We start from the raw sequence: 41,788 nt of genomic DNA, 5'->3' as shown, positions 1-41,788 counted from the left end.
CCGGGTCTGGTGCGGGGCAGTCGCAGGGTGGTGCGGGGATGCCGTACATGCCGGGTATGGGTGGCTTCGGTGGTGCGGGTGCGGGGCAGACCGCGGCGGTGGAGCCGCCGGACGCGTCGGGGCTGCTGGAGCCGTCGTCGGTGCCGTGGGGCGAGGGTGTGGGCGGTCCGGGGGATGTGTCGGACTTCGGTGGTGTGCCGGTGGAGCCGGGTGTGACGGGGGAGGTGTCGGGTCTGGATCTGCCGGAGACGACTCCGCAGGAGTTCCCGGGTGTGGGGGAGGCCGGGTCTGGTGCGGGGCAGTCGCAGGGTGGTGCGGGGATGCCGTACATGCCGGGTATGGGTGGCTTCGGTGGTGCGGGTGCGGGGCAGACCGCGGTGGCCGAACCGCCGGACGCGTCGGGGCTGCTGGAGCCGGACAGCCTGTTCTGGGACGACGAGGTTCCCGGCGAGGACCCCGGGGAACCGGTCGCGGGCGCCGCCCCGACGGCCGGAGCCGCCGGGGCGGCCCTGGATCTGCCCGCCGCGGGCGCTGCGACCGCACTGTGGGCCACGGCGCTCGGTGGCCGGCACGTCCCGGATGGTGAGCCCCGTGCCGTCGGAGCCGGACGGGAAGCCCAAAGGAGCGGGCAGGACGGCGAGCCGGTCCTGTCGGCGAACGTGTGGGGCGACGATCAGGGCGACGCGCCCGTCGAGTCGGCCCTCGACACCGAAGCGACAGGCGCCGTTCCGGCGGGGCCTGTCACCTCGGCCACCCTGCCCGCACCGGATGCCTTCGCGCCGACTGCGTCTGTCCCGCCCCCCTCGCCCGACGACAAGGCCGGTCTGGCCGCCGCGGCACTCGGGGGTGCCGCCCTCGGCGCCGCGGCCGCCCTGTCCCGGCACGCGGAGCACGGAGAGGACCGTGCCAGGGCAGCGGCGTCCGTACCGGAGAACCTCGAGGACCCCGAGGATCCGGAGGACACGGCCGCCTGGGACCGGACCGACACCACGCTGATGCCCTTCCTGATCTCGACGGCGAAGGGCCAGGAGCCGGCCCGGACGGGCGAGGGGTCTCGCTCCCGGTACTCCGGCGAAGTGCCCGAGACCTGGTCGGGCGTGGCCGTGGACGGCGCCGGCGCACCGGCCGGACCGGCTCGGGCGACATGGCGGCCCGGCCGTTCCGATGCCGCGGCGCCGTCGAACGGTGGGGTGCCGCTGGGGTCCGACCAGCCATTGTGCGGGGACTTCTCGGAAGAGGAACTCGAAGCGCTCGAAGCGGGTCAGACCGCCGAGGCCAAAGCGGAGGCTGACGAGGAGGAGAAGAAGGAACACACCGTCGCTGACCTCCTGGTCCAGCGCCGGGACGTGTGGGGAGATGCCGTCGGCGGCGACGACCTGGGCTGACGAAGACCCGGGCAGCAGGTACGGGAGGGCACGACAGCGGGGAAGGAAGGGACGTTGCGGCGCCAGGTCGTGGCACGGCCCCCCGGCCTTGTTGTTGTCTGCGGAGAAGCAGACCGCCGCTCCGTTGCCCTCCGTTGGCACCGTGACCGTCGCGGCGGCGAGTGACCGTGGAGTGACAGGTGTCGGGATACGAGCAGGAGATCGAGCGGCTTCTCGCCGAGTACAACAAGGAGAGGGAGGAAGCGGAGGAGAACCGTCGGCGTATCAACGCCCTCACTGCGACCGCAACGTCCCGGCGCCGCGAAGTGAAGGTCACCGTCTCCGCCAGAGGGGAGGTCACCGAGGTCGACTTCCCGACCGGTGCGTTTCGCCGCATGACTCCCAAGGAACTCGGCGAGCTCATCCGGTCCACGATCTCCGAGGCCCGCGCTCAGGCCCTTCAGCAGGTCGACGAACTGCCCATGGGGAAAATGCTGTTCGGTCTCAAGCCGTCCGAGCTGCTGACCGGCAACGTCGACATGAACAGCATCCTGCCCAGTGATCCACACACCAGTGACCTGGTGCGCGACTACCTGGAGCATGGGTTCGCCGGCTCGGACCGGCTGATGGAGGACTGACTCTGACCGGCTCGGACCGGTTCCCGCAGGACTGACACCGCGACTGCGGTTCCCATCCCGTACGTCGGCGCGGGGAACCGCAGTCGCGGCGCGTGCGCGACCGGTCAGTGCGCGGTGCCTGCCGCCCACACGGCGGTGCCGGACCGGGAGAGGATCACCACGTTCCCGTCGCTCTGGATGACGAGTTCCGCACCGGTGTTGCCCGCGGTGCCGGATGTCCACAGGCTGGTGTGGTTGGCGCTGTAGACGGCCAGGTTGCCATCGTCCTGGAAGACGGCGTAGTTGCCGCTGCCTTGCGTGTGGGATGACCAGCGGATCGTGCCGTGCTCGTCCGAGATGACCAGATCACCGTCGGCTCGCATGGTGATCCGCATCCGGTCGGAGGCGACGGACTCCCCGGAGTGCAGGACGTACGTGGCGTTGACGACCTTGGTCGACCAGTTCCGCTGTGTGCTGGCCGGCGCCAGGGCCGGAGTCGCCGCGGCCGCCGTCCGGGCCGTGGTCTGCGGCTGTGCCTGCGTTGTGGCCTGACGGGCGGTGGACGCCTGCGTGGAGGCGTGGGACGCGGTGGACGTCTGCGGGTGAGACGTCTGCGCGCTCGCGTGACTGGATGCGGTGGCGGTGGTGTGCGTGGACGCCTGCGGCTCCCGCGCCTTGTCCCCCTCGGCGGGAGCCGTGGCCGTGGATGTGGCGGCGTGGCGCGCAGCGGCCATCGTCGACGCATGCGCGGCGTGCCCGGCCCCCGAGGCGGACGCGGCGGGCGTCGACGCCAGGCCGGTGGCTCGCTTCTCCTGAGCCGGCCGGGGGACCGTGACGCCGTGCTGCGGTGCGGTGTGCGCGTCGTGCAGCGGGCTCGCGGACGTGGAGGGCCGCGCTGTGGGGTGCCCCGGCCCATGGGAGCCGGGGTGTCCAGCCGCCGTGTCCCCGTGACCGGTCGTCGTCCCGGAGGCTGAGCCGTGCCGGTCACCGCCCGGGAGCGTCGGCGACGTGCCGCCCCGCGCGGGAGCGGTGGGCGTCGTCGGTGCGGGGAAGGTGATGTCCGCGCCGGCGTTCCCGTCGGCCACCGGTGCCGATGTCGCGCCGCCCGAGCCGTGCCCGGCCCCTGCCACCGCCACCTTATCGAGCGCATCGGAGGCGTCCGTGGTCTTCTTCTCGCCACCGCTCAGCAGGGGCACGGAGACCAGGACCGCACCGGCGACAGCGGCGGCGGCCACCAGGGGCCAGTGCCCCGACTTCCCGGGCCGGGACGCGGAGGGTCCCGCCGCCTCCTCGCCGGCCGTGCTTGCCGGCTTCGTGGTCCGCCCGTCGTCCGGACGGAACGTGCGCGCGGCGACCTCGGCTTCCGCACGCACCGCGGCGTCCGGTATGGCCGTCACCAGGGGGCGTACGGTCTCCTCGCCCGGCGCGGCGACCGCCCCCGCGGCCGGGGCGCCGACACGTGTGAGCGCTTCGGACACGGCCGCTCCGTCGAGGTCGCCCTCGTGGAGGGGCAGTGCCACGGCTCGTCGGATGTGCGGCTGTCCGGAGGCGGCCGCTGCGGCCGGGGGGCCGCCGGGCTGGGGTGTGCGTACCATCGATGGTCCTTCTTCCATGCTCGGTTCTTCGGTTGCGCGTTGGTCTTCGGCCCGGGCCGACTGCCGGCACCGTCAGGACGCCGGTCCGGGGGCGGACGGCTCCGCGCCGGTGAGGGAGGCGACGGACGACCCGGGCGTCGTCACCGGGGGTGTGAAGGTGATCGCGACCGCTTCCGAGGCGCGGGCAGCGGTCGCCACGGGGCGTCGCGCCGCGGCGGACTCGTCCCGTGCCTGGTGGGGCGACGGCCCCGCGACGGCCTCCGGTCCGTTCTCCATGTGGCCGGATGAGGACTGCGCAGGCACCGCGCCGGCGGGCGCTTCGGCCGTGGGCCCGATGGCGGGTTCCGCCGCGGGTAGGACCGGTTCGACGGGGGACTCGCCAACGACGTCCGCATCGGGGGCAGTCTCCACGACCTGAGGAGCGGACGGGGCCGGAGCAGTCGCGTTGGGGCCGGACACGTCCGGAACCGGCGCCGCGGGCGCCGCCGTCGCCCGCTGGTCCTCCCCCGGCGGCACGGAGGCCGGTGACGAGGAGGCTACCGCCAGGGCAGCGGCCTGTGCGGACACCGTCTCCGCGAGGACGGAACTGGAAGACGGTCCCGTGTCCTGCCAGCCGCGGGGCGCCAGAGCGAGCCCGTGCCGCACCGCCAGCCGGCGCATGCCGTTCAAGACCTCGTCGCCGGCCTCCCCGTGCAGGCGGATCTGTGTACGGTCGCGCACATCATCCTGAAGGGCGGAGAAGAGCCGTTCCAGCGGTTCCCAGACCGTGTCGGGGAGCGCCTGGTCCGGCAGGCCGATCTCCACGGCCATCACATCCGGCATGATGGGTCGCGTCACCGTCTCCGCGGGCGGCGCGCTACCGTTCGGGCCGATCCACAGGCCGGACCGGGTGACCACGACTTGCCACCTGCGGTCCAGCAGCATGGCACCGGGTTCCAGCGCAGGCCGTAGCCCGCTGACCGGCGGCCGCCAGGTGCCCAGGCGCACGGCACCCCCCGTGGCCCCTTCCGGTTCGCAGACGACCTTTTCGATGTATGGACGCCAGGTGGGCTCACCGGCCCCGTCGATGAGCATGGTGCGCGGCGTGAGCGGCCCCGTCGGCGCGGGACGTGCCGGATCGCTCACCAGGAGGGGGAGTCCCGAGCCCACCTCCACCGGTACCCCGAGCAGGTACGCCACCTGCCGGCCCACGGGGAGCAGATCGCTGCCGTCCGCGGAGACCAGGAGCACCGATTCCCGTACGGTTGCGGGCAGAGCGGCCAGCACGTCAGCGACGGCCTGTGCGGGGACCGGGCGGGTGTGCGCCGCACCGACGAGCAGCAGCGGCTGCTCCGCCTGGGGCGGCACGGCGTACCGTAGCGCCTCGACCCCTTCCGGCGGAGTGCCCGCGGGCAGGATGAGCAGTCCGGCCGGTACCTGTTCCACGACGAAGCCGCCCGCGACGGACGGTACGACCCGCTCCACTGCCGGCTGCCACTGGGGCGCGGGGTGACGGGAACCGACGCTCACCGGTTCGCGGCCGGGCGAGAACCGCCGCCAGCCCCCGTGACGTCCTGGCAGGCTCGGCGCGAAGAGAGTCCCGCCCGGGGTGACCAGAGCGGCACCGAGCGGCGCCAGTACGTCTGTTCCCATGGCGTCGCTGAGCAGACGGGCGGCGGCCGGCCGGTCCGCCGACTCCGCAGCCCCGCCCGACATGACCAGGCGAATCAGCCGTCCCGTCGGCGGGGACGGCTTCGTCAGCACGGGCTGCAGCCGCGCGCACAGCGCCTCCGGATCGCCGAATCCGGCACTCACCAGGATGGTGATCTCGTCTTCGGTGGTGCGTAGCCGTGCGGCCGTCTCGGTCAGCGCCTCGTGCGGCCCGCCGGCGGTGTGGACGAGGTGCACGCCGTGCGCTTCGCTGATCGCAAGCTGTCCACGGGCGGAGGAACGCCGACCGAAGCGCCCGCTCACCGGCGCCCCTGCGGACGGCGGGCACGGGGGTGTTCCGGGGACACGCCGGGGCTCCCCAGGAACAGCGGTCTGTCGAAGGGTGCGGTGAGCGTCACCCGCCGGAACATAGCGCAGGGCCGACGCGCCGGACCGGCCTCGTGTCCCGCCCCGTACGCGGTTGTGAACGGGCCGCTCGGCGTGCTGTCGTCGTGTCTCATCTGGGATGTCGCCCGCGCATACCGGCCGCCGGACCGGCCGACCGGGGCGTGACCGTACCGCCGAGCCCGGGACGTAAGTGCACACCGGCGTGCACGAACGGGTTGTCACCGGCGCGGGGAAGCGGCCGAGGGGTTAGCGTGCGACCAAAAGTGAGCCGGCCGGTGACATCGCGTCATGGCCTTGTAAGCGCGCGTCGGTTCGGTTCGGCAAGCGGTGTCGTGGAGGTGTCAGGTGGCCAGGTCCGGAGCGGATCCCGAGAAGCTCGGACAGCACGCGGAGGCGTGGCACTCGACGGGCATCGACTTCCGTGACCTGCAGAACCGTTTCGGTACGTTCCTCGAGAATGTGGCGGCCACTGTCGACCGGTCGGACCCCGTTGCAGCGGCCTTCTGGGAGCGCTGGCACTCCGGGTTCCGGGGGCTGATGGGCGTACTCGAGAGCAGCAACAAGGTGCTCGACGGCACGGGGGCGGGACTTCGCCTGATGGACAAGGGATTCACGGGCATCCAGAACACCACCGAGGATGCTGCTCGTCGGCTGGCGGGTGGTATGGGTGATGGTCTGCCTGGTGGGCCGGCGCGACGCTCGTAGGGTGGTGGGGTGAGGGATGGGTGCTCTGGAGGGGAATCTTCCCCCGGGGGTCAAAAAGCTCCTGGTCGCTTTGACGGGGATTTATTACCCGAATATTCCGCATGAGAAGTGGTTCGAGATGTCGAACCAGTTGCGGGGTTTGGCGGATCATTACGCGGGTGTGTTGCGGGAGGTCAGTCCGTCGGCGGCGTTGGTGTCGGATGCGTTGGAGGGGCCGGCGGCTGAGGAGTTCTCGGCGCATGTGCGTCGGTTGAAGGCGGTGTTGCCGCAGGGGGTGAAGGCGGCGCGGGATCTGAGTGCGTCGTTGCGTGAGACGGCCGTGCAAGTGCAGTACGCGAAGTACATGATTTTGGTTCAGTTGATTTGGCTGGCTTACACGGTTGCGGAGTTGCTGGCGTTCGGGTTGCCGGAAATCGCGGTGGCGGTGTCGCGTGGTGTGGTGGCGGTGGTGCGGCAGATCGCGTGGCAGTTGTTGAAGGCGGTGACGACGGGTGCGGTGGTGGGTGGGCTGATGGAGCTGGGTGTTCAGCTGGTCCAGATGTGGCAGGGGTTCAGGGACCGGTTGAGCTGGAAGGATGTGGCGCTGCAGGCGGGGTGGGGTGGTCTGGGCGGGGCTTTGGGTGGGTTGTTCAGTGAGGTCGGCCGGATGTATGCGCCGAAGCTGGCGGGTGGTCTGCTGGGCACTGTGGCGCTGCAGGGTGCCGGGGCGGCGGCGCTGACGGGGCTGCAGGTCGCGCAGACCGGTGGGGACGACGAGACGGGGTGGTCGCTGCTGGCGGGGTTCGTGGGCAGTCTTCCCGGTGGTGGGCGGCATGGCCGGGGTACTGGGGTGCATGTGGAGGGGCTGGGCGGGCATCTGGGCTGGATGCTGGATCCGCATCTGGCGGGTTCGGGGGAGTGGGACGACTTCCATGGCGTGGAGCTGCCGGCGGAGCAGCGTGATGGTGCCGGGGTGCGGTCGGTGTGGGAGAACACCAGGGGCAGCAGCGGCAGCAGGGGTGGTGGGGATGGGGAGAGCGGTGGGGGTTGGCGTGGTGTGGCGGTGCGGGAGGGTGTGCCGGAGTCGTTGATCGCGGGGTTCGAGAGGTGGGTGGAGGGTCAGGGGGGTTTGCCGGGGCGCGTGGTGGACCGGCTGGCTGCTCGTGCTGTCGCGGCGTATGCGGGTGGTGGCGCGGAGGGTGACGGGGCGGGGCAGGTGCCGGGTGCGGGGCAGCTGCGGCAGTGGGCGGTGCAGGAGCTGGCGGTGCACCGGGCGCAGGAGCATCTGGATGAGGTGTTCGGGGGGTGGCGGGATTCGCCGGCGGCGGCCGGTCTGGATGATGCCGCTCTGGTGCGGGTGCACCGGTACGCGGACCGGTCGCTGCAGGAGCGGCTGCGGGAGGAGGGGTATGCGCGGGCGGTGGAGGGGGTACGGGGTGTGGGTGCGGCGGCGGGCCGGGTGCTGGAGGTGGCGGGACTCGGAGGGGATCGTGGGCAGGCTGGTTATGAGGCGGTGCTGAGCGCTGCGGCCGAGCGTGATACGCGGATCCAGCACGCGCTGGGTGAGTTCGACCGGGTGCTGCCCGCCCCGGTCCGCGCCGGTGACACCACCGCCGGTGACGCCACCGGCGGTGGTGCTTCGGCCGGTGGTGCTGCGCGGGGTGCGGGAGTGGGGGACGGGGGCGCGCAGTTGTCGCCGCTGGGTCATGCGGTGTTGCGGCGTGCTTTCGCCGAGCGGCTGACCGCCGGGCACGACGCGGTGTTCACGCAGCCCGGCCCGCTCGCCGGGCACCATGCCGAGGGAAGCCAGGTGGCCGGGGGTGGCCAGGATGCGGCGGTCGGTGGCGGTGCCGAGGCTGGGGATGCGGTGCGGGTGTGGGAGCGGGAGGTGCGCACGCAGCTGCGGCATCTTCCCGTGCATGCGGTGACGCAGGCGGCGAAGGAGCTGGCGGCCGAGCATGCCCTGCGTGTGGTGGGCGAGGCCGCTGCGGGCGGGGCGTGGGCGGACAGCACGCGGCACCTGGGGAAGGGCTTCGTGCGGGCTTTCGGCCTGGACGACGCGACCGCCTTCCGTGCGGGGGCGGCGGCGGGGCATGTGCAGCAGAGTGCGGCGCTGCACCTTACCCTGCAGGCCGGGCAGCGTCTGGACCACTGGACCGCGCAGGCCCTGCAGAGGTCCACCGCCACCACGGGCCAGGCCATGTTGCGGCACCTGGCGGGTATCGCCGGGATCGGCTCCGGGACGGGGCGGCTTTCCGCGGTGGACGTGGTGCGGCAGGCGGTGACCGAACAGGGCGCCGCACACCACCTCGCCCTGGCGGTGGCGCGTGAGCGTGCGGTCAGCGACGCGCAGAGCGATGCCGGGCGGCTGGCCCGTTCAGCGGGGCTGCCCACGCCTGCGGTCACCCGGGTCGTCGAGCATCACGCGGACACCATCGGCAAGCTGTTCGACGCCACGTTCGCCCCTGCGCACGACGACCTGGCGGGTCCGGGGCCGCTGGACGACCGGCTCGCCGTCTTCAACGAGCGCCGTACCGCCCTCACCCATGACCTGAACAAGGCCCTGACCACCAGCACCCCTGCCGCCGCCTCCGGGCACCCCGAGACCGTTTCCCGGGACACGACCGCCGCCACGAACTCCCTGCGTCCCGTCCGCGGTCTGCTCCCGGACACCCAACCCGTCAAGCCCCGGCCCGCCACCGAAACCAGCGCGGACACCACCCCCCATATCCCCCGCGCCGGCCGGGATGCCAACCCCGGCATCCACACCGAGACCGGCCCTGCCCCGCTGCCGGGCCTGGAGGGCAGCACACCCCGGGCACGAACGAACCGGCCGGTGCAGACGACCGCCGCCGCCGAGGCCGGAACTGCCCACCCGCCGTCCTCCGCGCCCGTGAGGGGCCTGCTGCCCGACACCTCGTCCGCCAAGCACCCCTATGGTCCCGCCCGGCTGGACGCCCTCCTGGAAGGCGAGGGACAACAGAACACTCCGTACTGGGTACTGCGGGCGGAGACAGCCACCGCTGACACCGACGCCCTGCAGCAGGAGGCGCTCCGCCGACGGCTGGCACGGCTGGAACCGGGCACCCCGGAGCACCAGCGCGTACAAGCGGTACTCGACACCTGGACGACACCCCAGCAGACGTCGGCCCCGCGCGCGAGCGAGGTACAGGCCGGCCGTCAACCGGCTGCCGGACCTGGCGAATTGCGCATGCCCGCCGCAGCGGAGCGCGATGCCGAGCACCTTCGACCGGATCCCCTGCCCGCTGTCCGCGACGTCGAGCGGAACGACCTTCCTTGGCGCCACGAGGCAGCCCCGCCCCGGCGACAGGGCGAAGCGGACGCAGGGACCGCGACAGCCCACGAGAGCGCGGAAAGCGCAATCCCCCTCGGATCCCAGGCGTCGGAGAGGGGGTCACGACACCGTGCCGCGGAGACAGCCAGGTACGTTGAGACCTGGCGAGTCCGGGAAACCGTCGCGTCCTCGGCCGAGCGCCTCGTGGCCAGAGCGGCGAGCGAATCCTGGCAGCAAGCTGTGGCGGAGTACGCACCGCGCTTCTCCGACGCCTTCGGGCTGACGGACCCGGACGGCAGGCCGTTGCTCCGCGCGGCGAGCCGTGCCGAGATCGACCGGGCAGCGGACACCCTCACCCGGCGGGCACACCAGGCCATCGACCATCGCATCGCCACCGGCCCCGCGATGGCCACCTGGCCGAGCGGCCAGGCACACCGTGTTGTCGGAGATCAGCTCACCGAGCGGACGGCGGCCCTGCACCTGGCGATGGCGCGCGCCCGTGCCCACGCCGCCGCCGACGCCCTACGGGAAACGAACGAGCTGCTGTCCGGTACACACGTGACCGAAGCGGAGATCCGGCAGCTCGCGGACGACCACGCCCGCCGGGTCACCGACCGCTTCGACACCCTCTTCCACGGCGACCTCGCGTGGGAGGCCCCGGACGAGCACATGCCCCGCTGGTCGGAAGCTCGCGGTGGACTGACCGGCGACCTGCGGGCCCGCGTCCGCGAGGACATCGTCACTCTTCTGCCTCCTGACGAGCCGTCCGCCCAGGGGAACAGCACCCTTGTGGCCGAGCCGGCTCCGCGTCGGCCTGAGGCCGCCGCACACCACACCACTCACGTCCTCGTCGCCCGGCTGTACGCGGCGTCCGTTCTCAGTGCCTCTTCCCTGCCCGAGGCCCGCCGTGACGAGTACCAGCAGCACCTGGACAGCGCGTTCGACACCGTCTACCAGCAGCTCTTCGAACCGGCGACGGCCGCGCCCCGCGAATCCCACGACACGTACGCGGAAGCGGAGTGGCAGCGGCGCAAGGAGGATCTGGTCGCCTGGCTGTCCGCCCGGGCCCGCGTCGAAACCGGTGAGGACAGCCGTGCGGACACCGCGACGTCCTCGGCCCCGTTGCGCGGCTTCGGAAAGAACCTGGCGGAGATCGTCAGCAAGACGGGCGCCCGGCTGCGCACGCTCGTCAACCCCCGGCACCGGCAACCGGCGGCAGAGCTGTGGCGGGCCCGTGCACGGGACAGCTGGAAGCCGGACCTGGGCGCCGACCACCCCACGAACCGGGCCCGAACTCCGCGGACCGACCCTCTGCTGCCCCGCCTGGACGCTCTGGCCGTCCGCTACCTGCGCATCGAGCCCGCCCTCGGCAGGCTCGGCCTGTCGACGGTCTACGGCGCGTCCTCCGAGCGGCCCGTTCCCGTGGAACTCACCGGAAACGACAGGCGACTGCTCCGGGAGCACACCGCTGCCCTGTTCTCCGGCCTGTACGACGAGGCGTTCCGCTCCCGGCGGGACGCCGGCGACCGCACCAGCGCACCCCTCACGGCACAGGAGCGCGAGCGTATCTGGGCCGAGAGTGAAGGGCACCTGTCGCACAGGACGCGTGCCCTCGCCGAGGAGATGGCCGGCCTGCGCGACGGCGCGGCGGGCGCGGTCACACACCTGACGGACCGTTATCGCGCCGCCCTGGCCGCCAGCGCCGTGCCGCGCGACGACGCCGTGGTCAGAGCCATCGACGAGGTACTGCCGGTAGTCGACCGTGACCTGAGAGCCGCCGTCACCGCCCACGTCGACGGCCTGCTGACGCCCGACGCGCTGGCCTCCTGGCGACCCGGCAGCCTCCACCCGGACGGGCACGCCCTCCACGAGCCGGCCTGGCGCCGTCTCCTCGACAGCGTCGGCTGGATGCTGCACATGCGGGCGGTGGAGGAGGCCCGCGGACTCGGCGACGGGACGCTGCCGCGGGAACACCTCGGCCCGGTTGTCCGGGAGCACGCCGAGCGGGTGGCCCGAAGCTGGGACGACTTCGTCCGGACCCCTGCTGTGGAGGCGGACTCCCACGACGGTCCTTCCCCGGCATCCGGTCCGGCCGCACTCCTGGACGCGCTCCCGGACTGGAACGAGGAGCGCGAACGGCTCACCGCACATCTGCACGCCGTGGTGGCCCGGTTCGCCGAGGTGCCGGAAGCGTCGCGTCGTGACCCGCAGGCCCCGGTCGCCACGGCCCCGCGCTTGCGGACAGAGCCCCCGGCGGACGGCGGCCGGAGGTTCTCGAACGAGGTGCTGCACAGGGCGGGGGCCATCCTCGCCATGCACGTCGGGTCCCGTCCGGTCATCGGCCGGGAGCCAGGCGACCGTCTGCACCGTGCCACCGAGCGGGCCAGACTCCTGCGTGTGGCCGCGGCCCTGGGTGAGGACGGGGGTGACATAGAGTCCGCGCACGCGGTCGCGCGGGAGGTGGCCGCGCAAGCGAACGGCGCGCGAGCCGAGGCGAGGGGCTTGCCGGGAGGAGCCAAGAAGAAGTCCGCTGCCAAGAAGGCCGCCGCGGCCGGCGAGCAGCTCCCCCAGACCCAGGTCGCCGGGCCCTCCGGCTCGCGACCGGAGGAGGCTTCCGCGGCGGGCGTCCCGTCGGCGGCCGTCCCCAGAGGGGCCGCGGACACCGCGCGCCCGGCGGGACCCGAGGACGAGGACTTGGCCGAGAGGCTGTTGCTGCACCCGCACGTCAAGGCAGTGGTGGACAGCCGGCCAGAACTGCTCAGACTGATCACGCTCTACCCGCCCCTGCTGGAGTCGCTCAGCGACGCGTCGGCCACGTTGGGCTTCCTCGCGACGGCCCCGGCCAACTGGTACACCAGCCAGGACCAGAAGACGGCCGCTCTGCTGGCTAGTCCCAGCACGCAGGAGATGTTCGCGGACAACTACCGGGCACAGGTGATGGTGCTCAGGCAACCCCGGCTGCTGAGCAACCTGGACGGGCGCCGGGACATCCTTGAGGCGCTGCAGCCAGAAATGGCTGTGCAAAGGTATCTCAACGACAGTCCCGTACTCGCGCGTGCCCTGACGGAGATGGATGACCCCGTCGCTGGTCTCTATTCGCTGAACAGCGACATAGCGGTGGTATCTGCGCTCTTTTCGTCTTGGTGGCTCACCAGTACTCTGACAACGGACATCGAGCACTACAGGAGTGTGCTCTCCGATCAGGTGCGTGCACGCCTCAGGCAGTATCCGGATCAACTCATCGTGGCACTGTCCGCGCCCGAGATCCTGGATGCGATGAAGCGGAACTGGCGCATTCTAGAGATTCTGAGCCGATCATCGGATCTCACGCATGTTCTGGAACGCAACGTAAGTGTCGCGCGCAGAATTCTGACGGATGAAAGTCGGGTTACCGCCGCGGTCGAAAATCCCGATGTCGCGTTCTTTCTCTCCATCGATCCGGCCTTCTACGACCGGTATCAGGACGAACAACTGGTCAGCGCCTTCCGGGCGACCAAACGCGGCCATGCGCCGGTGGACATGTCCGGCGTCCCCGAGCAGTTCCGGGCGAGTTTGGCTATTCGGGATCTGCTCACGTACACAAAGCACTCGTGGGCGACTGTGGCCGCTGTGCTGGCGGAGCGTCCGGCGCTTTCCGAGGCGATCAGCAAGTATCCGGAGGAATTCACCAGCGTAAACGAGCTGCGTGCGTACCTCCAGGACCGTTCCTCCTTCCACCCCCGTTTGAGCCAGCTCCGCGCCCGCGGTGTCATCTCGGCGGCGAGTGTGCCGCACATCCTTCGTGCGTCGATGCGGCACTATCCTGTCCATGCTTGGTTCGTCGACGGCTTTCCGGACGAGCATTACGCACGTCTGAGCGAGGCTGTCGACCGGTCGCTTGCGATGCCTGACACCCAGGTTCGCCTGCACGAGGTCATGGTCACGGATCCGGCCCTGGCCTTCAGCCTCGTCCGGGACCAGACGCAGCTGGAAGTGAGTGCCGCTGCGCTGACCAGCGTCCCGGTCGTCCCCGCCCTGCTGGCGAGTTCGCCGACTCACTACGCCTTCATAGCGGCTGAAGGCGCCCTGGAAGCCCTCGCCATAGGCAATGGATCTCTGGGCCGACTGCTCTACCGGCATCCTCAGATAGCCGAAAGGATCACCTCCGAGCAACGCCGTGCCATCATCGCCAACGTACGTGCCGAGGGTGATTTCCTGATTGGTCTGGAGCCTCTTTTCGGTGGCATGACTGCCGTCCATTGGACCGCCCTGCTCTCCGGTGAGCTATACCCCGTGCTGTCGCGGGTCTCGTCGGGCGGAGGCGTCCACGGCACCTTGGCCCGGGCTGTCATCGGACATCCGGCCCTGTTGCGGGAGGCGGTGTCCCGGCCGGACTTTAAGAACCTCCTGTCGGCCGGGGCGGACAGCGCACCGGACCGAGCGGTCAGTGATGTCCAGGTTCAGCGAGTGCTCACGGCGAAACAGAGATGGGAGGAGGGAACCGGCCCGAGAAGCGAGTACGAGAAGCAGGTGCGCCGGCTTCGTTCGGCGATCACACAGGCCGCGCCTCAACAAATCATCCTCGACGAGGGTCACGTCCTCGACGGCGACCGGATCGAAAGCGTCAGCCGCATCCTGACGTATCTTGAGCGGAACGCGCCCGTCGACGAGATGCGTGCCCTTTTCGAGGAGGACGGCCCTGCTCTCTCCGAAACCAGTCTGAACGCCTACCGAGCGCTTCTCGGCAACCCCGAGCTGCGCAGCGCAGCGCAGCGCAACCCCTACCTCGCCCAGGGGCTTCTGTTCCACGACGGGGTCCTCGAACTGTTTTTGATCCGCCCTTCCCTCGTGGCCACGGTCGAGAAGATCCCGGAAACACTCCGCTACATTGTGGAAGAGCCTGGCCTGCCGGGCATGCTCGCGACGCATGACCGCGCTTATGCCTTCTTCTCCAGCGACCCGGTGATGCGCAGACAGCTGGCGGACAAGACCACTGCCGACGCTGTCGCCGCCAACCCGAATTACCTGTCCATTCTTATACGCGCGGGCAAAATCAGGTATATGCCGCGCTTGAGAGAAGTGCACGAGCTCGCCGCGAAATCTCCGGCAGTGGCCCAGGCAATCGACCAGCGGATCGAGACGGTCGAGGAACTGGCGCGGGCGGGCCAGCTGACGCGGCTCCTGCTGGACATGGGAAACGAGGAGGTGACCGCGGCGGTCGTGGCCACGCAGGGGCGTCTACGGGCCACCGCGCACAATCCCCGGTTCGCCGAGGTGCTCTCCTCCGTACCGAATCTGGCTCAGTCGCTCGTCCACCGGAAGGACTTCGTCGCGGACGAGGAGTCGTGGAGTGCCCTCCTGGGCAACGAGAATCTGCTCCACATCCTGCGTAACGCCGACGACGCCGCCACCGCGCATGTCGTCCTCGGCGACCCCGCGGTGCTCCGTGCCGTCGGCAAGGCACCCGAGTTTGTGCACGCGCTCGCGGCCACCAAGTCGGATGACGCCCGCGCCAAGCTCACGCAGCCGTCGGTGCTCTCCCTCGTCGAGGAGCACGTCGAGATCGCCCCTTGGCTGGCTACCTCCGAGGAGGCCCGCCGCCTGGTGATCACCAGACGTCCGCAGGATGTGTCTGCACTTCTCGGCCGCGTGTCCGTGCGCACCGTGCTCCTGGCACACCCGGAGCTGGTGAAAGCCGTCAACGACCGGCCCCAGCTCGTCCGCGAGGCGCTCCTGGAGAGTCCTCTGTGGAAGGTGGCCGTACGCCACCCGAGTCTGGCCCTCCACCTGGACACACGCCTTCGTACTCAGGTCAACGCCACGGTGCGACTCGCCGAGCGGGTCGTCGCGTCCGCAGACCTGTCGGACGAGGAGGCGGGCCGGCTCGCCGCCGTGCTGCGCCGTCGTGGTGTCGCCGCCCTCCTGGACGGCGAGGAGCAGTCGTGGTCCGAGTTCGCCCGTGAGTTCCTGGGCCGTCCGTCCTGGCAGGAGTCGGCCCTGCGGGACGAGAACTTCGCGGACCACATCAGGCGCCTCGCGAGCAACGAGCGGCATTTCCGTGATCTGCTCGTCTCGCCGGACGCCGACGCCTTGCCGCAGGCCGTGGCGGCACTGGAGCACCGGACCGTCACGCCGGCGACCGAACCGGACCGGGCCGAGGGCACGGGCGACGGAGCACGGCCTGAGGCCGACACGGCGCCGGCACAGGTTCAGGGCGCTGCATCGGAGGCAGCGGACGTCAAGGGGAAGGCCGTCGAGCGCCCCGGCAGCCCGGTTCACACCGCCGATACGCAACCCGGCGCCGACGCGCCGCCCGTACACCCCGGCGAGGAAGGGGACGGGCCGCTCGAGGGCCTCGCCGCCGACCCCGCGCTGCGAGCGCTGCTGCCGGTCCGGCCGGACCTCGCGGAGTGGCTGGCCGACAATCCGGAGGAGGCCGAGCGGTACCGGTTCGGTCCCTTCCTCGCACAGCACCTGCCGACCGCCGAAGCCGTCGTCGAACGCGGCGACTTCCTGCCCCAGCGGGACTTCGATCGTCTCTTCGGCCAGTTCGCCGAGCTGGCGGGCCTGGAAAGCGACGTCTACACCGGCGTACGGTCCGCGGTGATCCCGACCTGGCACGCTGCGGTCGCCCGTCTGGCCCTCGAGGCCGCTGAACTGCTCGACCAGCGGGCCGCGCGTCTGGAGGAACTCAGGCCGAGCCAGAAGGGCACGTGGGAGTTCAGCGGTCGTGTCCGGTACCTGGGCGAGACGGGAACCGGCCTGACCGAGAGGAGCTTCACCCCCGCGCAGCAGGACGTCCTGCGTCGTGTGGCCACTGGCACGGCCGTGCAGGAGAGCGGCTTCTCCCTGAACCACCCGCTGCACGCGCACCTCAACCAGGGCAGCGGAGGCGTCGCCTTCTTCTACGCGCTGGCGGAGGACGGGCGCGTTGACACGGTCGTCTACGACATCAGCGACAACCGCCACGGCAACGACTACCAATGGCAGCAGTCGGGCACCAGGCGGTTTATCGCGGGGCCGCCCTCTTTGGAGTTCCACGCGAACGCCGGGCCGCTGGTCGCCTCCCGTGAGCGGGTGGGGCGACTCGGCGCCGCGGCGCACTCGGCCAGGGAGGCCGCCGGCCGACTCCGTGCCAGGGCCGCCGAGGCGGCCCAGCAACAGCGGGCCGGCGCGGCGCTGCTCGGCGGCGGACGGGCGCCTGAGCGTCACGGAGCCGGTGAGGACGACCGTCTGCCCGGCACCGCCCGGGCCGCGGCGGACGGCCCGTCCGCGCGGAGCCTCGCGGAACCGCCCTCCGGTGCTGCGCGGACGGCGACTGACGCCGACGGCGGCACGGGCGAGGCCGTACCGCCGTCCCGCAGGGACGACGGTGCCGGCCAAGTGATCCTCGGCGATGCGGAATGGTCCCAACGGCTGGACCGGGCGCGCCGGCTGCTGGAGGTTCTGAGCACTCAGGACCGGGAGCGACTGTGGGCCGAGGCGGCCTCGATCATGCAACGGCCCTTCCGGCAGACGGACCAGGGGCCACAGCCGTACCCGGCACCCGGCATCATCCGTGACGGAACGGACGCTTATGCCGAGCGGTACCACGAGATCGGCGATCTCGTAGCCCTCGCTCTTGCGGAGCACGCGCCCCGCCCCGCCGGGACCGCTCACCCTGCCGAGGCGCTGGCGCGGGACCTGCTGTCCCAGCTCCACGCGCGTCACTTCGACGCGGCCGTGACGGACGGCCGGAGCCTGCTCGGCGGCAGCCGGGCCGCCAACCGGGACCGGGACCGCCAGGAACTCCACCGGACGCTCTCGGGCCTGCCGCCGACGCCGGGTCCGTCCGGAACCGGGAGAGGCCGTCGCTTGGCCCCCGTGACGGCCGGACCGTCGCAGAGAACCAGGGAGCAGTCCTCCACGCGCACCGCAGCCGGGAGGCCCGGCGAGGAACGCGGACGCCGGCTCACCAAGAGGCCTCCGGCCGGCGAACCCCGGTCGGCCTCTGCCGTGGGCGGAAAGGAACGCGGACGCCGGCTGACCAAGTCGAGGCCTCCGGCCGGCGAACCCCGCTCGGCCTCCGTGATGGACAGGCTCACCGACTCCCTGCGGAGGTTCTTCCCGGGCAGCCGGGACCGGTCGCTCCGCCCTGCCGAGACGTGGCGGCCGGAGCATTCGGGTGTGATCGTCAGTGCGCCCGGCCCCTGGAGGAGCCCGAGCGGTGACCGGCGGGCCGAGATGGCGTGGCGGCGGCGGGAACCCGAGCAGACCGTCCGTGGGCGTGTGAGCGGGCCGGCCACGAACGTCCGTCCTGCTGCCAGGAGAGCTCCCCTCGTCGTGGAGTTCAGGCCGGAACGGAGCTGGGAGGGTCCATCTGTAAAGAGAATGGAACCTGAATGGCAGATCCTTTACGTCGAGGAAAGCGACGGTGACCGCACGAACACATGGGTGCCGACCCCGTGGCATTCGTCGGTCGATCCCGTGTTCATCCTCGCCGACGGTTCTCCCAGACGCATCACCCTGGCGTCCCCGGACGGCGGTGAGAGGCAAACCAGTGCGGAAAAGTTCGCCGAGTATCTGGGTGCTCTGCCACTCCTCAGACAGGAGCAAGGAGTCCCCCGGGAAGCTCCTCTGGTCCTGGCTTTGTCAGAAGGCGGCTCCGGTGGACTGGAATTGCCGCGTCTCATCGCCCATCACACGGGGCGGGCGGTATGGAGTTACACCGCAGAATTGAATGTGGAGACGCGGCGCGATGGTACTGCCTATATCAGCCGTACGAAGAGTCTGAACCCTGACAAGCCTTTGGGCTGGTGGGTTCTGACCCTCCCCGGCGACTACGACGCGCGTACGTTGCAGAACAATGCTCAGACGCAGAACCCCCTCAAGGGCGTACACAGCGTCACTCTGGTGAATGAGCAGGGACGGCCGATCGGGCGCTACAGCAGAGGTCCGTCCGATGTGAAGGCCGAAGAATCCTACTTCCCCGGTCTTGCCGCTGCTGTCTCGTACCGGCAAGGTGTTCTCATCGGCGACAAGCGCCTCAGCCGAGTGAACGATATTCCCTGGGAGGTGCCCTGGAGGCGTGACTTCCCGGGATTGACGCCGTACTTCTTCTCTGCGCACGGGTCGAACGATCTCGTTTCCCTTTATGCGCCACAACATCCTGAGGGAAAACTGAGAGTCAGCGGTGCCGAACTCGGCAGAATGTTCAAGAGGCGGCCGAGTTTCAACCAGTTGGCGTCCGGCACTCCCATCGTGCTGCTTTCTTGTTCCACCGGCGCTGACCGTTCCCCGGACGGCGTCGCCCGGCAACTGGCGAATGAGACCGGGCGAGTGGTGTATGCGCCGACCAACTCGGTGAACATCCAGTTGACGGTCGAAGCCGGCCCCGGCGATGAGAGAGGCCGCTGGAGAAGGTTCGAGCCCGACCGCCGCGGTGCCCGTCAAGAGGCCGAGCGCGATCGTCGGCACGGGCGGGCGCGGGAGCGGAGGCCCCACGAACTGAGCGGGGAGCCGGTATCACCGCTGATGGACTCCGCCGCCCGCCCCGCGCCGGAGGCGGACCCCTCTGGCACAGGAACCGGACCGGTGCTCCCGCCCCGAGCAGAAGATGGCGGCGCACCGCGACGGCAGGCCTCGACCACGCCGCTGCGAGACGCCGACCGGGACGCCGCCGACGGCGACCCGTTCGTCCGGGACCGGGAGGTGCGCCGGGAGATCAGGGCGCTGCGCAAACGCCTGCGCCAACTGGCGGCCACCCCGGGCAACGGGCCAAGCCGCTCCGCGGAGGTGCGGCACCTGGCCGACGAAATCCAAAGACTCCGCCAGGAATTGGACAGCGGCGATCTCACCGCCTTCCTGCGCAACCCGACAGCGGACCTGCAGGCGGGCCGCGCGGCGCGGGAGGAGCGCATCGAGCGGCTGGAACAGCGGCTGTCCGCGCAGCGAGGCCCCGGCACGCGGGACGTGGAGGAGGAAGCCCACACGCTGCGGCGCGAGGTCGTACGCATCGCGGACGAGATCGAGCGACGGCGGCACGGCAGGCCGCTGCCCGAAAGCGTCACACCCGACGCGGCGGACCTGCGCATAGCCCAGGCCCTCGCCGCCCCGGGTGAGGCCCGCCTGAGGGCGGCCGACGAGCTCCGTGGCAATGTGCAGGGCCTGCGCGCGATATGGACGGACGCGGCGCGTTCCGGCGCGTCCGAAGAAAGCCCGCTGGCGTACTTCCTGCGCACTGCCGAGGAGGAGTACGACCTGTATGCCACTCTCGCTCAACGGGAGGTGTGGGACAGGGTCGACGAGGAACAGGCCGGGCACCTGGTCGCGGCCGAACGCCATGCGCGAAGCTTTTTGAGCGCCGACCGCCTGACCGCGTGGGAACGTCTGTTCAAGCGAGACATCAGCAGGATCTACCCGACCGAGGGCGAAGGCTTCGCCGACCTCATGGACCGTGCCCATGATTATCTGTACATGGGCACGACCCTGGTCAGCGAGGTGCCGCTGCACGACGACGCCCAGCTCCCGCGGCTGCTCGACACCCTCCTGAGCGGCGGAGCGGGGACGCCGCTGCACCAGGTGCTGGCGGACGTCGCGGCCAGGCCCGGTCCGACGGACGAGTACGGCACCGGAGTACCGGCCGCGCTCGTCTCCGACCGCCTGCAGGCCAGCGGCACCGGCACCACGGTCGGAGTTGTCATCCACTGGAATGAGGGTGTCCGCGGACGCGTCCTGCATACGCTCGGCCCGCACCCCGACGACCCCGGTCGGCGCGCCACTCTGTCGTCTCTCTTCCCCTTGCTCGCACATGGTCCCGCCGAAGCGGTGCGCCTGGCGCTCGCCGAGGCCGATGGCTTCCGGTCCGACCGGGAACTGCTGCGACGGCTGTCGGCGGAGAAACCGATGGTCAACGCCCACTTCGCGGCGCGCGTCCTCGGGGACCTCACCTGGTCGGACGTGTACAAGATCTCGCTGACCTACTCGGACGACGCCTCGTACCAACGAGCGCTCGCCCTGGAGGCGGAGATCGGGCAGTTCGCCAGGGAGCACGACCTCCGTTTCTGGCTGACCACGGAAGTCGTCCAGAAACAGTGGATTCCCGGCCCCGACCCGGGGCCCGGTGACACCGGCATGCTGGTCACGAACGTGCCCTCCACCGACCGCGCCGGCGTCGTCGGGCGGGACTACCGCCCCTCCCACGAGCGGTCCGTCCACACTCTGGAGGCGCTGAACACGGAAAGCGTGGTACTGGCAGCGCCCCCGGAGGACCCCGCGCATTCCCCCATGTACGGATTGGGCGAGACGCATGCCGCTCCATGGACCGGCACCGGACCGGAACCCTTCTTCGTGCTCGCCTGGGGGACGCACGAGCACATCACCGTGCAGGATGCCGGTGGGAGGACCACGGACTTGTCGCCGGAGCAGTTCGTGGACCTCTTGGCGGCGGACCCCGTTCTGGGACGCACACCTTCTGACCGGCCCATCGTGCTGGCCATGCCGTACGGCGGGGCGCGCGGACTGCACCTGCCGCGTCTGCTGGCCGCGAAGACCGGCCGCAAGGTCTGGTCCGTGACGGACGGGCTGGAGGTCGTATCCGTTTACATCTCGGGCACGGACTGGCCGACAGGCTTCCTCACCCAGTACCCGTCGGACGCGTCGTCGACAAGAGGCTGGTGGGTGCTCAGCCACCCCACCGACGCCACCTCCGCGTCGTCGAGTCCGGCCGAGCCGGACGTCCTGCTGCGCACGGACGGTGAGGTCACCCTGACCACAGAACTGATCACCCACACCCTGGTGGACGTGTACCACCGGCCGGTCGGCCGGATGTCCCTGCCCGCGGACTACTTCGACCATCACGAAAGCAAGATCGACGACGGGGCGTGGCGCGGGACGGACCCGGCCCGTGAGGCGGACCTTCCGTGGGCTGAGGAGATCGCGGCAGGAAGACGTCCCTACTACCACATGGGTCACGGATTCCTGACGTCGCTGCAGATGGTCTCCGAAAGCGGGGCGCACACCTACACGGGCGCCGTGACGGGCGGCCGATTGCGGCGGCAGCCGAGCCTGGAGGCCCTGCCGATGGACCACTCCATCGTGCTGCTCGCGTGCGACGCGGGTGCCCCGGACCCGACCGGGAAGGCCGGCGGGAACGCGGCGCAGCAAGTCGCCCGGGCCACCGGCCGGGTGGTCTGGGCGGCTGACAGCAAGACCTTCCCCAGCGCTGAACTGCCGCCTGGCGGCGCGTGGCACAAGTTCCTGCCGTCCGGACCGGAGGGCAACGGTCAGGAGTCTTCCGACACGACCGGCATCACCGTGTCCGCCGAACAGTCCGGGACCGCGCCGAGCCACGACGTCCCGCGGGTCCGGACGGTGCAGGGCGGGGACCTCGAGACCGGACCGACGCACTCGGACCGATCCTCGCTGTCGTCGGCGCTGAGCGGCGACCGCCCCCGTACGGCTCCCGACGCCGCGGCCGCAGCGGCCCCCACGCCGTCCTCCGCTCTCTCGCCCGCTGTCCGGCCCCCCGCCGTCCCGCCCCGCATCGACGCCGAGCTGGAAGTCCACCGCCCGCCGCGTCTGGACCGCACCCTGCTGCCGCCGGCCTGGAGCGGTGGTGACGTCCGCTTCGCCGACGGGAGCAGGCTGCCGGACTACCTGACGGGCCGCGGAGAGGCGACCGACGCCGTCAGTTACGGGCAGGCCCTGGTGACCCTGCGCGGGGTCGACCAGGTCCTGCGGGAGATCGGCGCGCGCACGGGTCTCGCGAACTCCCCCGACCCCGGCGCGCGCCGCGCCATGGCCGACCTGGAGCGCGCGCTGCGCGAGACGCCGTGGGTGTTCCACGGCGAGGGCTACGAGTCGTCCCCGTTCCAGGACCGCGGCCGCCCCAGGGTGCTGCGCGTGACGACCCGCCCGCACGGCGACTGGGAGAGGTTCGCCGACGGTTACGGGGCGCCGTTCAAGTTCGAGGGCGCGCAGCGCAGCCAGACCACCACAGGTGTGGCGAAGTCCGTGGCGACGTCGCTGAGGTTCGCGCCCGGGTTCACCGTCGGCCCGCCGTCCGGTATGCCACTGGCCGGCTATGCCCGCGTCGGCGGCGCCGTCGGCTTCAGCCGCACCTTCGACTTCGGCATGCTGGATCAGACGCTGGTCCAGTCCGAGACCCGCCGGAGCGACGCCTCCCATGTGTACCTGGGCGGCGTCCACTACACCGTGCACCTCGCCGGACCGCGCCCCGGCGCCCGGCCGCAGACCGCGTTCTTCAACGGTGAGGGACACATCTCGTTCGGCGTGCGCAACGGTCTCGCGGTGCGCATGCCGGACGGGGAGACCGAGGCGCCCACCCCGCAGTCCGTGGCGGACACCGACCGGGTGCCGCGCTCGATGACGCTGGGACGCCGCGCGGACTACCGCCTGGTGCACACCGAGGGGCACGGACCGGTCCGCGAGATCCGTGACTGGGCGCTGCGCCGGGTGGGTGCGGAGCCGGGAAGCAGCGCCTACGACGAGATCGCCGGGTTCTTCAGCGTCGAGAATTTCCACCGGATCGCCGACCGTCTGGCGCATGGGCCGGTCACCACGCGGCAGTTGACGTCCGACGACCGAGGGCGGACTCCCCTGGGCGCGTTCGTCGTGGAACGGGTGGTGCCGGGCGAGGCGGAACTGGTCACGGGAACGGCGGCGGCCGACTTGCGCGGAATCGTCCAGCGGGCGAGCCGCAATGAGCGCACGCTCAGCAAGGCTTACACCCAGGAACTCAACGCGGCCGTGGGACCCTCCATGTCGTTCGGCCGGTTCTTCGGGATGCACGCCGGACTGCGGGTGATGGCGGGTCTGGCCGGGCGGTACGCCCATACGACCACGCACAGCGCGGTGGCGGGCGGCACGGGAGGCCGCAAGATCGTCGGCCAGGCGAAGAAGGTGCCCACCTATCTGTACCGGGTGAGCAAAAGCGTCTACGTGCGCAGAACGGGGGACGCGGAGGCGACGGCGTTCACCACCTGGTCCCTGGACCGGATGACGCGGACCGAGGCGCGACGGCACGCCGGCTGGGACGACGGCACCACGTTGCGCCGCCGGCACGACAACGAGCCCGCCGCTCCGGTGTACCTGCCGGCCGACGACCCCGCGCTCCTGGGATTGACCCGCGTCGAGGCGTTCACCCATGAGGACGGCAACCTTGTGCGCGGCGGCGCGGGGGAGCCCGGCCGGACGCTGCTGGAGGAACTGCTGCAGCAGGTACTGCACCGGGCTGCCCAGGAGTACCCGGGCATGATCGCCCCGCTGGCGGATTTCGGCGATCCCGCCGACGTGCGGTGGAAGGACGCCGAGCATTACCGGATGGCTCTGCAGAACACCCTGAACGTGATGGACACACTGTCGCACCACGCTCTGGCGGGCAGCCTGGAATCACTGCTGACGATCGGTGTGAGCGTTGCTCTCGTGGTGCCGGGCACCTTCGGCCGTACCCGGCGCTGGCTGTGGATCGACGGCCGGATGACGGACCGCCGGTACGAGGGGACGCAGAACGACCTGCTCGTGCGTTCCAGCCCGCCGGGCTCCGAACGCCTCGACGGCAACCGGAACGTGGTGCGCGGGTACGACGTGGGCGCGGACGTGTCGGCCGCGGTGCTGGACGCTGCCAAGGACAAGGTGGGCGCGCCGAACAACAGCGGCACGGTCCAGGTCGGTCTCCGGTGGGCGGGACAGACGGCCCGACGGACCGGCTTCGGTGCCACGGTCTCGGCGGAGACCGTCAGCAGCGGCACGTCCCACTCCCATCTGTACAGCTACCGGCTGGAACTGACCGTCTCCACGGGCGGCTTCTGGCGTCCCCGCCACCTGTGGCGGCTCGCGTCCCTGGGACTGCTAGGCACCCCGCTCTTCGTACGGCGTGAACGGAGCATCGACCTCATCGGGGGCGACGCGGGCACTCCGCTGACCGGGCGGGTGCTGCTGGCCGTGCCGGCCGAGCACAGCCCGGCCGCGACCGGACGCGCCGAGGACGTTCCCCGGCCGACGGCAACCCAGGTGGAGGTGCTCACTCCGGCACAGGCGCAGGATCTCGCGCTCGGCACCGGGGACAGCGGCGGCGAGGCGCGCGGGCTGGGCCCGTTCGGCGACCTGCCCCACGCGCCCCTGGGCGCCGCCGCCCACCGGGAGCTCACCGCGGCCGCCGAAGCGGTGATGCGGGAGGTGTCGGGGGGCTCCTGGCACTTCGCCGAACAGGGCGCCCTCGCGCACGACTCCGTGCTGCGCCATATGGACCCGTCCTACCTGTCGGCACAGGCGGACGTGCTGACGGGCCCGTCCGGGATGCGGATCACGGGTCTGTTCGGCAAAGGCGCCTATGTCGACCAGATGGGCACGGTCGTGCACCGCATGCGGGTGCTCAACCCACGGGTGGTCTCGGCGCCGGTCAGGGTGGACACCGATCAGGGTCTCGGCAGCGATCTGCTGGTTTCCGGGGCCGTCACCACCACACGTGGCTTCAGCATCGCCGTCGCCGGCGTGTATGCCCACTCGCATCCGGTCGGGCCGACGGTCGCGGGAACCTACGGGTTGCTCGGACGCTGGGGCCGGCAGCAGGCGGAGAGTGCCGCCGTGAGCCGTGTCGTCACGAACGAGCTGGGCGTCTCCGACGACAGCCACAAGCTCCTGGTGGTCGCGGACACGCAGCACGACCTGCTCGGCACGGTCCGCGGCGACGGGGTGATGGCGATCCCGTACTCGTTGTTGACGGCCGCTTCCGCCCAGTGGGCAGGCCGCCGCCTGACCTTCTCCGCCGACTGGCTGGGCCATGTGCCGGAGAAGGCCGCGCACCGTATGGGGCTGCTCCGTGACCGGATGGGCGAGGTCCCCCGGTACCGGGAGCACACCTGGGAACAGCCGGCCTGGCTGCGGAACCACCCGTTCGGCTCATACCCGGTCAACACCCTGGACGCCACCGACCTGCTGCGTGAATTCGACCAGCGACTGCGCAAAATCGGCGCCGACAGCACCAGCCGCGACCGGGTTCAGGCGATGGCCGGGCCCCGCGCCCTGCGCGCGCTGCGCGAACAGCTCACCTCCAGCGGAAGCGCGACCGGCGTCCGTATCAGCGCCCTCAGCCGGCACTCCCTGCGGATCAGTACGCGCAGCGCCCACCTCCACGTCGAACTGCTCGCGGACACACCGCAGTTCGACGGACTCGGATACGGCCTGACCATCAAGGAGGGACACCAGGCCGCCGAGACGGCTGACGCGAGCGCAGCGGACATCCGCTTCAGGACGGCGGGTATCAACGTCGGCGAGGGCGTACGGGTCCACAACGCGGTCGCCCGCGCGGCCGGCCCCAATTTCGCGGAAAGCGGCACCAGCGCGCAGCAGGTCGCGCAGTCCCGGACGGTGACGCGGGTGCGGGGCCACGCGGTGGAGACGGACGAACCGCACGCCGAGTACCGCACCGCCTACCGACTGCGGCTCACCCTCGATCTCGGTGACGGCGAACGCGTAAGGATGGAAGGGCCTGTTGGGACGCTGCGCGAGCACCTGCCGCTCAGCCTCACGGTTCCCCAGGAGCCGCGGACCGGTGAGGAGCCGTCGGCCGACGCCGACCCGCTGGGCGTTCCGAAGGTTGTCGCCCCGCCGCGAGCCGTCACCGTCTGGGAGCCGGAAGCGGGCGGCCTGCGGGAACAGCGTGAGGCGTTGCGCGCGCGGATCGAGAGCTGGCGCGTCGCCGGGCCGGACGGAACCGGAGCGCCCTTCCGCATGCCGCCGATCGGCTTCGACGTCCGCCGCATCGTCGGCCTGGACGCCGTCCGGGCCGCCGCTGAGATCGCCCTCGCACGGGCCTACGGCGCGTCGGTCGGGCCACGCACCGGACAGACGGACCTGACCGGCCCCAGCCTCGACGAAGCGCTCGACAAGGCCCGCCAGACCTCGCTGACCCGCCCGGGAACCGCACCCGCGCTCGCCCTGCACGACGGCACCTCCAACGGGGCGCTCGCGGCGTTCTTCGAGGACAGCACCACCACCGAGGGCTTGCGGGTGGCGGGGCTCACGGGGGACGGCTTCGTCAACGGCGCTCAGAGCGAATACCGGCTCCACTCGCGGCCCGACCTGACCGGTGCCCGGCTGCTGGCCGTCCTCCCCAGTGCCACCATGTCCGCCTCCGAGCGACTCACCACCGGCACCGACGCCTCGGCCAGCCGTTCCGGCGCATATGAGCCGATCGTCGGCGGCGGCCCCTTCCTCGACACGAACGGCGCCGGCATGGCCGTCCCGTCCGCGCACGCGTCCGAGTCCGCAGCGGCCGACGGCGACGCGATGCGGAACGCGGGCACCACTGCCACCCAGACGACGCTGAAACCGAAGACCACTCGCGCCTTCCTCTTCGCCATCCCCACCAGCTGGGTCGGCGTCGCCGAGGTGGAACGCAGTTTCCGGGACAACGCGGCCGCCGACTGGATGCGCGAGCACCTCGGCCCGTTCGGCCCGAACCGTCCCGGTCCCCAGGCGGTCTCCGCCGAGACGCAGGTCATCGCCTGGGTCCGGGAGGACGTCGCCCGAGATCTGGGTCTGGTCACCGATGAGGATTTCCCGCAGAAGGTGGCCGACGCCTGGTCCAAGGTCACCGCGGCCGGCACCGCCTGGGTGGACGCGGACAAGGAATACTGGAAGCTGCGCCGCACCGTGCCGGACATCCGGGCAGCCTATACGCGGGCACACCACGATCGCAGCGCCGCCAAGAGGGAACTCACCCAGGCGCGGGACGGAGCGGGCGGTGACGAGGCCGCGCGGCAGCGGCTGCGCGAGGCGACCGCGCGCCACCGCGCGACCCGTCGGGAGCTGCATCAGGCGTGGTCCGGCCTCACGAACAGGCGGGAGGCGGCCGACCGGGCCGCGGCGGAGTTCCACCGCGTCCGCGCCGCCACCGACCGGCTCACCCGCTGGTACCGCCTCTCCGCCGTAGAGCGCGACGGCGTCCCCGAGCCGCCGGCCGTCAACTTCACAGGGGCCGACGCGGAGAAGGCGGCCCGGCCCGCCGGCTACACCGTCGGGAAGGGCACGCTTGTCGCCCCTGACGGAACGGGCCACACCCTGCGCGACGTACCCCGCGACGGCGGCTCCTTCTACCACGCCCTCGCCGACGGGCTGAGCCACCTCGCTCCCGGTGCCTCGGAGGGTCGCGTGCCGCTGGCCGGTCCGCCGTACACGGCGCGGCGGCTGCGCGAGGTCCTTGCCGCGCGCCTGGACGGCACCGAGGACGCCGACCTGTTCGCGTTCGTCGCCCCGGACACCACGGACACCTTCACCCCCGCCGAGCTGCGCGACGCCGGAAGCGTGCTGCCCGCCGGATCCCCGGAACTGCGGGAGTTCGAGGACACCGGCCATCTGCCCCTGCACCACGAACCGTCCGCCGCCGAGCGCGCGCGCCTGGCCGCGCTCCAGCTGCGACGGGACCCGGCTGCGGAGGACCCGGCCACCTGGGACCACGGCGCCGCCGACCTGCTGCCCGCGCTCGCCGCCCGCGCCCTCGGCGTACGGGTGACCGTGGTCCACGAGGACGGCCGCTTCCTGGACTTCGAGCCGCCCGTCCGGCCCGACGCCACAGGCGAGGGGACCGCCGTCGCGCGGGAGCGGACGCCGCACGTCGTGCTCTTCCTCGCGGACCGCCACTTCCAGTCGGCGGTTCCCGAGACGGCCCTGGCAGCGGCGGAAGACGCCCGGCCGGTGCCGGCCGAGAGCGATGCCGCCGGATCGTTCGCGCGCGAGGCAGCCGTGCACGACCCGTCCGCCGAGGCAGGTCCTTCGACCGGGCCGTCCGCCCCGTCTCGGCCGGCCCCGGCCGTACCGCCCGCCGGCCCAGCCCGGCCCCGCCCGGCGCACGCCTCCCTCCCGTGGGCCGACATCACGTCCGCCGCCGTCACCGACCGCTTCCGCGTCACCGGTCGCGGCACGCTCACCGCCCCCGACGGCACCGTCCACGACCTGCGTGAACCCTCCGGCGATAGTGCGGGCAACGGCTTCTGGGACGCCCTCGCCGCCGCCTTCCACCGGGAGCCGGGCGACACCGCGCCGACCGAGCCGCGCCTGACCTCGCTCGACCGCGCGCGCGAACCGGTCGCCATCGTTCAGGCCCATCCCCTGCCCGCCTCCGCGCACCTGGACCGCGGCGTGCCCTTCACCCGGGGTGAACTCGTCCGCGCCGGAGTCGTCCTGGACCGCGCCACCGACTCCCGCTTCCAGGACACCGGCGACCTGCTCCCCGACCACATCGACCTCACCGAAGCGCAGGAGCGGGCCCTGATACGCACCCAGCTCCACACGGCCCGGCAGTGGGACGCCGACAACGAGCACGCCGCAGTCGAACTGGCCGCGGCCTCCTACCGCGCCGTCCTCACCGTGGTCGCTGAGGACGGCACCTCCGTCCCCCACACCCCCGCCAACGCGGTCCCCGGCCGCGTAGCCGTCCTCTACCGGCGCGGCACGGAATACCTCCTGGCCCGGCCGCGTACGACGTCGCAGCCCTCTGTCTCCGCCGACGGGCCGCGTGCGGACGACCACGGTCCGTCAGCGGTCACGCCTGCCCGGCTGCGGCCGGAAGGGGAGGGGCGAACGGAGGCGCCCGGGGGGTACAGCCTGGTGCGCCCCGCGTGGGCCGACGGGGCCCCGCCGCACGTGTACGAGGTGAGCCGGACCGGGCACGTCAAGACCCCGGACGGCGAGGTTCTGCCCCCGTACGGCTGGGTGGGTCACGGCGAGGATTACGCCCACCTGCCGAGCGGCCATGTACTGCGCGGTGCCACAGGGCGCATCGAGCGCCTTTGGCAGCCGGCCGAGCATGACGACAGGTTCACCGAGCTGGTCGTCCGGCAGGGCGATGATCTGGTGCCGTACGAACTGCGGGCGGCCGATGACGGCCTGCACGTGGTTCCGGCGGACCCCGAAGTGGGTGCCGGGACGGTGCTGTCCTGGCACGCGGGGGAGGACTCCACCGCCGGGGAGGGCACAAAGAACCACATCGAGGCCCGCGACGCGGTTGCCCTGACGGCCGAACACGCCGACACGGCGAACGTCACCGCTGGCGCCGAGGCATCGACCGCGGTCGAGAAGACGGGCACGGCGCCCGGTTCCGGTGCCGACGCGCAGCGGACCGACCGCCCGCGCGTTGCCCCTGACGCATATGTCGCGAACACCGGCACCCCCCACATGGACGAGAGGTACGGCCCTCTCGCCGGTCCGAAGAAGGTCAAGGACCGGGAGCGCGACGACCAGGGCCATGTACGGCTCAACCCTCTGTGGTACCCGCTGGAGGACTTCAAACCGAAGCTTCTCGAACGCACCGACGCCATCTGGCACTTCACCGTCGACGAGGACGGAAAGATCCTCCTCGGCAGTGACCTGCTCCTCACCGTCGCCACAGAGGAGGAGATCAGTCGGCTCCACCAGGCGATGCGGGAGAAGTATCCCGATCTGACCATTGAGCAGCTCAAGAAGGACCTCGACAACCAGGGCCACCCGACCATCTCCGTCGGGTTCGACACCGAAACGGGCACCACACGCGTCCGCCCCGCACGCGTCAGCGGAGAGCTCACCTATCAGAAGACGACCGAGCGCTGGGAGGTCAGCGACAAGTCCGGGCGGTACATGAGCGACAAGGTCCGTCCTCACCTCAAGGCTGCCGAGGTGCAGACCTGGCTCACCCACGTGGCACGGGAGATGAGCGACCGCCTGGGCGTCGAAGTCACTCCGGTCGTGCACAAGAGCACCGAGCAGGCCACCGGCGACAACCACACCGCCACCGCTGCGCAGCACCCCCGGTCGGGACCACATGTCCGCATGGCCAATACCGACTCGTCCATGTCGACCGGACTGCGGAAGTCACTGGAGGACCGAGTCCAGCAGATCGCCGCTCAACTCAGCAACGTCGACCGCCTCACACGCGAGAACTTGTCGGACGCTGTCGCGGCAGACCGCCAGGCCAGAGCCCTGCACGATGCGCTCACCAGCTATGAAACGCCGGACAGCGCCTCACCCGCCGGCGGTTTGGACCTCCTCGTGAACCGCTGGTGGCGAAGCGAGCACGGGGAGTCCATGTCCTCCCTGACGGTTGCCGACGACTCCTCCGAGCGCACGCGCACGGCCGACGGCCCTGTGGCTGAGAACGGAACAGCGATCCTTCGGCGTGGAACCGTCCCACCCGTGCCATCCTTCACCGAAGTCGCCGCTGCGGACGGTGCGGGAGACGGCGTACCTGTCACAGCAGCGGACGCCGTGTCGCGTCCGGAGGACCCGGAAACCGCGCCCGCAGTCAATTACGACTTCATTCAGTCGGCGGATCGCAGAAGACTGGTGGAAAGCCGGCCCGGGGAAAGTCTCTGGCATTTCTCATCGGTGTCGCCGGAGCAGGTCTTCACTTCCGGCTTCGTTTCCCGGGATCCCGACAACGTGATCAGCACACGCGACTGGGTGACTCAGAACGCGGACTCCCAGTTCATCGCGACGACCCGGGACTCCCAGCTGTGGTTCATGCAACGGAGGTACAGGTACGAGATCCAGCCCTGGAGGAACTCCGACCCCACCGGCGTCGATGTCAATGCGACTCTGGAGCGGCAGGGACTGCCGTCGCTGACCGGAGAGGAGGAGGTCGTCTTTGTCGAGCGCATGGAGCCGCAGGCTTTCGTGCGTGTCCTGGACCGGAGCACCGGACTGACGGGTACGTGGGACAGCAGCAGCCGGTCCGTCCGATGGGGGACCGACCGGCGGACGCTCGATCCGAGAACTGTCCCCCACAGCACGGTGGTGTCGTTCGAGGAAGGCGGCAAGTCACTGTCACGGTCTGCCATGCGTGATCTCGCCGACCTGGCGGAACGCGTCGTGCTCGGTGCTGCGACCGGTCGTCGCGACGGTTCCATCGGGCGTGTGCGCGTGCGCGTGGTGGGGCATGGCAACGGGAACGTCCTGTCGGGCGGCCGCGCGGAGCGGACAGGGCGGCTCCGTGCCGAGGCCACCGCGTCCTTCGTCATGGACCGGATTCTTGGCGAAGTCGCTCGCCTCGGGACCCGGGCAAGCGGGCTCAGCCCTTCCGACTTCGACGTCACCGTGGAGAGCGCGGGCTCGGCGGCGGATCGAAACCTCGTGACATCGGCCGGGCACGACCGCCACCGTCTGCGCAGCGCCGTGGTGTACGTCGAGTACACGGCACCGATTTCCCGTGGCCCCGTCCCGCCTGCCGTCGACTACCGCGACGGGGGCGGGAACTCGGCAGACCACCGGCCGTCCGGTGCGCCCCCGTCGGCCACGGCAAAGACGGCCGCCACGCGTGAGCCCGCGGCGACCGTGTCGTCGGGGGAGGTGCGGGCAGAGCGGTGGATCCCCTTCCGAAGGGGGATGGTGTACGCCCGGAACGAAGACGGCACTCCGCGTGACACGCGCTGGGCGGGCGAGCGTACGCGGGTGAACTACTCGTGGGAGTGGCAGGCCGGTGACGGCGACGGCGAACTGCGGATGACACAGCGGCTCCACCTCCGGCCGTCCGACGACGTCGACCCCGACACGCTGGAAGCTTTCAAGCTGGCCGTGCGACGGGGACTGGACGGCATGGTCAACGACGCCGGCCACCGCCTCCCGGTGCCGGCGCTCACCGACGGACCCGGGCCCGTGCTGCGCGTCGACGTGGAGTTCACCGACGACCCCGCACGCGCCCACACCGTGGTGACCGTGCGTTCCGGCCTTCCCGGACGACGTGAGATGGTGCAGAACACGTGGTTCACTGGAGTCCACCCCGGCGCCTACGTGCACGAGATCGTGCACGGCCTGGGCGTGTGGGACGATCAGGCTCCGCCGGAGGCGCTTCTCACCCCCGGGGGCCGCCGGCCGCAGGAGACGGAGCCGGGTCAGGCCAGCCTCATGGGACCCTTCACCCGCGAGACCATGCGGAGGTCTATGGCGCTGACCTCCGACCACCTCCGTCAGATCGCCGAAACCTTCGCTCCCCACGCCAGGCCACCGCGACCGCACACCCACGACCCGGCCGACAACGGGACACGCCCGGAGCCTCGCGAGCCGCTCACCTCTGCGGTGCGGCACCCGCAGACGTCTGCTGCCGTTGCCGCAAGACGTCCACAGTCGCGCGAGGAGTACCGCCTGGTGCGCCCGGGACTGTCCGAGGGGGCCCCGCCGCACGTGTACGAGGTGAGCCGGGCGGGGCAGATCAAGACCCCCGAGGGCACGGTTCTGACGCCGTACGGCTGGGTGGGTCACGGCGAGGATTACGTCCACGTGCAGACCGGCCATGTGCTGCGCCGTGCCACGGGACGCATCGAACCCCCGGCCGATCCCGGGCACACGTTCACCGAGCTGATCGCGCGGGAGGGCGACGACCTGGTGTCGTACGAACTGCGGGCGGCTGAGGACGGCCTGCACGTAACGCCCGAGGATCCGGACGCGCACGATGGCGTCATGCTCGCCTGGAACACCGACGGATCAACCGAGGAAGTCGCCCGGTCCCACGGTGCGGTCCCCGCACCGGAGCACGCCGCACCCGGGCGGGCGGCCGGGGAGGCACACGGCGCGGCGCCGGACCGGACGGCAGACGGCACACCCCGGGCCTCGCTTCTCGGCGAGCACCGTGTGCGTGTACTGGACCGTGCCGGTTTGACGGACGTCGTGCGCGAGGCCCGGCAGGCACACGCGGAGCAGTACGGGGGACAGCCAGCGAGGTCTGCCGAGGCCACTGAAGGACCTTCCGAGCTTTCCGTGCAGACATGCCTGACCCTGCTGTACGCGTTGCGGGACCGGATGTTCCCTCAGGGGGTCAGACCGGCCGGTGTCGTGGACGACAGTGTGCTGGACGTACGTCGCCAGGAAAGCCGGCTGGCGGCGGGACCGGGGTGGGCGGCCGTCGGCTCATGGGACGCCGTGCGGCAAGCGGTCGTCGCGGCGGGGCCGGGCAGTGCCGCCTTCGTGCTCGCCCGACGCCCGTCCGGCCAGGGCCACGCCTGGGCGGCGTACGCGTTGCCGGGCAGCGGACCGGACGCCGAAGCGGCGGTCGCCTGGGTGGACCTCACGCGCTCCCCGGGCAGCGAGATCACGGACCGCCCTCCGACCATCGCTCCGGCCGATGCACGGGCCGTGGTCGTGGACCCATCGGCTCGGGTGGTCCCCGCCGCCACTGACGGCCTCTCAGCGTCCTCCTTCCTTCCGTATGTGCTCGTCGACCCGGCGCTGAGCCGTCAGTACGGTGCGCTGGGATGGGAGACCGAGGACCTGCATCCTCTCCTGTTCGACGAGAGGCCGCACATGGGCAGGCTTCTGGCCATCCATACGAGTGGAGTCAAGCTCCTCACGGAGCGGCGCGCTTTCGGCAGAGGCAGCGACGGTGTCCTCTACCCGTCTCCCGGGCAGGCCGTCCGGGAGTCCGGTGAGGGGGAAGAGGAACACCTCACCATCCCGGAGATCGTGCTTCCGCCGCTCGCCGTACTGCCCGGTGAGTCGCGCCTGTCCATCACGGACGGCCTGGCTGTCCATCGTCGTGTTCGTGAGCTCTTGGCAGGCACGGACGCCGCGGGCCGGCCTGTCGAGCTCGCCTCCCTCCTGGCCTCCGAGCCGGGCTGGCAGGTCAGGCCGTTGGGGCGAACGGCCGTGGTCCAACCGTCGCCGGCCGGTGCCGGGCATCCCACCTACACACAGGTGACCGTCGGAGTACCGGTCGGTGGTGTCACCGACCTGATGGACCTGGCACAACAACGTTCCGTCAGGCCAACGCCCGCCAAGACCTTGGTTGTGGGCAGGGCGTTCGCCGACCAAGTGACCCTGGACTACGCACGCGACCTCCTGCGCCGCGAGGACATCGACGAGCAGCACCTGCTCGTCATGGGTGACGTCACCGGAGTGGGGGAGATCCACGGGCACGCATGGCTGCTGTTCAGCCATGTCGCCGCGAACCCGCTGTTCGGCCGGATCTTCTCCAAGACGCTGATCAAGAACTTGATTCCGGTCGCGTCCCGCGTCTCGATGAGCGATGTGTGGCGAACGCTTCCGGTGCCGGTCCAAAGGTTCCTCAAGAAGCGGGCCGCCTGGTATTCATCCGCGTTCGCCAGGGCGCTCCAGCACACGCTCGACATGCACAGCGGCGAGACGTCGACCGATGAGCCGGAAAACGTGCTGGATGAACAAATCATGGCGGATGGTACGACGGTCCGGGACTATCTGATGTCCGGCATCGTGGGCGCGGCCGTGGACGGTACGGAAGTGAGCCAGCAGGGCGCGGTGGGTATGCGTGACTATCCCCTGGACACCGCCAACGCCTCGAGGAGACAGCTCGTTCTGCTGGAAATGCGGCATTTGAGCGGTGGGATGAGGCCGGTGAGCGACGACGAGGTGGCTACGCTGGTCCAGGACATCGCCGAGCTGTCCAGGCGGGCCTATGAGCGCGCGGAGTACCTGGAGAACGATCCTGAGGGGGAGATACTCCCCGAGTCCGCAGCACGTGCGCTCTCACATCCACTGGTGGTCGCGGTGAAGAACGTCCTCGCGACGGCACAAGGTCTTGATGTCCCCCAGCGAGAGGGTGCCCGGACACCCCTGCTGTCCCCGCACCAACTGAGAGAGCTCGGCAGCCGCGCCATGCGATCCGGCGTGCTCGAGCGGCAGTCGCCGGAGCTGGTGCAGGAGTTGGAGCAACTGCTGCAGAGGATCAGGAGGACGCTTGTGCGCCGCCCCACTGTTCCTTCCCTGGCACCAGAGATGCGTCAGCGGTACATCGCGCTCCAGACCGCTGTCCAGGATGCGCTTGACGTGACCAAGATGGCTGGGGCCTACGGCTGACGGCCGCGCCGCGGCACGGCGGCGAAGCCCGCGAGAAGGACGAGGCAATGACTGAGCACGAGACCGAGGAACCCGGTGGGGTCCAGCATGCTCCGGTGGACACCGTCCCCGATGGCGAAGCCGGCGTTCAGGATGACGTGCGTGGCCGGGACGACGTCGACACGATCGCCCGCTGGGCGTCGCGGCTGCGCGCGGCCCCGGTGATCGGGTCGGAAGACGCGGAGGCAGTGGGCGCGGAGGAACTGCCCGAGGTCCCCGAGCGCATCAAGGAGGCCGCGCGGCTGGCGCCCGACCACTGGCTGGGGATCGTCGACCCCTACTGGCAGGGCTCGGGCGAGCCGCCCGCGTGGGCCATCGTGGGGCAGTGGCGGACGGACGGTGACGGGGAGGTGGTGGAGTGGTCGGAGAACCCGGACTACCGCCCGTCTCCGACGGCGCTCGGCTGGGACGATCCCACCGACGAGCTGGACGCGGCCATCCAGCTTGCCGCGACGGGGTACGGTCCCGAGGAGGACATAGACCGGCTGCTGCTGAGGGCCGAGGTCGCCGTACTGGTTGACGCCGCCGACGCGCCGGTGACCGCGTCGGCGCCCGACGGCACACCGGTCGTCCCGGTGTTCACCTCACAGGCTCAGCTCGACCGCGTGGGCGCTCTGCGTCATCGGCGGGTGCAGGTGGAGGACCTGCTCCCGGAGATTCCCTACGGGCACGAGCTGTACCTGAACCCCGCGGGCGCGGTGGCCTACGTCGCCGATCACATGACGCTGCTCGGCGGGCGATCGCAGAGCGAGCCGGAAGGTGGAGCGGGGAGCGAAAAGGGAGACGGGGAGGAGCACGAAGACCAAGGTGGCGAGGACGACTGACCTCCCCGCCACCTTGGTCCGCTCAGCGCAGCGACAACCCCCGCACCAGCAGGTCTAGCAGCGCGCACACGAACAGCGCTATGCCGATGAAGCCGTTGACCTGGAAGAAGGCGCGGTTGAGGCGGGAGAGGTCGTGCGGACGCACGATGGAGTGCTCGTAGAGGAAGGCGCCAGCGACGATCAGCAGGCCCAGCCAGAAGAACGCGCCGGCGTGGGTGGCCAGGGCGAACCAGACGAACAGGGTCGTGGTGATCGTGTGGCACACCCGCGCGCCCCAGATCGCGGCCGGGATGCCGAAGCGGGCCGGAACCGACTTGACGCCGATGCGGCGGTCCGTGTCGACGTCCTGACAGGCATAGATCAGGTCGAAGCCACCGATCCAGATGCCGACGGCGAGACCGAGGATCACCGCCTTCCAGGACCAGGAGCCGCTGACCGCGAGCCAGGCGCCGACCGGGCCCATGGACTGGGCCAGCCCCAGGAAGGCCTGGGGGAAGTTGGTGAACCGCTTCGCGTACGGATAGACCACCATGGGGGCGACCGCGACGGGCGCGAGAGCCAGGCACAGTGGGTTCAACAAGGCGGCTGCGCCGAGGAAGACGACGACGGCCACCAGCGCACCCGTCCACGCGTGCCGCACTGACATCGCACCGGTGACGAGCTCACGGTGGGCTGTACGCGGGTTGCGGGCGTCGATCTCGCGGTCGATGATCCGGTTCGCGGCCATGGCGAAGGTCCGCAGCCCCACCATGCAGACGGTGACCAGCAGGAGCGTCACCCAGTCCACCCTGCCGTCGCGCTCACGCATGGCGGTCAGGGTGGCGATGTAGGCGAAAGGCAGCGCGAAGACCGAGTGCTCGATCATCACCAGCCGAAGGAAGGCTTTTGTCCGCCCCGGCTGAGGGACCGCCGCGGATACTGAACTCACAGGACGACTCCTTGCAAGAGCACGCCATGGCGCGCATACGGAAGTGTGAAGAGCCTACCTGTGGGAGTAAAGGGAGAGGTGACTGTCATGTGTGACTCATCTGCGGGTCGTGCAAGAGTCGGCGCCCACCTTGAAGGTCATGACGAGGACGGTTGGATGTGACCGTGTGTGATGAGGCAGATCGGGGCATCCGCTCCGTGATCGCCCAAGGCGGCCAGCCGCACTGCACGGTCCTGGGTATCTCCCTGCTCGGTTGGTCGAACGGACGAGACGCGGCTGAGGAATGCTCCGTGAACATCGCCGCGCCCAGCGGCGGAAGCCCTCCGGCCAGGAGATCGACGGCAACGGTGCCGGCCCGCCGGGCGGTTAACCCGAAGGCCTGTAGCGGCGCCCGACACTTGACTCGTCGGCGAGGTCGAGCCGAGTGGTCATCGACCCGAGACCCGAAGTCGTCGCCGGCTGCCTCACCGGCACCAAGACTCGTATGCGCCAGGCCATCACGGCATCACGCACGGAAGGTCAGCAGCCACGCGGTTCCGTGACATGTCACAGCTGGTGAACGCCCCCTTGCTGTGCCGGTCCACGCCCCGCCACCGGAGCGCGGACCGGTACGTCGCGGGCACCGGACCGGTCGGTGCCTCCCGGGTCAGGGACGGATGATGTTCTCCGCCTGCGGGCCCTTCTGGCCCTGGGTGACGTCGAACGTGACACGCTCGCCTTCGACGAGCTCACGGAAGCCCGTACCGGAGATGGCGGAGTAGTGGGCGAAGACGTCGGGCCCGCCGTCCTGTGCGATGAATCCGTATCCCTTCTCCGCGTTGAACCACTTCACCGTGCCGCTGGCCATGCTGTTTCCTTCGGTCGTGCTGGGTGAGTCCCAGGTGTGCTGAGATGAGGGCCGCCAGCGGTGAAGCCGGTGCAGCCCTTGCCGACCACCCTGCCGCGTCACCACATTCCCGGCAACCGATGGAGGGCGGCGCGTCCGGGTGGACGCCGCGGCTCAGGTCGTCCAGACGCCGACTTCGCATGCGGCCGCGTAGGCGGAGCGGGCCGTGGCGCGCGCAAGTGAAGCGAGAGGGAGGGAACATCGCGCGCGTGAGGGGCCCGGTTGGACGGCGAGCAGGGAGAGAGTCGTACGGGGGGGGGGGGGGGGCAGCAGGCAGCCGTGTCCCTGGCCGGACGTGAGGGCGGACGGTCACCCCCTCGCAGTCATGCGGGGACCGGACGACGCCTCTTCACGTGTCGGCTCATGCGGTGATGCGCTCGCCGGGCCGGCATGACGCGGTTTGGCCGAGATCACTCCTCGAAGGTTGCCCAGGCCCGCTCGAACTTGTCCACCTCTGCTTCGAGCAGTGCGACGAGCTCGACGGCCCGAACGGCCACGCTGGTACCGAGGGGCGACAGACTGTAGGTAACCTTCGGGGGGATCGTGGCCTCGACGTGCCGGTTCACGAGACCGTCCCTGCGCAGGGTGTACAGCGTCTGCGACAGCATTTTCTCGCTGATGCCCTCGATGCGGCGCCGCAGGACGTTGAACCGGCACGGCCGCTCGTACAGGGCCGACAGGACGAGGATGCCCCACCGCCCCGTCACGTCCAGAAGCACTTGACGGGGGAGGCAGTCCTTTGCGAACACACTGATGGTGGGCTCGCCTTTTGCAGTCGTCATGATCAGACACTATCCAGCCAGGACGTAGTCAGAAACTCACTCTAACCGGAAACACATGACTCTCAGCCCCTGAGCCCCACCGGCCGGCCGCAGCCCGTCAGTTCGCGAAGCGGAAACTCTTCGCGAGGAACCCGCCGAAGCTGTGCACGTCGCCCGCAGGCAGCGTCAGGGCGGCACCGGTGCACCCGGTGCCGTCGTAGACGAGAACAGTCCGGTAGCTGTAGTTTAGGTCGGCCTGCACCGTGAACGGCAGGGTAACGCACGACGTGCCGACCTGGGACGGCGAATACTCCAGGGTGGGGCCGGTGAATCCGCCCTGCCAGAAGGTGACGTAGCCGGGCGTGCCGGGGTCCACGGCGAAAGCGGGGGAGCCGGACAGTCCTACCGCCACTGCGACGGCGCCTGCGGTCACGGCAACGGATGCAAGGTGTCGCTTCAGGTTCCGCACAACAACCTCCAGTCATCATGATTGAGAGTGCGCCGAAGATCACTCAGTCGGCGAACTCATGTGTCACTTGAAAGATAGAATGCGGCGCAGCCGAGCGTTACCCCGGTGCGTCATGTTGGCCGAGCGGAAGCGATCTCCGGCTGGATGGCGCCGTGGTCGGGTGGGAAGCGGCGTACGTGGGGGTTCCGTTGACGTCGTTGCAGAGGTTGCTCATGGTTGCCGGTCGTGTGGTGCGGTTCGACAGTGTGCGGGGATACGGCTTCATCGCCCCGGAGCACGGAGGTGAAGATGTGTTCCTTCACGTCAACGACCTCCGCTTCCCCGAGTACCAGCTCCGTCCCGGGCTCGCAGTCGAGTTCGAGATCGAGGAGGGCGAGCGTGGGCTCAAGGCCGCCGACGTCCGGGTGGCGCAGACAGCCACCGGGGCACGCGTCGGCCCGGCTTTGCCTCCCGAACCTCTCCCGGCCGCCGCTCCGGACACATCCGTCCTGCGAGCGACGGCTGCGGAGCCGGACGAGCAGGTCTGTGACGTGCTCAGCGCCGACGAGTACCGTCACGAGGTGACCGAATCCCTGCTGACCGCCGTGCCGTCGCTGACAGGTGAGCAGATCCGTCAGGTCCGGGCGACACTGGTGGAACTCGGCCAGAGCCATGGCTGGATCGACAAGTGATCCCGCCGCCTCCTGCGACCCTCCTTCGAACGCGTTCGTTCGCGTGCCGGGTTGCGGGTTGTGCGCCGCGTTGGAGGCGGTGGCGGTCGCCGGGTGGCACGGGGAGGACGAGCTCACCCCGCGCGACTGGCTGTCGGTGACGGCCTCTGGAATGCTGCACCGCATGGTCGACCACCGTCTCCCGCCCCTGCCAGAGCACCCGGACATGCCGGAGAGCGTGCGTCTGTGAGAACGACGGGCTGAGACGAGCACGGGAGAACCCGCATCCGAGAGTGGGGTGCGCCGCACGCCGGGCGCACGGGGTCGTGGGGCCCGCCACATGGCCCTGAGCGGGCGCCCTGAGCGACAGTGGGAATCCCTGGCTACCCAGCGACGAGTTGTCACGGTGGGTGGCGATGGTCTCGACAGGAGTTGTCTGTCCCACGTCCCGGGCTCCGGCCTGTTCACGGGGCGCTCGATCGCTCGCGTACGAGGAGTAACGGGAAATGAAGGTGCTGTGCGTCCTGTATCCGGATCCGCTGACCGGCTACCCGCCCGAGTACGTCCGCGACGCGCTCCCCCGGCTCACCGCCTATCCGGACGGCATGAGCCTGCCGACCCCGTCCGCCGTCGACTTCACCCCCGGTGAGCTCCTCGGCTGCGTCTCGGGAGGACTGGGCCTGCGCTCCTTTCTGGAGGAGCAGGGCCACGAGTTCGTCGTCACCAGCGACAAGGACGGAGAGGACTGCGTCTTCGAGCGTGAGCTGCCCGACGCGGACGTCGTCATCTCCCAGCCGTTCTGGCCGGCGTACCTGTCCGCCGAGCGCATCGCCAAGGCGAAGAAGCTCAAGCTCGCCCTCACCGCGGGCATCGGCTCCGACCACGTCGACCTGGAGGCCGCCATCCGGCGCGGCATCACCGTCGCCGAGGAGACCTACAGCAACAGCATCAGCGTCGCCGAACACGCCGTGATGCAACTGCTCTGCCTGGTGCGGAACTTCGTCTCCTCTCACGAGTGGGTCCGCAACGGCGGCTGGAACATCGCCGACGCCGTGTCACGGGCCTACGACATCGAGGGCATGGACGTCGGCGTCATCGCGGCCGGCCGCATCGGCCGCGCGGTGCTCAAGAGGCTCAAGCCGTTCGACGTCAACCTGCACTACATGAACCGGCACCGGCTCCCCGAGGCCGTCGAGCGGGAACTGGGGCTCACCTACCACCCGGACGTGCGGTCGCTGGTGCGCAGCGTGGACGCGGTGTCCGTGCACGCGCCGCTCCAGCCCGAGACGTACCACCTCTTCGACGACGAACTGCTCGCGACCATGCGCCGCGGCTCCTACATCGTCAACACCGCGCGGGCGGAGATCATGGTGCGCGACGCGGTCGTGCGCGCCCTGAAGTCGGGCCGGCTGGCCGGATACGCGGGCGACGTCTGGTACCCGCAGCCCCCGGCGCCCAGCCACCCCTGGCGGACCATGCCGCACAACGCCATGACCCCGCACGTGTCGGGCTCCACCCTCTCGGCCCAGGCACGGTACGCCGCCGGCACCCGCGAGATCCTGGAGGACTTCTTCGCCGGCCGCCCGATCCGCGACGAGTACCTCATCGTCGACGGCGGCAAGCTGGCAGGCACCGGAGCACACGCGTACACCACGTCGGGGGCGGCGAGCCCGGGCAGCACCGGCGCCTGACCCCTGCGAGCCACGCGTGACGCCGGGGGCCCTTCCCCCGAGGCTTCCCGGCGTCACCCTCCCCAGGGGGCGCGGGCCCGGCACCGGGGCCGGGCCCCCGAGCCGGGGCCGGGGGTGACCCCCGCCCCGGGCGCCGCGTCACCCGCGAGGACCGGGCCCGGCGGACCGCCAGACC

Annotated in this window: 13 protein-coding genes; 7 read left to right on the top strand and 6 right to left on the bottom strand. The window is 70.8% G+C overall.

The features are described 5' to 3' along the window. The first annotated feature begins 38 nt into the window (after window positions 1–38). Together ABZV94_RS10505 and ABZV94_RS10500 are read left to right on the top strand one after the other, a co-directional pair. On the top strand, window positions 39–1,385 hold the full coding sequence (locus tag ABZV94_RS10505) for a hypothetical protein (protein WP_356339358.1): 1,347 nt from the start codon (window positions 39–41) through the stop codon (window positions 1,383–1,385). A 179-nt stretch (window positions 1,386–1,564) separates the two neighbouring features. After that, a complete protein-coding gene (locus tag ABZV94_RS10500) occupies window positions 1,565–2,002 on the top strand; it encodes a YbaB/EbfC family nucleoid-associated protein (RefSeq protein WP_356339356.1) in 438 nt (145 codons plus the stop codon). A gap of 104 nt (window positions 2,003–2,106) precedes the next feature. Here ABZV94_RS10500 and ABZV94_RS10495 read toward each other — a convergent pair whose 3' ends face one another. Together ABZV94_RS10495 and ABZV94_RS10490 are read right to left on the bottom strand one after the other, a co-directional pair. Continuing rightward, entirely contained in the window at window positions 2,107–3,576 is a 1,470-nt protein-coding gene (locus ABZV94_RS10495) for a hypothetical protein (protein WP_356339355.1), read from the bottom strand. 72 nt (window positions 3,577–3,648) lie between these two features. Then, on the bottom strand, window positions 3,649–5,463 hold the full coding sequence (locus ABZV94_RS10490; RefSeq protein ID WP_356339353.1) for a hypothetical protein: 1,815 nt from the start codon (window positions 5,461–5,463) through the stop codon (window positions 3,649–3,651). Window positions 5,464–5,958: 495 nt separating this feature from the next. On the opposite strand from ABZV94_RS10490, the gene ABZV94_RS10485 reads away from it, so the two are divergent. The 3 genes from ABZV94_RS10485 to ABZV94_RS10475 all read left to right on the top strand — a co-directional run bounded on the left by ABZV94_RS10485 (window position 5,959) and on the right by ABZV94_RS10475 (window position 36,228). Further along, a complete protein-coding gene (locus ABZV94_RS10485; protein WP_356339350.1) occupies window positions 5,959–6,318 on the top strand; it encodes a hypothetical protein in 360 nt (119 codons plus the stop codon). A gap of 16 nt (window positions 6,319–6,334) precedes the next feature. After that, a complete protein-coding gene (locus tag ABZV94_RS10480) occupies window positions 6,335–35,365 on the top strand; it encodes a hypothetical protein (RefSeq protein WP_356339348.1) in 29,031 nt (9,676 codons plus the stop codon). A 95-nt stretch (window positions 35,366–35,460) separates the two neighbouring features. Then, a complete protein-coding gene (locus tag ABZV94_RS10475; RefSeq protein WP_356339346.1) occupies window positions 35,461–36,228 on the top strand; it encodes a type VII secretion system-associated protein in 768 nt (255 codons plus the stop codon). Window positions 36,229–36,250: 22 nt separating this feature from the next. Here the strand turns inward: ABZV94_RS10475 and mqnP are convergent, their stop codons facing one another. The 4 genes from mqnP to ABZV94_RS10455 all read right to left on the bottom strand — a co-directional run bounded on the left by mqnP (window position 36,251) and on the right by ABZV94_RS10455 (window position 39,272). Further along, window positions 36,251–37,156: a menaquinone biosynthesis prenyltransferase MqnP gene (mqnP, locus tag ABZV94_RS10470; protein ID WP_356339344.1), complete on the bottom strand. Its 906-nt coding sequence runs from the start codon at window positions 37,154–37,156 to the stop codon at window positions 36,251–36,253. A 646-nt stretch (window positions 37,157–37,802) separates the two neighbouring features. Continuing rightward, the gene (locus tag ABZV94_RS10465; protein WP_356339342.1) at window positions 37,803–38,003 is read right to left on the bottom strand and encodes a cold-shock protein; all 201 of its coding nucleotides are present in this window, start codon (window positions 38,001–38,003) and stop codon (window positions 37,803–37,805) included. A 449-nt stretch (window positions 38,004–38,452) separates the two neighbouring features. After that, window positions 38,453–38,824 (bottom strand): helix-turn-helix domain-containing protein, encoded by a 372-nt coding sequence (locus ABZV94_RS10460; RefSeq protein WP_356339340.1) that lies wholly within the window; start codon window positions 38,822–38,824, stop codon window positions 38,453–38,455. A 97-nt stretch (window positions 38,825–38,921) separates the two neighbouring features. Continuing rightward, window positions 38,922–39,272 (bottom strand): hypothetical protein, encoded by a 351-nt coding sequence (locus tag ABZV94_RS10455; protein WP_356339337.1) that lies wholly within the window; start codon window positions 39,270–39,272, stop codon window positions 38,922–38,924. Between the two features lie 212 nt (window positions 39,273–39,484). Here ABZV94_RS10455 and ABZV94_RS10450 point away from each other — a divergent pair, with 212 nt between their 5' ends. Together ABZV94_RS10450 and ABZV94_RS10445 are read left to right on the top strand one after the other, a co-directional pair. Further along, the gene (locus ABZV94_RS10450; protein WP_356339335.1) at window positions 39,485–39,943 is read left to right on the top strand and encodes a cold shock domain-containing protein; all 459 of its coding nucleotides are present in this window, start codon (window positions 39,485–39,487) and stop codon (window positions 39,941–39,943) included. A gap of 485 nt (window positions 39,944–40,428) precedes the next feature. Continuing rightward, complete coding sequence (locus ABZV94_RS10445) at window positions 40,429–41,613, top strand: NAD-dependent formate dehydrogenase (RefSeq protein WP_356339333.1); 1,185 nt, start codon at window positions 40,429–40,431, stop codon at window positions 41,611–41,613. Window positions 41,614–41,788 lie beyond the last annotated feature (175 nt).

Source organism: Streptomyces sp. NPDC004658 (assembly GCF_040609555.1).
Classification (GTDB): domain Bacteria; phylum Actinomycetota; class Actinomycetes; order Streptomycetales; family Streptomycetaceae; genus Streptomyces.
Note: the sequence above shows the minus strand (reverse complement) of the source record. Positions and strands in the feature narration are given on the sequence as shown.

Bases quoted from the DNA above. Each gene is read 5' to 3' on its own strand.
- ABZV94_RS10505 (WP_356339358.1), top strand. From the start codon at position 39: ATGCCGTACATGCCGGGTATGGGTGGCTTCGGTGGTGCGGGTGCGGGG.
- ABZV94_RS10495 (WP_356339355.1), bottom strand. From the start codon at position 3,576: ATGGTACGCACACCCCAGCCCGGCGGCCCCCCGGCCGCAGCGGCCGCC.
- ABZV94_RS10480 (WP_356339348.1), top strand. From the start codon at position 6,335: ATGGGTGCTCTGGAGGGGAATCTTCCCCCGGGGGTCAAAAAGCTCCTG.
- ABZV94_RS10465 (WP_356339342.1), bottom strand. From the start codon at position 38,003: ATGGCCAGCGGCACGGTGAAGTGGTTCAACGCGGAGAAGGGATACGGA.
- ABZV94_RS10460 (WP_356339340.1), bottom strand. From the start codon at position 38,824: ATGACGACTGCAAAAGGCGAGCCCACCATCAGTGTGTTCGCAAAGGAC.
- ABZV94_RS10450 (WP_356339335.1), top strand. From the start codon at position 39,485: ATGGTTGCCGGTCGTGTGGTGCGGTTCGACAGTGTGCGGGGATACGGC.
- ABZV94_RS10445 (WP_356339333.1), top strand. From the start codon at position 40,429: ATGAAGGTGCTGTGCGTCCTGTATCCGGATCCGCTGACCGGCTACCCG.